The following is a 57671-nucleotide window of genomic DNA, read 5'->3' on the forward strand; positions in this document are numbered from 1 at the left end:
GAAGCACATCCCGGTGGACCGCGCGCAGGGCGAGGCGGCCTACGCGCACGCCCTGGACTCGCTGCGCTCGGGCGAGATCATCGGCGTGTTCCCCGAGGCCACGATCTCGCAGTCCTTCACCCTCAAGAGCTTCAAGTCGGGCGCGGCCCGGCTCGCCCAGGAGGCGGGCGTGCCGCTCGTCCCCATGGCGGTCTGGGGCACCCAGCGGCTGTGGACCAAGGGCCGGCCCCGCAACTTCCGGCGCAGCCACACCCCCGTCACGATCCGGGTCGGCGAGCCGGTCGAGGCCCCGCGTGACCAGTACGCGGGCGCCATCACCCGACGGCTGCGCGAGCGCGTCCAGGAGATGCTGGAGGCCGCCCAGCGCGCCTACCCCTCCCGCCCGAAGGGCGCGGAGGAGACCTGGTGGCTCCCGGCCCACCTCGGCGGCACCGCCCCCACGGTGGAGCAGCTCCGCGCGGCCGAGGCCCACTGAGGCAGCGGCCTGACGGAGGACGGCTTCAGGCCCGGCCGCCCCTCAGAGCGTGTCGGGGAGCGTCCTCCACAGGGACGGGCGGTCCGGGGCCGCCCGCAGGGCGGCGAGGACCGCGGGGTGCGCGGCTTCGTAGAGCACCGGGTGGTCCCTCTCGTCCGCCGCGGGGTCGGGGATCCAGGCCGGCCGCTCGCCGTCCAGTGAGAACTGCGCGTCCACGCCGGGCTTGTTGCCGCGTGGGTCCTGCCGGTGCCACGCCCCGTGGAAGCGCACGGCGACCAGGCCGTGCAGGACGTGGCCGCCGCCGTCGTGCGTCAGCCGCTGGTAGCACAGCGCCGTGGGGATGTCCTCGGCCCGCAACAGGGCCGCGAGGGCGTGCGCCTTGGCGTGACAGATGCCGGTGCGCCACTCCAGGACGTCCGAGGCGCGCCAGGTGACGCGCGGGTCGCCGGAGTCGGCGGAGTGCGGGATGGTGTCCCGCACGAATTCATACGCGGCTCGCGCATAGGCATACGAGTCCGCGACCCCCTCGGTCAGCCGGGCGGCCGTCTCCCGCACGGTGGGGTGATGATGGTCGATCACCTCGTCGGCGGCCAGATAGGCGGACAGGTCGGCTGTGTTCTGGATCAGCTGCATGTCCGCAGAGCATAGGAACGCGGCCGGCCGAGCGTCAATGACTTTTCAGGCGACCGCATACCTATGCACAACCGGGTCCTACCGGGCCATCTCCTCCTTGAGCGCGGCCACGAACGTGTCGACGTCCTCCTCCGTAGTGTCGAAGGAGCACATCCAGCGCACCACGCCGGCGGCCTCGTCCCAGAAGTAGAACCGGAAACGCTTCTGCAGACGCTCGCTCACGTCGTGCGGGAGCTTCGCGAAGACGCCGTTGGCCTGCACCGGGTAGAGGATCTCCACCCCGTGCACCGCGCGCACGCCCTCGGACAGCCGCTGGGCCATCTCGTTGGCGTGCCGGGCGTTGCGCAGCCACAGGTCCTTCGACAGCAGGGCCTCCAACTGCACCGACACGAAGCGCATCTTCGAGGCGAGCTGCATCGACATCTTGCGCACGTGCTTCATCCGGCGGACCGCGTCCTGGTTGACGACCACGACGGCCTCGCCGAACAGGGCGCCGTTCTTCGTCCCGCCGAGCGAGAGGATGTCGACGCCGACCGCGTTGGTGAACGTGCGCATGGGCACGTCCAGGGAGGCGGCCGCGTTGGCTATGCGGGAGCCGTCCAGGTGCACCTTCATGCCCTGTGCATGGGCGTGTTCGCAGATCGCCCGGATCTCCTCCGGCGTGTAGAGGGTGCCCAGCTCCGTGCTCTGGGTGATCGAGACGACCTGGGGCATGGCCCGGTGCTCGTCGTCCCAGCCCCAGGCCTGCCGGTCGATCAGCTCGGGCGTGAGCTTGCCGTCGGGCGTGGGCACGGTGAGCAGTTTCAGGCCGCCCATCCGTTCGGGTGCGCCGCCCTCGTCCACGTTGATGTGCGCGCTCTCGGCGCAGATCACCGCGCCCCAGCGGTCGGTGACCGCCTGGAGCGCGACCACGTTCGCCCCCGTGCCGTTGAAGACCGGGAAGGCCTCGGCGGTGGAGCCGAAGTGGCTGCGGATGATCTGCTGCAGGTTCTCGGTGTAGTCGTCCTCGCCGTACGCCACCTGGTGGCCGCCGTTCGCCAGGGCGATGGCGGCCAGGATCTCCGGGTGGACCCCGGCGTAGTTGTCACTGGCGAAACCGCGGATCTGCGGGTCGTGGTGACGACGCGCGTCGGTCCTGGCAGGGTTCACGGCTTCTCGGTCAGCCACAGACGGTTTCCGTTCACTTCCGCGGCGGGCTTGCTCCAGACGCCTTCGATGGCCTCGGCCAGGTCCTTGACGTCCGTGAAGCCCGCGAACTTCGCGTTGGGGCGTTCGGCGCGCATGGCGTCGTGCACCAGCGCCTTCACCACCAGGATCGTGGCCGCGGACGTCAGCTCCTCGGCGCCCCCCGCCTTGCGGAAGAAGTCGGCCATGGCCAGCGTCCACGCCTCGGCGGCCGCCTTGGCCGCGGAGTACGCGGCGTTCCCGGCGGTGGGCTTGGAGGCGCCGGACGCGCTGATCAGGACGTAGCGGCCCCGGTCGCTGCGCTGAAGCGCCTCGTGGAAGGCGAGCGAGGTGTGCTGCACGGTCTTCACCAGCAGCATCTCCAGGAAGTCCCAGTCGTCGAGACTGGTCTTCGTGAAGGTCTCGCTGCCGCGCCAGCCGCCGACCAGGTGCACCAGGCCGTCGACGCGGCCGAAGTCCTTCTCGATGTGCGTGGCCCAGTCGCGGGTGGACTGCAGGTCGAGCAGGTCCACCGTGTCACCGGTGACGGTGGCGCCGCCGGCGGCGTACCGCGCGGCGTCCACCGCCTCCGAGAGCCGCTGCGGGTCGTTGTCCGCCCCGACTACGGTCGCGCCGGCCTCGGCCAGGCGCAGCAGTGCCGCGCGGCCCGCGGGGCCACCCGCGCCGGCCACCGCGATCACCGCACCACTGAGAGCCCCGTTCGCCCCGTTCCCCATGGTCTTCCCCTCTGCAGCAGTGTTCTGTACGCGGTCGCTCACGCGGCGACCGGCTCGGCGCTGTCCGCCGTGATGCCCTTGGTGGAGGCGATCACGTTCTTCAGCTTCTTGGACAGTGCCTCAAAGAACATGCTCAGCGGAAACTCGTCCGGAAGCACGTCGTCCACGAGCTTGCGCGGCGGCAGGGTCAGGTCCAGCGCGTCGGGACCCTTGGCCCACTTCGAGCCCGGGTGCGGGGCGAGGTAGGTGGAGACCAGCTCGTAGCCGGCGAACCAGTGCACCAGCTTGGGACGGTCGATGCCGTCGCGGTAGAGCTTCTCGATCTCGGCGCAGAGCTGGTTGGTGACCTGCGGGGCGCGCTCCCAGTCGATGGTGAGCTTGTTGTCGGTCCAGCGGACGACGTCGTGCTTGTGCAGGTAGGCGAAGAGCAGCTGGCCGCCGACGCCGTCGTAGTTGCGGTTGCGGTCGCCGCTGACCGGGAAGCGGAACATGCGGTCGAAGAGCACCGCGTACTGCACGTCGCGGGCCTGCGGGACGCCGTCGGCGTCCAGCTTCACGGCCTCCTTGAAGGCGGTGAGGTCGCAGCGCAGCTCCTCCAGGCCGTACATCCAGAACGGCTGGCGCTGCTTGATCATGAACGGGTCGAACGGCAGGTCGCCGTGGCTGTGCGTGCGGTCGTGGACCATGTCCCACAGCACGAAGGCCTCTTCGCAGCGCTTCTGGTCGTGGATCATCGCGGCGATGTCCTCGGGCAGTTCGAGGCCCAGGATGTCCACGGCCGCGTCGGTGACCCGGCGGAAGCGGGCGGCCTCCCGGTCGCAGAAGATGCCGCCCCAGGTGAATCGTTCCGGCGCCTCGCGCACGGCGATGGTCTCCGGGAAGAGGACCGCGGAGTGGGTGTCGTACCCGGCCGTGAAGTCCTCGAACTTGATGCCGCAGAACAGCGGGTTGTCGTACCGGGTGCGCTCCAGCTCGGCCAGCCACTCGGGCCAGACCATGCGCAGCACGACCGCCTCCAGGTTGCGGTCCAGGTTGCCGTTCTGCGTGTACATCGGGAAGACGACCAGGTGCTGCAGGCCGTCGGCGCGGCCCGACGCGGGCTGGAAGGCCAGCAGGGAGTCGAGGAAGTCCGGCACCTCGAAGCCGCCCTCGGCCCACCGGCGCAGGTCCTTGACCAGGGCCTCGTGGTACACCGCGTCGTGCGGCAGGAGCGGGGAGAGCTGCTCGACCGCCTCGGCGACACGGGACACGGCGGCCTCGGCCACGGCGCGCTCGGGGGCGCCCTCGGCCTCGAAGTCGATCGATCCGTCCTTGGACTGCCATGGCCGGATCTGCTCCACGGCATCCTTGAGCACGGGCCAGGCCGGGTGCTCAACCACCCTGGTCAGCGAAGGAACCTGCTCCTCCGAACCCACCTGCACAAGAATTTCCGTCATGTCCCATCCTCCACGGGAGAACCTCGCGTATGGACACCGTATGCATACCTGCTTTCTCTCAGCAAGTGGCTGCTCGGGAAATTCTTCGGTCGATTCACATGGTCACCGCTGTTTTTCCTGTGCCAAACCGTGACGGCGGTCACTTTCGTCACGCTCCGGGGAGCGTCGCAGAGGTGGGCGGCAAAGGTCCGGATCCGGCCGGTCAACACCGGGGGAACTCGCCCACGTCCGGGTGACCGAAGGGCGGGTTCGGGCCAGGTTTCGCGCGCGCCGCGCCCCGCCGCCTCGCGCAGGTGCGGGTCCATCGTGGGACCAGGCCATTAGGCTGCGAGCCTGCCACGCGGACGACGACGTACCGTCGCGTCCGCCGGCGCCGAGCCGCCGTCGACGGAAGCGAGTTGAACCTTGAACTTCCTTACCATCGGTCATCGCGGGGTCATGGGTGTCGAGCCCGAGAACACCCTCCGTTCCTTCGCCGCCGCACAGCAGGCCGGCCTCGACCTGATCGAACTCGATCTCCATCTGAGCAAGGACGGCGCCCTGGTCGTCATGCACGACGCGGACGTGGACCGGACGACCGACGGCACCGGCCCGATCGCCGAGAAGACCCTCGCGGAACTGCGCGCCCTGGACGCGGGACGCGGCGAGCGGGTGCCGCTCTTCGAGGAGGTCCTGGACGCGGTCAAGTCGCCCCTGCAGGCGGAGATCAAGGACGTGGCGGCGGCCCGTGCGCTGGCCGACGTCATGCACCGGCGGGACCTGGTCTCCCGGGTGGAGGTGTCCTCGTTCCACGACGAGGCGGTCGCGGAGATCGCCCGGCTGGTGCCGGGCGTGCGCACCGCGCTGATCGCGAGCCGCTACGGCACCGACGTGGTGGAGCGCGCCAAGGCGGTGGGGGCCGCCACCGTCTGCCTCAACATCCGGCGGCTGACCCTGGAGGTCGTCGAGCACGCGCGCGCGGCCGATCTGAAGATCATCGGCTGGGTGGTCAACACCCAGGACCACCTGCGGCTGGTCCGCGCGCTCCAGCTCGACGGCGCGACCACCGACTACCCGGAGATCAAACGCACCGGCCGCTTCACGGCCTGAGCCCGAGTGCACCGGTGCGCGATCCCGCCGGTGCGCGGTCTCCCCCCATGAACGTCACACCAGCGACTTGACCAGCAGCTCGAACTGGAGGTCGGCGCGCCGCGGGATGCCGAACCGCTCGTCGCCGTACGGGAAGGGCGTCATCTTTCCCGTACGGCGGTAGCCGCGGCGCTCGTACCAGGCGATCAGGTCCTCGCGCACCGAGATCACCGTCATGTGCATCTCGGTGACGCCCCAGGTCTCGCGGGCCTGCCGCTCCGCCTCCGCCATGACGACCTTGCCCAGCCCTGCGCCCTGAAGGGCGGGGCTGACCGCGAACATGCCGAAGTAGGCGTACTCGCCCCGGTGCTCTATCTGACAGCAGGCGACGATCCGGCCGTCCTGCTCGACCGTCAGCAGCCGGCTGCCGGGCGACTTCACGACCTCCAGGACGCCCTCCGGGTCGGTCCGCTGCCCCTCCAGGATGTCCGCCTCGGTGGTCCACCCGGCCCGGCTCGCTTCGCCCCGGTACGCCGACTCGACCAGCGCCACCAGCGCGTCCACGTCCGCGTCGGTGGCGTCTCGGAAGGTCGGTCCGGTGGTGGTGTCCATGAGGTGGTTCTCCGATCTCGGGCGCGGCTGAGCCAGGGAGCAGGGTAACTGTGCCACTAGGCTCCGGATGCATGGTGCACGTACTGAGCAGCCGGACACTTCTGCGTCCCACCGACCCCGAGCGCTCCCGCGCCTTCTACGGGGAGCGGCTCGGCCTCCCTGTCTACCGGGAGTTCGGCACGGGCCCCGAGCGCGGGACCGTCTACTTCCTCGGCGGCGGCTTCCTGGAGGTCTCGGGCCGCTCGGACACCCCGCCGTCCTCCGCGGTGAGCCTGTGGCTCCAGGTACCGGACATGGCCGCCGCCCACGAGGAACTGCTGGCCCGGGAGGTCGACGTCGTCCGGCCACCGGTGCGGGAGCCGTGGGGCCTGATCGAGATGTGGATCGCCGACCCGGACGGCACCCGGATCGTCCTGGTCGAGGTCCCCTCGGACCATCCCCTGCGCTACCGGCCCGGGATCTAGGGACCCGGGCGGGGCGGCGGGCTCCGATGGCCGGTGGGAGCGGGCGGGGCTAGCGTGCCTGGAGGGGGCCGAGGGGCGCCGCCGTACGGAGGGGTGGTGCGCAGCGGGCGCCCCGGCCGTGCCGGAAGGGAGGCCTCATGAAGCTCGACAAGCCGGTGACCGGCGGACCCTGCTGGACCGAGCTGGGTACAGGCGATCTGGAGGGGGCGAAGCGCTTCTACGCGGACCTGTTCGGCTGGCGGCCGGAGACGGACCAGCGGCCGGAGGCGGGCGGTTACACGGTGGCGCACCTGGGGGACGCGGCGGTCGCCGCGCTCAGCCCGCTGTACCAGGAGTCCCAGCCCGTCGCCTGGAACGTGTCGTTCGCCGTACCGGACGCGGACGACGCCGCACGGCGCGTGACGGAGGCCGGGGGCACGGTCGTCGTCGGCCCGATGGACGTCTTCGACGCCGGCCGGTTCGTGGTCGCCTTCGACCCGACGGGCGCCGCGTTCCAGATGTGGCAGGCACGGGCGTTCCCGGGCGCCGGCCTGTTCAACGCGCCCGGCACGCTCGGCTGGGTGGAGCTGGCCACCCGCGCGCCCGAGCGGGCCCGCGACTTCTACACCACGGTCTTCGGCTGGAGCGTCAACGCCTCGCAGTGGTACACGCAATGGGGCATCGAGGGGTCCGACTTCGGCGGCATGGCCGACATGGGCGACCGGTTCCCGCTGGAGGTGCCGCCGCACTGGCTGCCGTACTTCGCGACGGACGACGTGGACGCGGCGGCGGAGGTCGCCCAGCGGGCGGGCGGGGCCGTCGCGGTGCCGCCCGCGTCCGTGCCGGACGGGCCGCGCATCGCCGTGCTGCGGGACCCGCAGGGAGCGTCGTTCGGCGTGTACCGGGCCGGCGAGGAGGGCTGAGCGGGGCGTGGGCTGTCGAGCGGGGCGTGGCGGCGGGAGTCGGCCGGACCCTCGCGAGCGGGGCCCGCTCCCCCCTTCGGCGCGGCCCGGTTTCCCGCGCCCGGCGCTCAGGCGCGCAGGGCGCCCATCCGGCCCTCCAGGCGGCTGAGCAGGTCGGCCAGGAGGACGGCCAGTTCGCCCTGGCCCTCGGGGGCGAGGACGGACAGCACGGCGGTCTCGTAGGCGAGCTGCTCGGGCAGGATGCCGTCCACCAGGTCGCGTCCGGTGTCGGTGAGGCGGAGGTGCGCCACCCGGCGGTCGCGGGTGTCGCCACGCCGCTCGACCAGTCCGCGCTCGGTCAGCTGCTTGATCCGCTTGGTGACCGCGGCGCCGGAGGAGAACGTCTCCCTGGCCAGCTCCCCCGGCGTCAGCTCGTGCCCGGTCCGGCGCAGCGCCCCGAGCAGGTCGAACTCCGCACGGCTGAGACCGGCCCGGCGCAGCGGGGCGTCCTCGGCCTGCTGGAGAAGGGCGGCGCAGCGGTTGATCCGGCCGATGACCTCCATGGGCCCGGTGTCCAGCTCGGGGTGCACGGCCCGCCACTGCCGGACCACGGACGCGACCGTGTCGTGCCGCGCCGCGTCGCTCCCGGCCTCGGGCCCGGGCTCGGGTCGCTCGTCGCGCGCGGCTCCGCCGGTCCCGGTGTCCCTGGCCGTCGGTCGTGCGTTCGTCGCCGTCATGGCCGTGCGTCCTCCGTCGTCCTGCCCGCGTCCTGATCCCGGGGCGCGAGCCCCTGGCGTCGTACCGTCGCCGCGAGCGTACGGTGCCCGGACTGTTCGGCGAGCACGACCCGCTCCTCGGGCAGCGCACGCTGCCACCACTCGCCGGACGCGGCGTCCGCCGTGGCGCGCAGGTCGACCAGGGCGGCCGCGAGGGAACGGCGGGAGGTTTCGAGGGCGCGGGGTTCCGGGTGCGGCTCGGCGAGGAGGCGGGCGGCGCTCTCGCGGGCGCTCTCCACCGCGGTCAGCGCGTGCTCGATCCGGTCGCCGGCCCGCCGGTTGGTGACGGCCACGGCCGCGACGAAGCCGACCAGCGCTCCGACGACGGTGTCGACGACCCGCTCGGTGATCAGCTGCCCGGGGTCCTGGGTGCGGGCGAACTCGGTGATGAGCAGGGCCATGGGCGTGACGCACACGGTGCCGAGCCAGTAGTTGCGGCCGATCAGCGCCTCGGCGCCGAAGTTGAAGGCGAGGCAGCTCAGGACCAGGGCCGCAGGGTGGAGGTGGGTGAGGGGCGCGATCGCGGCGAAGACCAGGACGCCCAGCAGGTTGCCGACGACGCGCTGGACGCCCCGGCGCCAGGTGAGGGTGACGTTGGCCTGGTACAGGGAGGCCGCGGTGACCAGGGCCCAGTAGGGGCGCCCGACGCCGAGGAGCAGGGAGGCGTAGCCGGCGAGCGCGCAGCCGAGCGCGGTGCGCGCGGCGAGGGGCGCGAGCGGGGCGAGCCGCTGCCGGAGGGGGCGGCGCGGGGCGGCCAGTTCGGTGTCCACGCCGAGCAGTTCGTCGGCCGACTCGCGCGGGGAGCCGGCGCTCGGGACGGTACCGGTGCCGCGCAGGTCGCGCGCCCAGGCGCGCAGCCGGTCGGGGTCGGTGTCGGCGGGGGCGGCGAGGGCGACCTCGGCGCGCACCAGGAGCCGTTCGAGAGCGCGCCGGGTGCCGTCGGGGCGGGCTCCGGCGGCCAGCAGGGACTGCCAGCCGGCGTGGATGGCGGCGGCACTCGCCGCCCGGGCCTGGGCGTGGCCGTCGGCGGTGCCGCGGGTGGCGGCGTAGGCGGCGGCCGCGTTCAGGGCCTGCGCGGTGGCGCGGCGCTCGGGGCCGTGGGGGCGGAGCAGTCCGGGTGCCATGCCGACGAGCCAGGCCCAGGCGCCCGCCGCGAGGGCGAGTCCGAGGTGGCCGGGGACCTGGCCGAGGGTCTGCGGCGCGAACAGCGCGGCGGAGCTGATGAAGGTGAGGACGACGTTGCCGGGCGGACCGATGCGGGTGGCGTCGACGGCCGCCTTCTGCGCGGCCGCCATCAGGGCGCCGACGGTGACCAGCACGACGGCGTCGCCGGTGAGCGAGGCGGCGACGAGGGAGACGGCGAGACCGGCGACCATGCCGAGCACCACCCAGGCGAGCGCCCGGGCCCGTGCGGCGTAGGGCCGGTTGTGGCCGTAGAGCGCGCACAGCGAGCCCGCCATCGTGTACATGGCGAGGTCGAGCCGGCCGAGGGCCAGCAGGGCGAGGTTGGGCGGAGCGACCGCGGCCACCACGCTGCAGGCGGGCTTGAACCATATGTCGGAGGGCCGGCCGAGGCGGAGCACACCGGAGAGGGGGAGTCGGAGACGGGTCGCACTGCTCATACCCATCAATTTAACATATGTTTTATTAGTAAAACACCTTGCGGGCTCTCCCTGGGATCTCCCGCTCACCTGCTGTGCTCCCTCGAATGCTCCCCGTGTACTCCCTTGCGCTCGCGTATGCCCCGCCCGTCCTGGGCATCGCATCCTCGTCCGTCCGTCGGGAGGGGGTGGCACGCGTGCACGGTCCGGCCTGGCCGGCCTGGCTGCTGGTCGCGCTGTGTGCGGCGACCGGGGCCTACTGCCTGCTGCGCATGCGCAGCGGGGTGGAGGAACAGCGCCGCGCCGCGGGCGGCGAGGCGCTCATGGGCTTCGGGATGGCCGCGATGGCCGTGCCCGCCACGGTGTTCAGCCCACCGGGGTGGGCGTGGCCGCTGTACGCCGCCGTGTTCGGCGCGGCCGCGCTGCGCGCCGTATGGGCCGCGCGCGCCGGCCCGCACCATCTGCACCACCTCGTGGGAACGGGGGCGATGGTCTATATGTCCCTGACCATGGCGCTCTCCCCCACCGCTCACCACCACGCCCACGCGGGCACGGGCGTGCCGCTCGTGACCGGCGCGCTCCTGCTCTACTTCACCGGCTACGTGCTGCTCTCCGGCGCCCGCCTGGTACCGGTGGCGACGGCGGGCGGGCCGGGAGCCGGTACCGGTGCGGCGGGGGGTGGCAGGGGTTCCGCACCCGGAGGCAGGGCGGCGGTGCGATGGGGCGACCGTCCGGAACTGGCGCGGGCGTGCCGGTTGTCGATGGGCATCGGCATGGTGGCCATGCTGCTGGCGATGTGAGCCGCCCACTTGGCCGGAAGGTGGCGGAGCGGCGGTCGGCGGACGGCAGTCGAGGGGGCGGTGTTCGGCAGTCGACGGGAGTCGGCAGCCGGCGGCGGCGTTGCCTGCGTCACTTCGGCGCCGGTGACCGTACCCGTGGGCGGCTCGTCGCTCATAGGGTGCTGACCATGATGGTCCCCGTGGCACTGCTGCTGCTCGGCACCCTGACCGCCGTCGTCGGCCCGCGGCTGCTCGCCCGGGCCGACTGGCCGGACCGGGAACCGGTGGTGGCCCTGTGGGTGTGGCAGTGCGTGGTGGCGGCCGTGCTGCTGTGCTGCGCGCTGTCGATGACACTCAGCGCGGCGGCGGCCTGGCAGGCGGTGCGCGGGCATCTGTTCGGCACGGCTCCGCGTCCGGTGGTGCAGGCCTACGCCCTCGGCGCGGCGGGCCCCTGGGCGGCGACGACCGCGGTGGCGCTAGCCTGCGGCGGCCTGTGGAGCCTGGCGATGCTGGTCCGCGAGGTCGTACGGGCCCGGGCGCGACGGCACCTGCGACGCACCGAACTCCTGGTCCGGGCCCCGCTGCTGCCGGGCGAGGAGCCGGCCGGCCGCCGGCTGACGGTGCTGGAGGGCGAGCGCTCCGACGCCTGGTGGCTGCCCGGTACGGCGCCCCGGCTCGTCATCACCACGGCGGCTCTGCGCCGCCTCGAAGGGCGCCGGTTGGACGCCTTGCTCGCCCACGAGCAGGGGCACGACCGTGCGCGCCACGACTGGCTGCTGCACTGCTCGGCCGCGCTGGCCGGCGGCTTCCCCCAGGTGCCGGTGTTCGCCGCGTTCCGCGGCGAGATGCACCGGCTGGTCGAGCTGGCCGCCGACGACACGGCCTCCCGGCGCTTCGGCCGGCTGACCACGGCCCTGGCCCTCGTCGAACTCAACGAGGACCGGGGCGTGTTCGGCCCCTGCCCCGCCCCCGAGGCGCACGTCCCACGGCGCGTGCACCGGTTGCTCACACCCCCTGACCGCCTCCCGGCCCTCCACCGCCTGCGCCTGACCGCGGTGGCCGCGCTGGTACCGGTGCTCCCGGTCCTGGTAACCCTCGTACCGGGCCTCCGCGCCATGGGCTGGCCGCACTGACGCCCTGGTCACCAGACGTCGTCCGGCTTACGCTCTCCGGCTTCGACAGCGCGATACCGTGAAGGGATCTCCCCCCGGTAGAGTCCCCGCATGGCTGCCGTGCTCTTCGACTTCTCGGGAACGCTGTTCCGTATCGAGTCCACCCAATCCTGGTTGCGTGCCGTGCTGGCGGCGGCCGGTCTGGCTCTGTCCGAGGCTGAAGTGGCCGAGAAGGCGAAGGCGTTGGAGGTGGCCGGGGCGCTGGCCGGTGGGGCGGACCCGGTCGAGCTGCCGGCGGACCTCGCCGAGGCGTGGGCGGTGCGGGACAAGAGCGCGGCACTGCACCGGGCCGCCTACACCGCCCTGTCGCGGCGCGTGCCGTTGCCCGACGCGGCCCTGCACGACGCGCTGTACGAGCGGCACATGACCCCCGCCGCCTGGGCACCGTACCCGGACACCGCCCACGTGCTGCGCACACTGCGCGAGCGCGGGATCCGCGTGGGCGTGGTCAGCAACATCGGCTGGGACCTGCGCCCGGTCTTCCGCGAGCACGGTCTCGACGCCTGTGTCGACGTCTACACACTGTCGTACGAACACGGCGTGCAGAAGCCGGATCCACGGCTTTTCTCGGCGGCCTGCGCCGAACTGGGTGCCGATCCGCGGGACGTGGTGATGGTCGGCGACAGCAGGGCCGCCGACGGCGGCGCCGCCGCGCTCGGCTGCCGCGTGCACTTCGTGGACCATCTCCCGGTGGCGCAACGGCCGGACGCGCTGCTGCCGGTGCTGGACATGGTGGCCTGACCGCCGCGGCGGCCCCCGGCCGGGCGGTGGAAGCCACGGCCGAGCGGCGGACGCCCCGGCTCAGCCCTGGTAGTCCTCGACCTGGCCCTCCGGCCGCGCCCGCGCCTCGTCCGGGTTCTCCCCGAACTCCGCCTTGGCGCGGCGCCGGCGCAGCAGATCCCAGCACTGGTCGAGTTCGCGTTCCACCTGCCCGAGCCGCTGCTGTTCGGTGTCGCTGTCGATCTCCCCTGCGGCGACCGCCGCCCGGAGACTGCGCTCGTCCTCGACCATCTCCGTGATCCGGTGCAGGATCCGCTGGTCCTGTTCCATGTCGCACGCCTCCTCGGCCGGGCATCCGTGCCCCACTCCAAGGAGGCGGGGACAGGTGTGCGCCAGCTGCGGCGCAACCGCTTGCCAAGCCGCCCGTCCGAGACGATCCCCCGCGTCGCCCCAGACGGACGGCAGCTCTGAGCGGGCCCCGCGCAGGGCGGTGCCACCGCGTTGAGTATAGTTGGCTGGCAGCCAGTCAACGCAGGAGTTACAGGATGTCCCCGCGCAGCGCCTCGGTCAATGAAGAGTTGCGCCGACGTTCCCGGGAGCGGCTGCTGCAGGCCGCGGTGGAGCTCGTCGACGAGCACGGCTTCGAGGCCACCACGCTGGCCGACATCGCCGACCGTGCGGGTTCCGCGCGCGGACTGGTGTCGTACTACTTCCCCGGCAAGCGCCAGTTGGTCCAGTCCGCCGTGCACCGGCTGATGCACCGCACGCTGGAGGAGGCGCTGGAGCGGGAGCCGCGCACCGAGGACGGCCGGGAGCGGCTGGCCCGGGCCATCGACGCGATCCTGGGCCTCGCCCGCGACCGTCCGGTCCTCATGCGGCAGCACATGGCGGGGCTGCTCCAGGCGGAGGGCTTCGTGCAGTGCCCGGAGCAACGGCGACTCTCGGAACTGCTGAGCGACACGGTCGCCCGGTACGGCTCCGCGGACGTGACGGCCGACTACCCCCTGCTGCGCGCCCTGCTGATGGGGGCGGTGTTCTCGGCGCTGGTGCCGGGGGTGCCGATGCCCGTCCCGGTGCTGCGCGCCGAACTCTTCAAGCGCTACGGCCTCGACTGGGAGCGGGGCGCCCCGCCGGGCAGCGACGCGGACGCCGAGGGCTGCCGTGAGCACGACCTCTCCCGGTTCTTCGCGACCGAGGAGCGCGGCGAGTAGCCGAGCCGGGCGAGTAGCCGGCGGGGCGAGCCGCCGCTCGGCCACGGCGGGTGGCCGGGCCGGTCCGTGGCCCTCGGAACACGCGAGGGCCACCTGCCCACGCACGGCGATACCGCACCCGGCTCGTCGCACGGGCCCCCGGCCGGCCCCGACGCCCGGATGCGCGCCCGCGTCACCCCGCCGGCCCCTGCCGCCCGCGCCTCCGCGGTGCCATGCTGGAACCGTCCGCACACCCTCCTCCTTCGGGCAAGGAGTACCGCCGTGCTGCGTGTCGCCGTCGTCGGATCCGGGCCGAGCGGGTGTTACATCGCCCAGACCCTGGTACAGCTCGACCCCGAGGTGCGGGTGGACGTGCTCGACCGGCTGCCGTGCCCGTACGGCCTGGTGCGCTACGGTGTCGCCCCGGACCACGAGAAGATCAAGTCCCTCCAGGGGAACCTGCGCACGGTGCTGGAGCACGAGCGCGTCCGCTTCCTCGGCGGGGTCAGGGTGGCCGGGCCCGGCGGGCTGTCGGTGGCCCGGCTGCGGAGCCTGTACCACGCGGTGGTCTACTGCGTGGGCGCCGCCGCTGACCGGCACCTCGGCATTCCCGGCGAGGAGCTGCCGGGCAGCTGGTCGGCGACCGAGTTCGTGTCCTGGTACAGCGCGCACCCGGACGCCGTCGACGCCGGCTTCGTGCGCGGTGTCCGGTCGGCGGTGGTGATCGGCGTGGGCAACGTGGCCGTGGACGTCACCCGGATGCTGGTGCGCGGCGCCGGGGAGCTGCGCCCGACGGACATGCCGCAGGCGGCGCTGGACACACTGGCGGCGAGCGGGGTCGCCGAGGTCCACATGGTCGGCCGGCGTGGTCCTTCGCAGGCGCGCTTCACCACCAAGGAGCTGCGCGAGCTGGGCGGCCTGCCCGGCACCGAAGTCGTCGTGGACGCGGCCGAGTTGACGCTGGACCCGGCTTGCGCCGACGCCGCCGCGCTGCCCGCCGTGCAGCGCCGGAACGTGGAGGCCATGCGCGGCTGGACCGCCGTCGAACCGCTGAGCCCCGGGCGCCGGATCCGGCTGCGGTTCTTCCTGCGGCCCGTGGAAGTGCTGGCGGACGGCGGCCGGGTGGGCGGTGTGCGCTTCGAGCGGACGGCGCCGGATGGGCACGGCGGCGTGACGGGCACCGGACGGTACGAGGACGTGCCGGCACAGCTGGTGCTGCGCTCGGTGGGCTATCGCGGAGTCCCCCTGGAGGGGCTGCCGTTCGACCCCGGGAACGGGACCGTGCCGCACCGGGAGGGCCGGGTGCTGCGCGACGGCGTCACCTCGCCGGGCGAGTACGTCGCCGGATGGATCAAGCGCGGCCCGACGGGTGTCATCGGCACCAACCGGCCGTGCGCCAAGGAGACGGCGACCGCCCTCCTCGCGGACGCGCCCGCGCTCGCGCGTACCGAGGTGCCGGAGGACGCGCTCCCCGCGCTGCGGGCGGCGGGCCTCGAACCGGTGCCGTGGGCGGGCTGGCAGGCGATCGAGCGCGCCGAGGCCGAACTGGGTGCCCGGCTGGGCCGCGGCGTGGTCAAACTGGCCGACTGGGACACCTTGATGGGCGCGGCGCGGACCGCCTAGCCGATCCCCGACCCGCCTCGGCCCGCCCCCGTCACTGACCGAAAACCGTGCTGCGCGGAGCGTTGACCAGAAAGCGCTTTCCCTTTACGGTCCCGTTCATCAGCGTGACCGTGGGCCACCGAAATCCCCGCTCACACCACCCTGATCCCGCAAGTGCGTTCCACATGGTGTACGTCGTTCACGTACACATTCCATAGCCCCCACTTGAAGGGACGCCCCCTCATGCGAACGCAACGACTCATCGGATCGGCGGCCGCCGCCGTGGCGCTGGGCACCGCCGCCGCGCTCGCGCTGCCGCAGACGGCCGGGGCCACCGACTCCTCACCCGTCGGCTTCGGCGCCGGGACGACCGGCGGCGGCGGCGCGAGCGCCGTGACCGTCTCCACCCCGGACGCCTTCAAGGCGGCCGTCACCGGCGGTACCGCGAAGGTGGTCAAGGTCAACGGCCTGATCACACTGAGCGGTCAGGTCGACGTCGGCTCCAACACCACCGTGCTGGGCGTCGGTTCGTCGTCCGGTTTCACCGGCGGCGGACTGCGCCTGAAGAAGGTCACCAACGTCGTCCTGCGCAACCTCGTGATCAGCAAGGCCGCCAAGACCGACGCGATCACCGTCCAGTCCTCGACGAAGGTGTGGATCGACCACAACTCCCTCTCGTCCGACCGCGACCACGGGAAGGACTACTACGACGGTCTGCTCGACATCACGCACGCGTCCGACTTCGTCACGGTCTCGTGGAACACCTTCAAGGACCACTACAAGGGTTCGCTCGTCGGCCACAGCGACAGCAACGCGAGCGAGGACACCGGGCACCTGCGGGTGACGTACCACCACAACTGGTTCTACAACGTCAACTCCCGGGTCCCCAGTCTGCGTTTCGGCACCGGGCACTTCTACGACAACTACGTCGTCGGCGCCGAGACCGCCGTGCACTCGCGGATGGGCGCGCAGATGCTGGTCGAGAACAACGTCTTCCGCGACACCCAGGTCGCGGTGACCACCAGCCGCGACAGCGACGTGGACGGCTATGCCAACCTGCGCGGCAACGACCTCGGCGGAGCCGCCACCGAGGTCTCGCGGACCGGCACCTTCACCAGCCCGCCCTACGGCTACACCGCCGAGCCGGCGTCCGGCGTCGCCGCCTCGGTGACCGCCGGCGCGGGCACCGGACGGATCTGACCATCCCCACACCGAGGAAGGCATTCGGGACATGACCTCACGAGCACCCGCGCGCACCGGTTCCGGGCGCGCCCTGCTGGGCGGACTCGCCGCGGCCGGGCTTGTACTTGGCATGATCATGACATCAAGCGGACCGGCGGGCGCGGCCACCTGGCCCACGGCCAACGGCAGCCAGGCGGTCTCCGCCACCATCTCGCTGTCCGGCACCAAGGACTACGGGATGAAGCGCCTGTACGGTACCGGCGACCTCGGCACCGACGGGCAGAGCGAGAGCCAGGACCCGATCCTGGAACTGGCCCCCGGGACGGTGCTGAAGAACGTGATCATCGGCGCCCCGGCCGCCGACGGCATCCACTGTCTGGGCGGCTGCACACTGCAGAACGTGTGGTGGGAGGACGTCGGCGAGGACGCGGCCACCTTCCTCGGCTCCTCCTCGTCCAACGTCTACACCGTGACCGGCGGCGGGGCGAAGGAGGCCGGCGACAAGGTGTTCCAGTTCAACGGCGCCGGGACGCTCGACGTGTCCGGCTTCGCGGTGAAGAACTTCGGCAAACTGGTCCGCTCGTGCGGCAACTGCAAGACGCAGTACAAGCGGACGATCAACCTCAGCGGCATCGAGGCGACGTACAAGGGCTCCGCGCTCGTCGGCATCAACACCAACTACGGCGACAGCGCGACCCTGCGGAACATCACCGTCGTCGGGGACAGCGGCAAGAAGATCGTTCCCTGCCAGAAGTACATCGGCAACAACACGGGCGCCGAGCCGTCCAAGAACGGCACCGGCCCGGACAGCACGTACTGCAAGTACGCGTCCTCGGACATCACCTACAAGTAGGCGGCAGCGGGCCGCCGTCCCTCGCGGGCGGCGGCCCACCGGTGTCCGCGGCCGCTCACGCCTCCTGCCCCCGGGCCCCCAGGGAGACCGCCAGTTCCCGCTGGTAGCCGGCGTAGGCCGTGCGCAGCTCCTCCCCCGGCCAGTCGGCGGGCAGCAGTCCGGCCGGCAGCACCGGATCGGTGAGCAGGTGACGTACGACCGCGGCGAAGGCGGCGAGGCGGGCGGCCGGCCGGCCGGCGCCCTCCGCCTCGGCGAGCAGGGCCCGGGCGGTGGCCGCCCACGCGTCCAGCGGCCACAGCCGGGCGACCTGCTCGTGCGCGGACCCTTCAGGGCGGGCGGTGTAGGACAGGGCGACGCGCGCGAGGCCGGCCGGCAGCGGCCTGAGCAGGTTGGCCGGACGCAGCCAGACACCCTCGCGGAGTTCGGCCAGCCGCAGGGCGGTCAACCGGGCCCGCAGCTCGGCTCGTTCCGCGGGGCCGCGGCCGGTCGCCGTGATCACCACCATGTCCCAGTCGCCGTCCCACGCGCGCGTGCGGGGCCGCAGCGCCTCGTCCTGGCGGAGCTGCCGGGCCAGCAACCGGTCGCTGAGCCCGTAGACCGCGTCCGTACGGCGCAGGTCCCCCGCGGCCGTCATGCGGCTCAGCGCGGCCCGCAGGGTGGAGCCGCCGACGCCGAACGGCTCCACCAGCCGGACCAGGTCCCGCACCGGCAGCTCGGGCGGGTGCACGCCCAGCAGGAGGCTGAGCACGACCGACCGCGCGGACAGCGGCCGCGGCCCCGTCCGGCCCGGCTCCACCGGCACGTTCATGCGCATGGGCACCCACTGTACGTGCGCCCCGGATCCGTCCGGCGTCGCATGTTCCGGCATGTATTGCATCGTTGCTACAGCCGCAGAATGAGTGCAACATGAGCCCATGGTCTCGACACCCGCGCAGTCGGCGCCCCAGCCGCAGTACGCCACCCACGACGTCACCAACCAGGCCCCGCCCCTGGCCCCGTACGACGCCTCCGACGACCGGGCCCTGCTGGAAGGGCTGCGCCGGGAGGGCGCCGGATGGGCCGAGGACGACCTCCGGCGGCTCGGGCTGCGGGCCGGCAGCGAGGAGGCCCAGGAGTGGGGCGAGCTGGCCAACCGGCACGAGCCGGAGCTGCGCACCCACGACCGGTACGGCCACCGGATCGACGAGGTCGAGTTCCACCCGAGCTGGCACCACCTGATGCGGACCGCGGTCGCCGAGGGACTGGCCGGTGCCCCGTGGGCGGACGACAGGACCGGCGCGCACGTGGCGCGCACGGCGGGCGGGCTCGTCTGGGGGCACACGGAGGCCGGACACGGCTGCCCGACGTCCATGACGTACGCCGCCGTCCCCGCGCTGCGCGCCCAGCCGGATCTCGCCAAGGTCTACGAACCGCTGCTGACCAGCCGCGCGTACGAACCCGGGTTGCGGGTGCCCACCGAGAAGCCGGGCCTCCTCGCCGGCATGGGCATGACCGAGAAGCAGGGCGGTTCCGACGTCCGGACGAACACCACCACCGCGACGCCGACCGGCGAGCCCGGTGTGTACACGCTGCGCGGGCACAAGTGGTTCACGTCGGCGCCGATGTGCGACGTCTTCCTGGTGCTCGCGCAGGCCCCCGGCGGGCTGTCGTGCTTCCTCGTGCCCCGGATCCTGCCCGACGGCAGCCGCAACACCTTCCGCGTCCAGCGGCTGAAGGACAAGCTCGGCAACCGCTCCAACGCCTCCTCCGAGCCCGAGTTCGACCGGACGGTGGCCTGGCTGGTCGGACCCGAGGGGCGGGGCGTGAAGACCATCATCGAGATGGTCAACTGCACCCGTCTCGACTGCGTGATGTCCTCGGCGACCCTGATGCGCAAGACGCTCGTCGAGGCGGGTCACCACGCGCGCCACCGCAGCGCGTTCGGCGCGCGGCTCTTCGACCAGCCGCTGATGCGTAACGTACTGGCCGATCTCGCGCTGGAGTCGGAGGCCGCGACGACGCTCACGCTGCGGCTGGCCGGGGCGGCGGACCGGGCCGTGCGCGGCGACGCCGGGGAGCGGGCCTTCCGGCGGATCGCCACCGCCGTGGGCAAGTACTGGGTCACCAAGCGGGGCCCTGCGTTCACCGCGGAGGCGCTGGAATGCCTGGGTGGCAACGGGTACGTGGAGGACTCCGGCATGCCCCGCCACTACCGGGAGGCGCCGCTGCTGTCCATCTGGGAGGGCTCGGGCAACGTCAACGCCCTGGACGTGCTGCGCGCCCTGGGCCGGGAACCGGACACCGCCGAGGCCCTGTTCGCCGAACTCGCCCTCGCGCGCGGGGCGGACGCCCGCCTGGACACGGCCGTGGCCGGCCTGAAGGACCAGCTGGCCGGAACCGACCAGAGCGGCGCCCGCCGGCTGGTCGAGCGGATGGCCCTCGCCCTCCAGGCCTCACTGCTGGTCCGGCACGCCCCGCACCCGGTCGCGGACGCCTTCTGCGCGAGCCGGCTCGCGGGCGACTGGGGGCACGCGTTCGGCACGCTGTCCTCGGGAACGGACCTCGACGCCATTCTGGAGCGGGCCCTCCCCGGCCGGAAGTGACCCCTCTGTCCGGCCACCGGGCCCGAGCGCGCCCGGTGGCCGGTGACAGCCGACGGATCGCACACAGTCAGCGCGCGGTTCCGTTTCGTTGTCAGTGCCGTGGTGCACACTCGCGATCAGGTGGCACTCGTCTGGGGAGGACAACGTGTTCACGGGGATCGACGAGGTCGACTGGGCCTCGCTGCGGCACGCGCACGGCAGCGCGGAGGACGTGCCCGCATGGTTGCGGCAGCTGGCCTCCTGCGACGCCGCCGAGCGGCACAGCGCGCTGGACGGCATGTACGGCGCGGTGCACCACCAGGGGAACGTGTACGACTCGACTTTGGCCTGCGTTCCCTTCCTGTGCTCGATCGCGGTCCGCGAGGCGGTGCCGGACCGCGGCTGCATCGTCGAACTACTGGTCAGACTGGGGTCGGAGAGCGGGGACGCACGCGCGCGTGAGGCCGTGGGCGCCCACGCCGAGGTCTTCGTCTCCCTGCTCGCGGACCCGGACCCGGGGGTGCGCCGCGCGGCGGCCGGGGCGGTCGTCCGGTTCGTCCACGGCCCGGCCCGGGTCCTGGAGCTGCTGCGCCGGCGGATCCCGGTCGAGCGGGACGAGCGGGTCCGGCTCGCGCTGACCGAGGCACTCGGCCTCTTCGCCCGCAGATACCCGGCGCACACGGCCGCGGTGGACCTGCTGACCGCGCAGAGCGCCCCGCCGCACGACCCGGGGCAACGGCTGGCGGCTCTCGGACAGCTCGCGCTCGTGGCCCCCGAGCGGCTCCCGGCCGACCTGGTGCCCACGGCCGTACGGCTGCTGCGGGACCGGTCGGCCCGCCAGGACCGGTCCCCGCACCGGACGCGCCCCGACAGCCTCGTGGGCCGGATACGGCGACTGCGACCCTCCGACGAGGAGGGCGCCCGGCTGCTGCGCACCCTGCACACCGCGCTCGGCGACCGGACCGCCGACCGGACCGCCCTGCTCGACGGGCAGTTGCGCAGCCCGGACCCGGTGGACCGGTGCAACGCCGTGTGCATGGCGGCCGGGCTGTTCCGCGGCTGGCGAGGCGACCACGCGGGTCCGGTGGCCCTGATCGGCGCCCAACTGGGCACCGACCAGGACCGATTACGCGACGTGGCGGTGTCGGCCCTGGCGGAGCTGTTCGCCCTGGCCGCGCCCGCCGCGGACGACCTCCACGCACTGGTGACCGCCCGGCCCGACCTGTGGACCCGCCGCTGGGAACGCGGCTCGGCCACCCTCGGCGCCCCGCTGAAGGCCCTCTGCAGGAGCGGCGACCCACGGGCCCTGCCGGTCCTGTCCCACCTGCTCGCCGGCCCGCTCCCGCCGGCCGGCCTGGGGTACGAGATCGCGCACCTGGGACCGGCCGCGGCACCGCTGGCCTCCGCACTGCGCCACCGGCTCGGCCGGATCCCCCTCGACTCCCCCGACGCCGGCACCCGCGCCGCCCCGCTGCTGGCGGCGCTCAGGGCCATCGGTGACCCCGACGCCGCGCCCGAGGTGCTGCGCCTGCTGTCCGGTACCCCGGCCGGCCAGGGGCCCCGGGGCACCGTCGCCGGACCGGCCATCGAGACCTTGGACGCCCTCGGGGCCACCGCGCAGGCGGCACCGGCGCTGCGCGCGCAGCTGGGCTCCCGGCACGCGGCCGCCGCCGCGGGCGCCCTGTGGTCGGCGGACGGCGACGCCTCCGTCGTTCTGCCCATTCTGCTGCGGGAGCTGACGGAAGGTGAGCCGGTCGGCCGCGCCCAGGCCGCCCGGCAGCTGGGCAGACTCGGTCCGGCCGCCCGCTCCGCCCTGCCGGAGCTGGGCCGGGCGGCCCGTTCGGGACCGGTGCGGCTGCGGCTGTCGGCCGCGTGCGCGCTGTGGCACATCGGCCGGGACCCGGAACCCGTGCTGCCGGTGCTCCGGACCGCCTGGTCACGGCACCCGCGCGGGCGGGCCGCCGTCGCCCGGTGCCTCGCCGCCATGGGCCCGGCGGCCGGGCCCCTGCGCGACCTCGTGGCCGCGGAACTGGCCGACCCCCGGCGCCTCATGGCGCGCGAGGGCGGCTACGGCGGCCATGCCATCCCGGAGGACGAGGCGCTGCTCAGAGCCTGCCGGGAGGTCCTGGAGGGGCTGTAGCCCCCTGGACCCGCCGGGCGGCTCAGCCGGCCGTCCGGCCCCACTGCGGGCCGAGCCGGGCCCACTCGGCGTCCCAGCGGTCCATGCGGCGGCGCTCCAGGCGGCCGCGCAGGACGAGCCCGCCGACGAAGGGCACGGCCGCGGCGCTCAGCCCGACCAGGCCGCCCGTCAGGGTGGCCCGGAGGGTGGCCTCGGAGGCGGTGGTGGGCCGGGTGACCAGGTGCCCCCGCTGGTCCGTCCAGACGGTGACCGGGGTCCCGGCCTTGCTGCCCGGCGCCACCCGGGCCTGGCCGGAGTGCGCCGCACCGTCCGCGCCGGCCCAGCGCACCTCGGCCCAGACCCGCTCGGCGTCGGCGCTCTCCGCGGTGGCCCTGCCCGGTGCCTTCGCGACGACGTGGGCGACGGTGGGGTGCCAGGCGGCACGCTCCCGGGCCAGTCCGTGCTCCACCGAGCGGGCCGCCACGAGGCCCGCCAGCACACCGGCCACCACGGTCAGCAGCCAGGCGGCGAGCACCACCCATGCCTCGACCACGTCGGCCCGGCGCCTGAGCGGATTGCGCCGCCAGCGCCACAGCCACACCTTGGGACCACGGAACGCCATCAAAGGCATCCTCCTCACGAGCGCACCGACAGGCCGGACCGACCTCCCATACGGGCGGGGCCGGTCCCTTGCTCACGACGAGCCGTCCCACCGACGGTCGCACGAGACACCCCTTTCGCGCAGGCACATGCCGCAACGGACCTCGCCGGTCTCCGCAAGGGGCCGTCCGCACCGCGCCGACCTGCGGCGACGCGTGTCCTCGGGCCGACTGTCAGTGGCGGGGTGCAGACTGGCCGATATCTGACGACGACCTGGACGAAGACGTCCCGGAGGTGATCGGCATGACCGAGGTCCTGCTCGCCGTGGGCACCCGAAAAGGCCTGTTCATCGGGCGGCGCCGGGGCGGCGCCTGGGAGTTCGACGACCGCCCCTGCTTCAACGCCCAGGCGATCTACTCGGTCGCCGTCGACACCCGCGGCGGCACGACCAGGCTGCTCGCGGGCGGTGACAGCGCGCACTGGGGCCCGTCGGTGTTCCACTCCGACGACCTGGGCCGCACCTGGACCGAGCCCGCCCGGCCCGCGGTCAAGTTCCCCAAGGACACCGGGGCTTCCCTGGAGCGGGTCTGGCAGCTGCACCCGGCCGCCGCCGAGCCGGACGTGGTGTACGCGGGCACGGAACCGGCCGCGCTGTACCGCTCGGAGGACCGCGGGGAGAGCTTCGAGCTGGTGCGCCCCCTGTGGGAGCACCCGACCCGCTCCCGCTGGGTGCCGGGCGGCGGCGGTGAGGGGCTGCACACCGTGCTCACCGACGCACGCGACCCACGCTCGGTGACGGTGGCCGTCTCCACCGCCGGGGTGTTCCGCACCGTGGACGGCGGGGCGAGCTGGTCGCCGTCCAACTCCGGGGTCTCCGCGGTGTTCCTGCCGGACCCGAGCCCGGAGTTCGGCCAGTGCGTGCACAAGGTCGTCCGGGACGCGGCCGACCCGGACCGGCTGTACCTGCAGAACCACTGGGGCGTGTACCGCAGCGACGACGCGGGCGCGCAGTGGACCGACATCGGCGCGGGCCTGCCGTCGACCTTCGGTTTCGCGGTGGCCGCCCATCCGCACCGCGGCGACACCGCGTACGTCTTCCCGATCAACGCCGACGCCGACCGGGTGCCCGCCGACCACCGCTGCCGGGTCTTCCGCACCCAGGACGCGGGCAAGAGCTGGGAGCCGCTGTCGTCGGGGCTGCCGCAGGAGGACCACTACGGCACGGTGCTGCGGGACGCCCTGTGCACCGACGACGCCGACCCGGCGGGCGTGTACTTCGGCAACCGCAACGGCGAGGTCTTCGCGTCGGCCGACGACGGCGACAGCTGGCGGCAGCTCGCCTCCCACCTGCCGGACGTGCTGTGCGTGCGGGCCGCGGTGATCGGATGAGTCCGGCGGGGGGACCTGACGGCCTTGGCCACCGGTTGATCCCCGCTGCCCGTACGGCAGTAGGGTGACGCCCGTGGCACCACGACCCTTGCATGAAATCGTCGAACCGGGCTGGGCGAAGGCCCTGGAACCCGTCGCCGGGCGGATCGCCGAGATGGGCGACTTCCTGCGCGCGGAGATCGCCGCCGGACGCACCTACCTGCCCGCCGGAGCGCATGTGCTGCGCGCCTTCCAGCAGCCCTTCGACGAGGTGCGGGTCCTGATCGTCGGTCAGGACCCGTATCCCACCCCGGGACACGCGGTGGGACTGTCCTTCTCGGTCGCGCCCGAGGTACGCCCGCTGCCGCCGAGCCTGATCAACATCTTCCGGGAGCTGCACGCCGACCTGGGGCTGCCGCAGCCGTCCACCGGCGACCTCACCCCGTGGACCCAGCAGGGCGTGCTGCTGCTCAACAGGGCGCTGACCACGGCACCGCGCAGTCCCGCCGCCCACCGCGGCAAGGGCTGGGAGGAGGTCACCGAGCAGGCGATCCGGGCGCTGGCCGCGCGCGGCAAGCCCCTGGTGTCCATCCTGTGGGGCCGCGACGCCCGCAATCTGCGCCCGCTGCTGGGCCGGCTGCCCGCCGTGGAGTCCGCGCACCCCTCGCCCATGTCGGCCGACCGCGGCTTCTTCGGGTCGCGGCCGTTCAGCCGGGCCAACGACCTGCTGATCGAGCAGGGCGGACAGCCGGTGGACTGGCGTCTGCCGTGACCGCCCCCGGCTATCTGGCCGTGGACTCCGGCGGCTCCGGTCTGCGGGTCGCGGTCGGGGTTCCCGGCCGCCCGCCGACGGCCTCCGGGGAGACGCGGGAGCCGGTCCGCACCGGCGCCCGGGGCATCGACCCCGACCACCTGATGGCGCAACTGCTGCCCCTGGCCAAGGCGTTGACCGAACGGGCCGGGGTCGACGAGCTGGGCACGGCCGTCGTCGGCGCCGCCGGGTTCGCCAGCCTGGGCGACGCCCTGCGCGCCGAACTGCCCGGCGCGCTCGAGCGAGAGCTGGGTACGCGTGCGGTGGCACTCGCGGCCGACGCGGTGACGGCCTACGTGGGCGCCCTGGGGCCCCGTCCGGGCGCCGTCGTCGCCGCGGGCACCGGTCTCATCGCCCTCGGCACCGATCTGACCGGCTGGCGTCGGGCGGACGGCTGGGGACATCTGCTGGGCGACTGCGGTGGCGGTGCCTGGATCGGGCGGGCCGGTCTGGAGGCGGCGCTGCGCGCCCACGACGGCCGGGACGGCGGCTCGACGGCTCTACTGGCGGCCGCCGAGGAGCAGTTCGGGCCGGTACGGGAACTGCCCGGCCGGCTCTACCCGCGCACCGACCGCCCCGCGATGCTGGCCTCCTTCGCACCCCGGGTCGCCGAGCAAGCCCCGCACGACCCGGTCGCCGCCGCGATCCTGCGCGCGGCCGCGCGGAACATGGCCGAGTCCGCCGCTGCGGTGTGCCCGGCGTCCGGTGCGCCCGAAGTGGCGTTCACCGGCGGTCTCCTCCGGCTGGGCGACCCGCTGCTCGTGCCGTTGCGCGAGGAGGTGGCCGACCGGCTGCCGCACGCCCGTGCGGTGCGGGCCGAGGGCGATCCGCTGCACGGATGTGTCCGGATCGCGACCGAGCTGGCGGCCGGACGGCTCGCTCTGCCGGGTGAGCCGGCCCTGCTCTACGTGGCCCCCGCAAAAGGGGATTGATCCCCTTCATCGCGCATGTGCCCGGCAAGTGCCCGGAACATGTGACAAGCGGGCGTAACTCATCAGACAAAACCGGACGGATACCGCTCACCTGCACCCTCCCCGAACAGGGGAGCCCAGGAAACAAGTAACATGCGGCGCCATGAGCTCCCCCACTGGGCCCGCGTCCGGCCTGCCAGTACGAATGCCGCGACCCCGCCAGCCCGGACGGCACCGCCGACCGGAACCGCTGGTGGCTCCCGAGGGCGCGCCCGCGCTCGTCCTCGCGGTGCCCGGCGCGCCCAGCGCCGCCACGCGCAGCCTCGCCGAGGAGGTCGTGAGCATCGCCCGCTCCGAGCTGCCCGGCCTGGATGCCCGGATCGGGTTCGTGGACGGGGACGACGCCGAGTTCCCCACCCTGCGGGCCGTGCTGACCCGCGCCGCCGAGGAGCGCTCCGCCCGCTTCGAGCAGGCCGTCGCCGCCGGTCTCGAGGTCAAGGAGCCGGACGGCCCCGTCGCGGTCGTCGTCCCGCTGCTGGCCGGCCCGGACAGCGCGCTGCTGCGCCAGATCCGCCAGTCGGTGATGGACAGCCGGGTCGCCGCCGACCTCACCGACGTCCTCGGCCCGCACCCGCTGCTCGCCGAGGCTCTGCACGTGCGCCTGTCCGAGGCGGGCCTGGCCCGTGCCGACCGCGCCCGGCTGTTCACGGTGGCCACCGCCGCCGACGGCATCATCCTGGCCTCCGTGGGCGGCGAGGAGGCCGTGCAGGCGGCCGGGATCACCGGCATGCTGCTCGCCGCGCGCCTGGCCGTGCCGGTGATGGCTGCGGCCCTTGACCAGGAGGGTTCGATCTCCTCGGTCGCCGAGCAGCTGCGTGCCTCGGGCTCGCAGCAGCTGGCCCTCGCCCCGTACCTGGTCGGCCCGGAGATCGACCCGGCGCTGTCGGCGGCGGCCGCCGAGGAGGCGGGCTGCGCCATGGCCGAGCCGCTGGGCGCCTACCCGGCGATCGGCAAGCTCGCGCTCGCCAAGTACACGACCGCCCTGGGCATCGCCCCGCAGCCGCAGGGGACCCCGGTCCGCTGACGCCGACGGCACCCGCACGACGCAGGGCCCGCTCCAGCCACCGGAGCGGGCCCTCGGCCGTTCGTGGGGCGGGCCCCGCTGGTGGTACGGGGCCGCCCCGTCGCTGGGTGCGGGGCTCAGCCGAGGGCGACGCGCTCGACGCGCTCAGCCGAAGACGACGCAGGAGGCCGCCGCGACCTCGACGGAGCCGTCGTAGCGCGGGATCCCGGTGCGCTCCTCGACGGCGAACCAGGTCACGTCGCCGGAGCGTTCGTTGGCCGCGTAGAGGAAGCCGCCGTGCTCGGCCAGCGCGCGCGGCCAGTGCCCGCCGCACGGCACCGTGCCGGTCAGCCGGAGTCCGTCACCCTCGACCGCGAGGACGGACAGGACGTCCTCGCCGCGGGTCGCGGTCCACACGAAGCGGCCGTCGGGCGAGACCACGATGCCCGAGGGGTAGGCGTCGCCGGCGGGGGCGCCGGGCAGGACCGGGACCTCGGTCAGCGGCTTCAGGGAGCCGACGGCGGCGTCCCAGCGGCAGACCGTGACGGTCGGGGTGAGTTCGTTGACGACGTAGGCGTGCTCGCCGTCCGGGTGGAAGGCCAGGTGGCGGGGGCCTGAGCCGGGGCGCAGGGCGATCTCGCGGTGCAGGACCGGAGTGCCGCCGTCGAGGGTGCACACGCGGACCGAGTCGGTGCCGAGGTCGACGCTGACCACCCACCGGCCGGTGGGGTCCGGCTGCACCTGGTGGGCGTGCGGGCCGCGCTGGCGGCGGTCGTGCGGGCCCGAGCCGGTGTGCTGGAGCTGCCCCGAGGGCGCCGGGGCGAGAGTGCCGTCGGGGCGCACCGGTACGGCGCTGACGCTGCCGGAGCCGTAGTTGGCGGTCAGGACGTGCCCGGCGTGCAGGCTGAGGTGGGTGGGCCCGCTGCCGTCGACCGGGACGGGCGGCCCGGCGGGCTCCGGCTTGTCGCCGCCGACGCGGAAGGCGGCGACAGCGCCGTCGGCGGTCTCGCTGACCGCGTAGAGCATGCTCCCGTCGGGAGAGAGGGCCAGGTAGGAGGGGTCGGGCACGGTGCCGAGGCCCCCGGTGAGGCTCAGCGCGCCGTCCGCCGGACGGACGTCCGCGATCACCAGCCCCGGCCCGCCGGCCGCCGTGAACGAGCCGATGAACGCCCTGTGCCGCCTACCGCCTTCTGCCACCGCTGTCCCCTCTCGGTCGGACCCAGTGCCGACGGTAGCAGTCGATCACGTTCGGTCTAGACCAACACCGGTGGTGTTCCCCCAGGCTGCTCCCGCGGCCCGTTCGCTCAGGCGCCGACCAGCGGTGACCCGGACGGTGCCCGCAGCGGCTCGGCCAGCTCGGCGAGCGCGCGCTCCAGGCCGTGCAGGTGGGCGAGGGCCGGCTCGGCCGGGGCCTCCGCGGGCCGGTGGACGTGGTCGGAACCGCCCTCGGTGAGCGCCTCGACCGCGGCCTCCACCCGCCAGCAGGCGGCGGCGAGCCGGGCGTCGTGGGACGCCTCGGGATCGGCGGCGACGGCCACCAGGCCCCGGACCTCGCGGGCGCAGTCGTCGAGAAGCGCGAGGACCCGGCGGGCGCGCCGCTTGCGGCCGAGCATCGGGTTCAGCGGGTGGACCAGCGGGGCGACCGAGAGCCGTACCCGGCCGAGCAGCTGCTCCAACTCGGCCACGCGGGGCGCCGGGTCGGCCGTAGCCGAGCCCGCGAGCCGGGCGGCGGCCTCCCCGGTGCAGGCGTGCACGCAGCGCAGGGCCCGCTGGATCCAGGCGTCGGTGGTGGCGTGGGTGGTGACCGGCAGGACGAACAGCACGGCGAGCATCGCGCCGAGGGCGCCGACCGCGGTCTCGGTCAGGCGCAGGGCGAGCAGGCCGGGGCCGAGGACGCCGAGCAGACCGTAGAGCAGCTCGGCGAGCAGGGTCACCCAGAGCATCATCCAGGTGTAGGAGACGGCGGCCGTGTAGAAGATCCCGAAGACGGCGACGGCGACGAGGACCGCGGTGGGGACGGGCGCGCCGTGCACGGGCAGGGCGACGAGCAGGCCGAGGCCGATACCGATGACGGTGCCGAGGACCCGCCGGAATCCGCGTACCAGGGTCTCGCCGCGCGAGGCGGTGTTGACGAAGACCCACCAGGTGGCGCCCACGGCCCAGTACCAGCGCTGGCCGGAGACGAGCTGCCCGACGACCAGTGCGAACCCGGCTCCCGCCACCGCCTGGACCGCCTGCCGGGTGGTCACGCGGGCCAGTCCGGACCCGGCGGGCGGCGCGGGCGCGACCGGGGCGGGCAGCCGTCGCTCGTAGCACCACAGGCCGAAACGCACCGCGGCCGCGCTGAGCACGGACAGCAGGACGGCGGCGTACAGCTCGGGCAGCTGGCCCGGCGTGGCGTGCAGGAACTGCGCGACGAAGAAGGTCATGAACGCGAACACGCCGAGGCTGTGGCCACGCGGGCCCCAGCGGCGGGCGTACACGCCGGCGCCGACCACGGCCAGGAAGGCCAGGTCCCGCGCCACCGGGAGGCCGTGCAGCTCGGCGGCGGCGGCGAGCACGGGCAGGCCGACGGCGGGCAGCAGCGCGGTGGTGACCGCCTGGCCGCGCACGGTGGGGTCGGCGACGGTGAACAGGGCGAGCAGCGCGGCGAGCCCGCCGGTGACCGCTCCCGGCAGCGAGTGCCCCGCGGCCCCGCACACCACGACCGCCAGGCCGATGCCGAGCACCGCCCGCGCGGCGAAACGCAGTCGCGTCCGCCCCGGGTCCGGTGCCACGAACACCCTCTTCAGCACTGCTGTCCGCCCCCTTGTGGCCATTCCGCACGAAAAAGGCGCCGCGGGATCCGCAGCGCCATCGACGGGTCCATGAGAGCATCCCGGAGGTCACTGGCTCAAGTCAGCCCCGAATCACTGGGCCAGTGGCACAGCACGGAGGGACTTCGGCGGGCCGCCGGAATGCCAACGGACCAGGTGGGGCGGTACACGGGATCCGCGCGGGTGTGGGCCATTGGTACAGTCGGGCTTCATGAGCGTGGACGAACTCGACACCCGCATCCTGCGGCTGCTGCTGGAACAGCCGCGTACCAGCGTGCGTGAGTACGCCCGCGTCCTCGGCGTCGCGCGGGGCACGCTCCAGGCCCGCCTCGACCGCATGGAGCGGGACGGCGTGATCACGGGCACCGGACCCACGCTCTCCCCGCCCGCGCTCGGCCACCCGGTGCTGGCGTTCGTGCACATCGAGGTCACCCAGGGCCATCTGGACGACGTGGGTGACGCGCTGGCCGCGGTCCCCGAGATCGTCGAGGCGTTCTCCATCACGGGCGGCGGGGATCTGCTGGCCCGCGTGGTGGGACGGGACAACGCCCATCTGGAGGACGTGATCCAGAAGCTGATCAGCATGCCCGGGGTGGTGCGCACCCGCACCGAGGTGGCGCTGCGCGAGCGCGTGCCGTACCGGCTGCTGCCGCTGGTGGAGTCGGTCGGGCGGGCGGCCCGGGCCTGACGGCCGCAAGCCGTGCTTCGACCCCGGCCTTCGCCGTGCGCGGACGCGCTCCTCGCGTGGCGGGGGGCAAAATAGCTGCTTAGCGTGATCACATGACCACAGTCCAGGCCCGGCCCGCCCCCGACGACCGGAGGTGGAAGGCGCTCGCGGTCTGTCTCACGGCGGGCTTCATCTCGCTGCTCGACACCTCGATCGTGAACGTGGCGCTCCCCTCGATGGAGCGCGGCCTCGGCGCCTCCGAAGCCGCCCAGTCCTGGGTCGTCTCCGGGTACGCCCTGACCTTCGGGCTCGCCCTCGTCCCGGCGGGCCGGCTGGGCGACATGCACGGAAGGCGCCAGGCCTTCCTCTTCGGGCTCGCCGTGTTCACGCTGGCCTCGGCGGCGTGCGGCCTCGCGCCCGGCCCGTCCTGGCTGGTGGTGTTCCGGCTGATCCAGGGCACGGCGGCGGGCATGGTCGCGCCGCAGACCTCGGGACTCATCCAGCAGATGTTCCAGGGGGACGAGCGGGCCAAGGCCTTCGGCCTGCTGGGCAGTGTCATCGGGATCTCCACGGCGGTGGGCCCGCTGGCGGGCGGTCTGCTGATCGACGCCGTCGGGACCGACGACGGCTGGCGCTGGGTGTTCTTCGTCAACCTGCCCATCGGCGTGGCCGCCTTCGCCGCGGGCCTGCGACTGCTGCCGCGCTTCCCGGTGCGGACGGCGAAGCGGGAGACGTTCGACCTCTTCGGGGTGCTGCTGCTCGGCTCAGGGGTGCTCGCGCTGATGCTTCCCCTGGTGCAGGAGCAGCAGTGGACCGGACGGGAGAAGTGGGCGCTGTTCCCGGTGGCCGGGCTGCTGCTGGCCGCGTTCTGGGGCTGGGAGCGGCGGCAGGGGCGGCTCGGCCGGGCCCCGCTGGTCGACCTGGGTCTGTTCTCCCTGCGGTCGTTCACGCTCGGCGCCCTGATCAGCCTGACCTACTTCGCGGGCTTCACCACGGTCTTCTTCGTCTACACGCTGTTCCTGCAGAACACCGTCGGCTACAGCGCGCTGGCGGCGGGCCTCACCGTCCTGCCCTTCGCCGCCGCCTCGGCGGTCGGCGCCGCCGTTGGGGGCCGCCTGGTGGTGCGCTACGGCCGCAAGCTCGTCGTCATCGGGCTGAGCGGCGTGGCGCTGGGGCTGCTCGGGGTGATCGTGGCGGTGGAACTGGTGCCCGGGCGGGGTGTCGGCTGGGCGACGGCGCTGCCCATGCTCGTCGGAGGCATCGGCTCCGGTCTGACGGTCTCCCCGAACACGACGCTCACCCTCACCCGGGTGCCCGTCCGCCGTGCCGGAGCGGCCGGCGGGGTCCTCCAGACGGGCCAGCGCGTCGGCTCGGCGGCCGGGATCGCGGTGGTGGGCGCGGTGTACTTCGCGCACCTCACCCACCAGGGCCGCTCCACCACGGCCATTCAGCTCGGACTGCTCACCGCCGTGGGGCTCATCATGATCGCGCTGGTGCTGGCGGTCGCGGATCTGCGCGAACGGCATGTGCACCCGGAGCCGGAGCGGACCGGGGAGTGGGGGCCGTCGGGCGCGGAGGAGGACGGCGCCGGGGAGACGGTACGGTCCGGCTCCTGACGGCACGGCCGGCGTCGGCGGCGGTGCCGCGGCACGCGGGGGCCGCTCAGCGCAGGCACGGTCTGCGTGGCCCGGGTCACCACGGGCCGGGTCACCGCAGGCCGGGTCACCGCAGGCCGGGTCGGCTCACGACTTCTTGCGCGGCTTCCCCCGTTTGGCCGGACGGCCGGAGTTCGAGGCGGTGCGGCCCCGGGCGGCGCGCCCCGCGGACTTGCCGCCCGTGGACCTGCCACTGGTGGACTTCGCGCCGGCCGCCGGCTTCTGCCGGGCCTTCCCCTGCTCCCCCTGCCCGCGCTTCTGCTCGGTGTCCGGCTTGACCGCCGCACGGCCCCGGGTGCTGTTGACCGTGCGGCCGCGCACGATGCCGATGAAGTCCTCGACCAGCTCGGTGGTGGCCTCCTCCGGCCAGGACAGGGCGACGCTCGACCGGGGCGCGTCGACGACCGGCCGGTAGGTGAGGTCCTTGCGGTGGTGCAGACGGGCCAGCGACTGCGGAACGATCAGGAGGCCGACGTTCGCCGCCACCAGCTCGACGGCGTCCGCCGTCGTCGCCGGGCGTTCGAAGGCGGGCTCCCCGGGCGGGCGGTCCCACTCGAAGACGTCGTCGAGGGGGTGGAAGACCACCTCCTCGGCCAGGTCCGCCAGGGTCACCTCCTCGGCGGCCGTGATCAGGTGGTCCTTGGGGACGACGACGACCGTGGCCTCGGTGTACAGCGGGATCGCGCTGAAGAAGGCGCGGTCGACGGGCAGCCGTACGAGCCCGGCGTCGGCGTCGCCCGCCCGCAGCACGTCCGACGCCTCGGTGGAGGGGACCTGGACGAGGGTGAGCGGGATGCCGGGCAAGCGCTCGTTCCAGATCCGCACCCATTTGGCGGGCGTCGCTCCGGGGACGTACGCGAGCCGGAACGACGGAGTTTCCTGCGAGCCTGTCACCAGGCCAGGCTACCGGCCGTGGTCGGCCGCGCGGCACGCGGCCGATACCCTTGACCTCATGAGTTCGCAGCAGAGCACCCAGACGATGAAGCCCGCGACCGCGGCCAAGAAGCTGGGTGTGTACCTCCCCGCCACCCCCGCCGAGTTCCAGGAGGGTGTGGTCACGCGCGCCGAGCTGAACGAGCTGCAGGCCAATCCGCCCGAGTGGTTGCGCGAGCTGCGGCGCACCGGCCCGCACCCGCGTCCGGTGGTCGCCGCGAAGCTGGGTGTCTCCATCTCCGGCCTCACCCGCGGCGGGGTCACCGAAGCGCTCACCACCGACCAGATCGAGGCGCTCAAGGAGGAGCGGCCGGAGTGGCTGGAGAAGGAGCGCGCCACCCAGGCCGAGGTCCGCAAGGAGTCCGTGCGGATCAAGAACATGAAGAAGGAGAAGGAGAAGGACGCCTGAGTCGCCGTCCGCCTCACCTCTGGTCGCGCAACTCATCGCGGCGCCCGCGCGGTTGACGCGCCGGGCGCGCACTCTCCCGAGATCGGTTCCCCCCTCTTCCCCATGGCCGGGCGGCGTTGTCAGTGGGCTGCCCTACAGTTCCCGTCACTTGATCATTGCGGTGCGGGGAGGCACGTATGGGGTGGGTGTCGGCCGGCGACTACGAGGTCGCCCTCGACAGCGGGAAGGTGGTGTGCCGCAACGCGGCCGGACGACGGCTGAAGTCCGTGCCCGCCAAGCTCACCGACGACCCGGCGGTCGTGGGCCTGCGGCAGCTCGCCGAGTGGCTGGAGCGGCACGAGCGGCGGTGCCTGGCCGACGTGGAGCGGTGGATGGTCCGCTCGCTGCCGGTGCCGCTCTCCGTCGTCGCCCGTGTCTGGCCCGACCCGGCCTGGCAGGCGGCCCTGCGCGACCTGGTCGTCACCGGCGAGGACGGCCGGGTGGCCGGCTTCCTGCGGGACGCCGACGCCGAGCGCGGCCTCGGCCTCGTCGACCTGGACGGCGACACCGTCCGCATCGCCCCCGGCCTGGTCCGCGTCCCCCACCCGGTCCTCCTCGACGACCTGGAGGAACTGCGGGAGTTCGCCGTCGAGCTGGGCGTCGAGCAGCGTGCCGGGCAGCTCTTCCGCGAGGTCTGGCGGCGCCCCGCCGGACTCGACCCCGAGGGCACCCAGGTGGAGGAGTACGCGGGCGGCTCGTACAAGGAGCTGCGCTTCCTGCACGGCAGGGCCGCTCAGCTCGGCTACCGCGTGCGCGGCGGCCACGCCGTGTGCTCCGTCCTGGAGGACGGCCGCGGCACCGAGGCCCGCGTCTGGGTCGGCGACTACGACGGCTACGAGGAGACCGAGACCGGCCCGCTGGTGTGGACCGATCCCGCCGGACGCGCGCTGAAGCTCCGTCAGGTCGGCCCGGTCGCCTGGTCGGAGGGCATGCGCATGGCAGCGGCGCTGTACGCCGGGCGGGACATCGAGGACGAGGAGCGTGCGGCATGACGGTCGTCACCGGGTACGACGAGACCACCGCGGCCGCGCTGCTGGACGCCGGTGCGATCCTGCCCCCGGGCAGCACCGCGCGTGAGGACGCCGACGGCCTCACCGTGCGCACCTACACCCACCCCGCCCTGGAGGGCCGCCGGGTGGTGCGCCTGATCCCGGGCACCCTCGGTGAGGCGGAGGACCTGGCGCTCGAGTTCCTGGGCCTCGCCCGCGAGCCGGAGGTGCCCGAGGTCGGGCAGGTCCGCAAGGAGACGCTGGGCTTCCCGGCGTGGGCGCTGGTGAACGACCCGGGGAACGGGCACCACGCGCTCGCCCTGGTCAAGGACGTCGAACGGCTCGCCCGGCAGGCCAAGTCGCGCCCCGGCCACGCCAAGGACGGCTTCGAGGCGCTCGGCGAGCGGCTCGGCCGGGCCGTGCCGCACTTTCTGCCCACCTTCTACGAGCAGGCCGCGCGGGTCTTCCTCCAGCACGAGAACACCACGTACGCGGCGGCCTTCTTCGGCAGGGCCCGCGAGGCCGAGCGGGTGCACGCGCTCACCGTGGACGAGGAGCGGCAGCGGGCGGTGTTCCTGGAGTTCGCCTTCGCCGGGGCACTGACCGTCAAGGCCCTCAAGGAGCATGTGAAGGACCTCGCCCGGCGACTCGACCCGGCCGCCGCGTGGGCGCAGTTCCGGCAGCTCACGGTGGAGCGCTGCGCGGCCGGCATGCCGCCGTACGCCTCGCTGCCGCAGGACGCGCGCGGTCTGCTCAAGGCGGCGGGCCTGGACCGGGACACCGAGGAGTGCGCCCTGGTCGCCGACCTGATCGCCTCCCCCGCCGCGGTCCGGGCGCCCGCGTCCTTCTGGAACTCCTACCGCTCGGTCCTGCCGGTCCTGGCCGAGCGGCGGCCTGCCGTCCGCGCCCGTCTGCTGGAGATCATGCCGGCCGGTCTCGGCCGTGAGGTCGAGGACGACGAGTTCTGGCTGACCGTGCTCGACGAGTGCGGCGCCGAGCGGCTGCTGACCGACGCGGAGGCGGCCGGGGAGCACGGCGTCGACCCGGCGGACTGGCTGAGCAGCTGGGCGTCGTTCCGCAAGCACGGCGGGTCCCACTCGCGCCGCTCGCCCGCCACCCTGGCGCTCGTCGGACGGATGGCCCCGCACCTCAGGGCGGCCGGCCGGCCCGTGGACCTGTTCACCGGCCGCTGGCACGCCGGGGCCGACCTCGACCTGCTCGACCTGTGCGCGGCCGAGGGCGTCCCGCTGACGCCGCCGGGCCCGGGCGTGAACGTGCACCTGCCGCTCGCCGACTGGCTGAAGGACACCCGTACCGGCGCCCGTGACCTGGCGGCCGTCGCGGCCGAACCGCGCCTGCGGCGGCTGCTGCACCGGGCCGTGGACACGGAGTCCCAGGGACGGCTGAGCGCCGACCTGCTGAAGGTCATGGCCGGCCACCCCGTCCTCTCCGGGGTGCTGCGCGACTGGCTCGACGGCGCCGCCGACGGCTACACCAGCGCGGCCGCGCTGCCCGGCGCCGGTGCCGCCCTGGGGCGGCTGCGCCCCTTCCTGAAGGTCGCCCTCGACGTCAACCCGGAGGCCGTCGCCCGCATCGCCGGGCACCAGGTCCCGCCGCTCCTCGGCCGCACCCTGCGCGCGGGCATCATGGACGAGCTGGGCTGGCCCGCCCTGGACGACGCGCTCGCACTCCTCGACGCCGAGACCAGGAAGGGCGAGGACAACACCCTGACGATCCACGAGGCCTGGCCCGCGCTGGTCCTGGTGCGCCGGCACAAGGCGGTCGTCGTGGGTCCGGAGAAGGTGCTGCTGGAGCACGACCTGCGACTGCCCCACGAGCCGGACCGCTGGCAGCGCCCCCGGTTCCGGTACGTCGACGGCGAGCTGCTGGTGATGTGGCGGCAGGGCAGCAAGCAGTTCGGCTACTGGTCGGCCCGCCCCGCCGAGGTGTTCGAGCTCGGCGGGGAGCAGCTTCCCGGCTGGTGGTCCAGCCACGAGGCCGACACCGCCTCGATCCCGCTGCCCGGTGGCGGCCGCGCCACCGGTGGCCGCGCCCTGCACCCCGGCGACACCGTCCTGCCGCCGAGCCGCGCCGTCCTCGGCGACGGCACCACCTGCTGGCGCCAGGGCAGGCAGGGCCTGGAGACGGTGTGGCTCGAGTACGACCCGGCCACCGGCACGCACGGCCGTGCCTCGCTGCCCGCGCTGCTGCGCTCCGGCATCCGCGAGGACGCCTCCCTGCTGACCGGCAGCTGCGAGGTGCTGCCGCTGCAACCCGGCCTGGAGAACAGCCCGTTCGGCACCGACGGCCGCGTACTGGGCCGCTGGGTGCGCAGCGAGGGCGAGGGCGCCGACGCCCGCAGGGTCGCCGGGACGCCCGACGGACGCACCGTCTCCGTGCCGGCCTCGCACGACGGCCGGGCGGGCGCCGTGCCGCTCGGCGCGCTGCGGCTGCCCGGTGCCGAGCCGGTCGCGGCGCAGATCATGCGCCAGGTCGGGCTGTTCGCCGCCGACGACACCTCCGCGGGCGGCGAGCTGGGCCGCGTCACGCCGGCCGAGCGCGGCAGCGAGTACGCCGCCGGCACCCGGCTGGTGCCCCCGCTGGCCTTCTGGCACGCGCTGCGCCCCCGTGACGAGCGGGGCTCCGCGACGCTGCGCGCGGTGACCGACGAGCAGGCCGCCGACCTGCTGCTGGTCACGGCGCGGGCCCTGGCCGAACGGCAGGAGGCGCTGAACCGCGCCGGAGACGACGAGGCCGCCAAGGCCGCCGTGCCGCCGGCCGACGAGGTCGCGCTCGCCGCCGTCACCCGGGCCCTGCCCGGCTGCGCCGACGGCCGGCTGCTGGCCGGCGTCGCCTCCCTGGTCCGCGTGGCCCTGCGCGTCGTCCAGTCGGCCACCGCCTTCGCGAAGCCGCCCGCCGAGGGCTCCCGCGGGCCGGGCGCCGAGGCGCGGGAGATGTTCGCCGACTACAGCCCGCGCCACGGCGACGACCGCACCCTGCACCAGGCGCTGTCCGGGATCGTCGGCCTGCACGGCTGGTGGTACGGCGAGCGGTGGAGCGTCCTGCGCCAGATCCGGGCGGCGAACCACGTGCTGTCCGGCAGGCCCGCCGAGGGCAAGCCGCTGCCCGACCGCCCGAAGCTCGCCGACCTGGGCGACGGCTGGGTCAGCGACGAACACACCATCCCCGCCAAGGGCGTGGTCTGGCCGCCCGTGCTGGGCGTCCTGCGGGCCGTCGCCGTGCGCGCCGCCTCGCCCGCCCTGCCCGACGACCGGCGCGAACCGCTGCTCCTGCTCTGCGAGGCGATCGCGGAAGGACCGCTCACCGCGGCGGACGGGACCCTGCGCGAGATCGTGCTGAGCGAGCCGCACGACGAACAGCCGCGCACCGGCCAGGTGCTGCGCCGGGGCGGCCGTACGGTGATCGTCCTCGGTTCCGAGAGCGTCGACGGGCAGCACAACCGGGTGAACTGGCTGGCCCTCGACCACGATCCGACCGGCGCGTTCGGCGCGGTCGCCCACTTCACGACGCGGAGCGAACGCCGGTACGTCCCGGGGATCTCCGCCGAGGACCTCGCCGGCCTCGCCCGGCTGGTCCGGGACAAGGGCGCCGCACCCTGGCGGGCCGAGGCGCCCGAGGCCCTGGTGGCCGCCACCGGCGGCGGTCTGGGCCCGCAGCAGGCCACCGTGCTGCTGGCCGGGCTGCCGCAGTCGCCCGACGCCGAGGCCCTGGCGCTGCTCGGACTCAAGGCCCGGCAGGCCGAGTCGGCCCGGGTGCGGGTGACCGCCCTGGAGACCGGCGACCTCACGGCCCTGATGGGCGCCCTGCTGCCGGCCGACCCCGCCGCCTTGTGGACCACCGGACCGGACACCGCGGCCGCGGGCCGGGAATGGGCGCGGCGGCTCGGCTCGCTGGTCCGCGTGCCCGAGGAGGTCGGCGCCGATCTCGCGGGCATGGGCGCCAGGTACTCCGAGGACGTGCTCAACCCGTCGCTCACCCCGTGGCTGGCCCGGAGCACCGTGCTGCGGCCCGGCCACGACGGCGGCCTCGTCTGGGCGGACCCGGAGGCGGTGCCCGGGCGGCACGACCTCACGACCGCCGTGACCTCCCTGGCCGCGCTCGCCTACGTGCTGCCCTACGGCCATCCGCTGCGCGCCCGGCTGCCCGAGGCGCTCACCGCGCTGCGCGGCCGGGCCGGCGACCCGGAGCTGCTGCTCGACCTGGACGTCGAGTGGACGGAGAAGGGCGGCTCGACGGCCGTCGAACTGCGCAAGGCCTACGGTCTCCCGGAGACCGGGGGCGCCGACGCGCACGGCTTCACCCGGCTCGGCGAGGCGGTCGTCCTGCGGCCCTGGTACCGCGACACCGAGACGGTCCTGATCCGCCCGGCCGCGCTCACCGGCCCCGACGACTCCGTCTTCGGGCTGCTCGAAGGGCTGCTCGGGCCGGGGCGCGGCCAGGGCCTGAGCATGCTGCGCGCGGTCCTGGGCGACGAACTCGCCCGCACCGTGCGGGCGGGCGCCGACGCCGATGCTCCGTCCGGCTACGCGCAGGACCCCGCCGTGAGCGTGCCCGGCCTCGTCACCGAGGTCGCGGCGGCGCACGGCCTGGGCGAGGACGCGGCCGCGCTGTACCTCCAGCTGCTGGCGCTGCCCGACCCGACGGACCGCAACCGGGCGCGCTGGACCGGCTGGAAGCCCGCACGGGCGAAGAAGGCGCGGACGGAGCTGGCCGCGTCCGGATTGGTCGTGGAGGCCAAGCGGCCGCGCGCGGGGCGGAGTCTGTTCCTGCCCTGCGGCTGGCTGGACCTGAAGTCCCCGGCGCTGCCGGTGGAGACGTGGAAGGAGGGGCTGTACCCGGTGGCCGACCACCGGACCACCCTGCCCCTGCTGCCCGTGCCGGAACTGTTCGCGCACGCCTGGGACCGCGTCCGCGCCGGCGACGCCCCGGCCTACGAGGAGCTGACCACGCGGGCGACGCGCCGGGGGCGGCGCCGATGACCCCCGCTCCCCCGACCACCGTTCGCACCCGCTCGAAGGGCATCCGCCGATGACCACCGTCCTCGTTCCCGACGCTACCCGCCAGATCGTCCCGCCCGAGGAGCGGTACGCGACCGAACTCGCCTTCCTCGCCGCGTACGACAGCGGCCCGCGGCCGCCCGCCTGGCGGCTCACGCCCCGCGCCGTCGTCACCTTCGTGATGGGCAGCGGCGGCCGGGCACTGCGGCTGCCCGACGACGCCGAGGTGCCGGACGGGGTGCCGCGGCGGCTCGAGGTGGCGGCCAAGTTCGTCGGCGACCGGGCCCTGGTGGAGCGGTGTGTCGTCACGCTCGCCGGTGAACGTGGCCTGCTGCTCGTCGGAGAGCCGGGCACCGCCAAGTCCATGCTCTCGGAGCTGCTGTCGGCCGCGGTGTGCGGGACCAGCGCACTGGTGGTGCAAGGCACGGCCGGTACGACGGAGGACCAGCTCAAGTACGGCTGGAACTACGCACTGCTGCTCGCGCAGGGGCCCAGCAAGCAGGCGCTGGTGCCCTCGCCGGTGCTCACCGCGATGTCCCGGGGCGCCGTCGCCCGCGTCGAGGAGGTCACCCGCTGCCTGCCCGAGGTGCAGGACGCCCTGGTGTCCCTGCTGTCGGAGCGGCGTATCGCCGTCCCCGAACTGGCGGGCACCGAGGACGGGCTGGCGCACGCGGCGCCCGGGTTCACCCTCATCGCCACCGCCAACCTGCGGGACCGTGGCGTCTCGGAGATGTCCGCCGCGCTCAAGCGCCGCTTCAACTTCGAGACCGTGGGCCCCATCGGGGACCTCGACGCCGAGACCGCGCTGGTGCGCGGGCAGGCCCGGACGTCGGTGGAACGGGCCGGGGCGCCCTTCCGGGTCGACGACACCGTGCTGGAGGCCCTGGTCACCGCGTTCCGGGACCTGCGCGAGGGCCGGTCGGCGGAGGGCTGGGAGGTGGAGCGGCCGTCCACGGTGATGAGCACCGCGGAGGCCGTGTCCGTCGCGGGCGCGCTGGGCCTGGCCGCCGCGTACTTCCCGGGCGACCGCGATGTCCTGGAACTGCTTCCGGGCCATCTCCTCGGTGTCGTGCGCAAGGACGACCCGGCCGACGCGGCCCGGCTGCGCGGCTACTGGGACGGTCCCGTCCGGCGCCGCGCCGAGCAGGGCTCCGCCACCTGGCGGACGCTGTGGGACCTGCGCACGGTCCTGGAGGGCTGACGGCCGTGGCCCCCGTTTCCCCCGAGGCCGCCGTCGCGGCCCTCACCGACCCGGCGGCGCCGTACCTCATCGGTGTACGGCACCACGCGCCGTCCCTGGCCGCGGCCGTCCCGGCCCTGCTGGACGCGGCGAAGCCCGACGTCCTGCTCGTCGAGCTGCCCGCTGAGCTGCAGGACTGGCTGCCGTGGCTCGCGCACGAGGAGACCCGTGCGCCGGTCGCCCTCGCCGCCGCGCCCGCCGACGGGGCCGGCGGCCCGGCGTTCTACCCGTTCGCGGACTTCTCACCGGAGCTGGTGGCGGTCCGCTGGGCGGCCCGCCACGACGTGCCGGTCGTCGCCTGCGACCTGCCGCTGGCGGACCGGGCGTGGGCCGGCGGGATGGCTGGACGTGGGGAGCCGGCCGACCAAGGGGAAGCGCCGGGCCACGGGGATGCGTGGGGCCGCGTGGGTGCGCCGCGCCACAGGGATGCGCACGGCCACGGGAATGCCACAGACCACGTGGACGCGCCCGGCCAGGGGGATGCGACGGACCACCCCGCGCCCGCCGAGCACGCGGCCCGCGCGCCGGAGGATCTCGCCGGCGGGCTGACCTCCGCGCTGCGTGCGCGGCTGAGCGGCCGTCCCGGCGACGACCTCTGGGACCGGCTGGTCGAGGCGACCGCGCCGGGTTCCCCGCCGGAGGCCCTGCGCCGGGCCGCGCTGCTCACCGGGTGGGCGCTGCGCCGGGACGCGGCGGACTCGGGCGGCGTCCCGGAGCTGGATCTGCGGCGGGAGCGGTGGATGCGGTCGTGCCTGGCCGCGGCCACCGCGAACGGGCAGCGGGCCGCCGTGGTGGTCGGTGCGTTCCACGCGCCGGCGCTGCTCGCCCCGGCGGACGGCGAGACACCGGCCCATGGCGAGACACCTGCGGGCGGCACGGGGTCCGGCCCCGGCCGGAACACGCAGGCCTGGACGACCTCGCTCATCCCCTACACCTACGCCCTGCTCGACGAGCGCTCCGGTTACCCGGCGGGCATCCGCGACCCCGAGTGGCAGCACCGGGTGCTCGAGGCCGCCGGTGACCCGGTCGCGCTGGAGGACGCGCTGACCGGTGCGGCCGTCCGGGTGTGTGCCGAACTGCGCGGCCTCGGGCACCCCTCCGGGCCCGCGGACGCGCGGGAGATCGCCCGGCTCGCCGGTGATCTGGCCCGGCTGCGCGGGCTGCCCGCGGCGGGCCGGGGCGAACTGGTCGAGGCCGTGCAGACCGTGCTCGCGCAGGGTGAGCCGTACGGGCGGGGACGGGCCGTCGCACGGGCGATGGAGAGGGTGCTCGTCGGCACCCGGGCCGGCCGTCCGGCGCCGTCGGCGCCCCGCAGCGGGCTCGCCCCCGCGGTCGAGGCGGAGCTGGCCGCGCTGGGCCTGCCCGGCCCGGCGGACTCCGGCACCGTGGCCGCGCGTGACCTGCGCCTCGACCCGCTCCGCTCCGACCTGGACCGCCGCCGCGAACTCCTGCTGCGCCGCCTCACGGTGTGCGCGGTGCCCTACGCGGAGCCCAAGGAGGTCGTCGGCGCCGGCGGCGCCGAGGCGCTGACGTCCCGCTGGGAGGTGCGCTGGACGCCCGCCACGGCGGCGATGCTCACCGCGGCGGGCGTACGGGGCGTCACCTCCGCACAGGCCGCCGAGGGCCGGTTGCGGGAGCGGCGGCGCGCCGAGCGGGACGAGGGCGGGCCCACGGCGGCGCAGGTGCTGCGCGGCCTGGAACAGGCGGCGGAGTGCGGCCTGCCGGTCCTGACGGACGAGCGGCTGGAGGAGGCGGCGGACGTGCTGCCGGGCTCCGGCACCCTGCCCGAACTGCTCGCCGGACTCGCCCTGTCGGACCGGTTGCGGGCCGGTCATGTGCCGGGTCTGCCGTCCGACGCGGGCCGTGACGCACGGGCGGCGGCCGTGGCCGACCTGCTGACCACCGTCGCGGTGCGCCAGGTCGAGGGCCTCACCGGCTCCGAGGCCCCCGCGGACGCCCACGCCCTGCTCGAACTCGCCCACCGGGCCGACGCGCTGGGCGGCATCCGGCTCACCGACGCGCTCGCCCGGCTGGCCGACGGCGGTTCCCCGCTGATGCGCGGCGCGGCCGGAGCCGTACGCGTGCTGCTCGGGCACGAGGACGCGCGCGGTTTCGGTGACCGGGTGGCTTCCTGGGTGGACGGCGCCGGCGATGCCGCCTCCCGGTCGGCGCTCACCGCGCGGCTCACGGGAGTGCTGACCGCCGCCGGGCAGTTGCTGGAGTCGGCGGCCCCCGCGCTCGAACCGTTGCTCGGCCGGGTGTCCGAGCTGTCCGACCAGGACTTCCTGGACCGGCTGCCCGCTCTGCGGGGCGGATTCGACACCCTGAGCCCCGCCGCCCGCGACCGGCTCCTGTCCACCGTCGAGGAACGCCTGGACGAGCGCCTGCCGGCCGACACCGGCGACGTCGACCCCGTCGCACTGGCCACCTGGACCCGAGCCGACCTCGCGGCCCGGGATGCCCTCGCCTCCTGGGGGCTGCTGCCGGCGCCCGGGCGGCCGGGTGCCGCGTCACCCGACGTGGCCGGCCCGGCCGGCGACCCCGGTCACCGGCTCGCCGCGGCCGACCGCTGGCGTCTCGTGCTCGGCCGCCGCACCGAGCAACTGTCCGCCTCGGCACGCCCGTTGGCGACCGCGCTGGACGAGCTGTACGGCGCCGGGCGCGGCGAGGGCAGCCGGGGCGACCTCACCGGTGGGGGCCGTGGCGGCCGGGAGGCGCCGTATCCCGGGGTGCGCGAGTGGTCGGAGGAACTGGCGGTCCTCTTCGGGCCGGGCGTCCGCGAGGAGGTGCTGGCGGCGGCCGCCGCCACCGGTCGGCCGGACGTCTTCACGGAGCTGGACCCGGACTCCGTACGGCCTTCCGTCGACCTGCTCCGTTCGGTGCTGCGGCACGCGGGCGGGCTGCCGGAGGCCCGGCTGGCCACGCTGCGCCCGCTGGTCCGGCGCCTGGTGGACGGGCTGACCCGCGAGCTGGCCACCCGGCTGCGCCCGGCGCTGCACGGCACCGCGCTGCCGCGCCCGAGCCGCCGGCCGGGCGGCGGGCTCGACCTGCCCCGCACCCTGCGGGCCAACCTGGCGACCGCCCGCCGCGCCCCGGACGGCACGGTCCGGGTCATTCCCGAGCGCCCCGTCTTCCGCGCCCGGGCCCGCAAGGCCGCCGACTGGCGGCTGATCCTGGTCACCGACGTCTCCGGGTCCATGGAGGCGTCCACGATCTGGTCGGCGATCACTGCCGCGGTGCTGGCCGGGGTGCCCACCCTGTCGACGCACTTCCTGGCGTTCTCCACCGAGGTCGTCGACCTGACCGACCACGTCGAGGACCCGCTGTCGCTGCTGCTCGAGGTCAGCGTCGGCGGCGGCACCCACATCGCCGCCGGTCTGCGGCACGCACGGGAACTGGTCACGGTGCCCTCGCGGACGCTCGTCGTGGTCGTCAGCGACTTCGAGGAGGGCTATCCCGTCGGCGGGCTGCTCGCCGAGGTCCGCGCCCTGGCCGGCGCAGGCTGCCGGCTCCTCGGATGCGCGAGCCTGGACGACTCCGGGCGTCCCAGGTACTCGACGGGGGTGGCGGCGCAACTGGTCGCCGCGGGCATGCCGGTGGCGGCCCTCAGCCCACTCGAACTCGCCCGCTGGGTAGGGGAGAAGATCGCATGAGCAGCCCGAGCCAGGACCTGCCGAGCGGGGTTCTGCCCCCGGTCGACCCGTCCGTGACCGCCGAACTGGTCGCGGCCCTCTCGCCCCGGCTGCGCAAGCGGCTCGACGCGGGCATCGCCAAGTTGGCGGACCGCCCGGCCGTCCGCGACGGTGACACGGTGCGCATCGCCGTCGACGACACCATCGACGTCGAACTGCACGCGCCCGGCGGCAAGGTGAGCAGCGCGGACGCCGTCCGCTGCGGCTGCCTGCTGGCCCCGGACTGCCTGCACCGCGCCGCGGCCGCTTCGGCGGCACCGGTCGCGGACCTGGACTCCGACGCGGATCCGGCTCCTGAAACGGACCGCGGCTTTGACGCCGACGCGGCTGTGGACGCGGACCGCGACTCCGGCGCCGACACGACTCCGGGCACCGATTCGGCCACGGGCGCGACCTCCGCCGCGCGTGCGACCGCCGAGCAGTGCGCCGCCGCCCGCGCCGTGCAGGCCGCCGCGGCCGCCGTCCTCGAAGCCGGTACGGACGGTTCCGGCGCCGTGCTCCAGGCGGAGCTGCTGCGCGCCGCGCACACCGCCCGGCTCGCGGGACTCCCCAGGTCCGCGGCGACGGCCGTCTCCGTGGTCACCGCCCTCCGCGCGGCCCGTTCCGCCGACCCCGCGTACCGCCTCGCCGATCTCGTCGCCGCGCTGCGCGACGTCCTCTCGGCGGCCCACCGCGTCCCGCGCGCCGTGGGCGCCGAGCTGGCCGAACTGCGCGGCACCGTACGGCAGCCGTACCGTCCGGACGGCTCCCTGCGGCTGTACGGCCTCTTCTCCGAGCCGGTGCTGACGGCGAGCGGCTACGCGGGCGCGGTCACCTGGACCGCCGACGCCAAGGGCCGTCTGTTCCAGGTGCCGGACGTGGCACCCGGCGGGGCGGGGCGCGCGACGGGCGCGGCCGACCGGGCCGTGCGCGTGGGCGACACCGCGCTGACGCACCGTGAACTGTCGCGTGCGGGCCTGGCGGTGTCGGGGGCGACGGTGTCCCCGACGGGCCGGCTCGGCGCGGGCGCGGGGGTACGGGCGGTCCGCGCGCCCGGTGCCGACTGGCGTGAGGAAACCCTGGACCGGCTGTGGGCGCCGCCGCCCGCCGAGCAGGTGGCACGTGCCCTGACAGGCGGTCATGACCTGCTCTTCCTCGAGGTGACCCTCGGGGGCACGGTCCGGGAGGCCGCGGGCGACTGCCTGCTCGCCGACTGCGAGGGCGTACCGCTGCGGCTGGTCGCCGCCCACGACCATCCGGCGCTCCCCCACCGCGACAACCTCCGCCTGCTGGCCGCCGCCCGGGGCAGCCGGCTCCGGATCGTGGCCCGGCTGGTCCCGGCTCCGTACCCCCGGGCGCTGCTGCTGGCGGCCGAGCACCCCAGCGTGCCCGGCACCCGTGTCGACATCGGCCTCGACCGGCTCCAGCACGCCGACCTGCCGGCCGTGCCCGTCACGTCGGCCGCCCCGGTCACCGTTCCCACGGCCGCGGAGGCACCGGTGCACCTGCTGCGCCGGCGGGTGCACCAGGCGGTGTCGGGCGGCCGGCTGGTGCTGTCCCCCGGGAACACCGGGGCCGACCAGCGGCGGCTGGGCCGGCACGGTCTGGCGACGGCGGGTGACCTCCTGGGCGAACTCCACGCGGCCGCGGCGGAGCGGGCCCGCGACGTGTTCGGCCGGCTGCTGCCGGCCGACCCCGGCCGGTTCGCGCGGGCCTGGCTCGCCGCGGCCCGCTACACCGACGAACTGGACCGCGCGCTGTGCGCCGCGGCTTGGCGGCCGGGGACGGCGAGCGGGTGAGGGCAGGCGTACAACTCCTCCGCAGGTGATGCGGGGAGCCGTCGGGGGGCGCGCCCGGTGGAGTGCTTCCACCGGGCCACCGGGCCGCTCCGCGGGAGTTGACCATGAGCCGTCTCAGGACGTCGGTCAGCGGTTACGCTGACCGTTCACAACGGTGGGGGCCGTTGCGGTCCGGGTACCGGGGGAGGCAGCGATGGAGCCCGACGCACTCGCTGGGCGGGGCTACCTCATGGGCCGTGGCGAGCGGATCCGGCGGCACTTACGGAAGTACCTGCAACGCGCCGTCGTGGGCGCGATCAGCGGCGTGGCCGTCCTGGCCGGTTTCCTCTCGGCGGCAGAGGTGACATGGCCGCTGCACGTCTATCTGCTCCTCGCCCTCGGCGCCGTCGCCCTGTGTCTGCCGGGCCTGGCCCTCCTCGAACCGGGGCCCCGGCACGTGCTCGTGGGGCGCGTGCTGCGGCGTGGCCGCCCTCCCGCCGCCCGGCTCGGCGCGTCACCGCCGCTGCCGCCCCTGCCCCCGCTGCCGGTGGTCGCGGCGGCCCCGGTCGACCCGGTGCTGGCCACCGCCTGCGACGACCCCGTGTACCTGGCGGGCCTGCGCTCCCTGCTTCCGCCCAGCCGGCCGATGATCATCGTGCCCAGCGGCCTGTCGGACGTCAGCCGCCCGGAGGAACTGCTGTGGCCGCTGTTCGAGCACCGGCTGAGCCGCTCACATCTGCGGGTGGACCTGCGCGACTTCGGGATACCGCTCGCCCCGTACGTGGTGGAGCGCGAGCTGAGCTGCCCCGCAGCCAGGACGACTCCGTCCTCCTCCTGCGTGTCAGCTACCGCGCCTACGACCCCTACCGCTTCGTCTCGGAGGAGGAGCCCTTCGCGGAGCTGTGAACCCGCGCACGGAGGTCGGTCCCCGGGGTTCCCTGACCCGGGCTCGGCCCGCCTCAGCCCAGGAAGCTCAGCCGCACCTTGCGGTCGGGGTTGTCCCGGTTGGTGTCGACGAGGCACACCGACTGCCAGGTGCCCAGTTCCAGGTGGCCGCCGATGACCGGGAGGGTCGCGTGCGGCGGGACGATGGCGGGGAGGACGTGATCGCGGCCGTGGCCCTGGCTGCCGTGCCGGTGCTGCCAGCGGTCGTCCGCCGGGAGCAGGGTGTGCAGGGCGGCCAGGAGGTCGTCGTCGCTGCCGGCGCCCGTCTCGATCACGGCGATACCGGCGGTCGCGTGGGGCACGAAGATGTTCAGCAGGCCGTCGCGGCCCGCCGCCGCCTCGCGCAGGAAGTCCTCGCACTCCGAGGTCAGGTCGACGACCCGCTCCCGGGAACCGGTGGCGACGTGCAGCATCCGAGTGGTGAAGGCATCTGACATGACCCCATCCTGACCCATGCGCCGGTCTTCACACCTCACGGCGCGACCCTGAACGGCCCCCGGGGGAAGATCCCGCTGCACCCCACTGTTCGTAGAAACGTGAACGAATTGCGCGAGGTCGAAGTGGTCGTCATCGGTGCCGGCCAGGCCGGTCTCTCCAGCGCCTACCACCTGCGGCGCACCGGTCTCGAACCGGACCGCGACTTCGTGGTCCTGGACCACTCCCCCGGCCCCGGCGGCGCCTGGCAGTTCCGCTGGCCCTCGCTGACGTACGGCAAGGTGCACGGGATGCACGCGCTGCCCGGCATGGAGTTGACGGACGCGGATCCGGACCGGCCCTCGGCGGAGGTCATCGGCGCGTACTTCGACCGCTACGAGCGCGCCTTCGACCTGCGCGTGCGGCGGCCCGTCGACGTACACGCCGTGCAAGAGGGGAACGACGGGCGGCTGACGGTGCGTACCTCGGAGGGCGACTGGTCCACGCGCGCGCTCATCAACGCGACCGGAACCTGGGACCGCCCGTTCTGGCCGCGGTATCCCGGTCAGCGCACCTTCCGGGGACGGCAGTTGCACACCGCGCAGTACGCCGGGCCCGGGGAGTTCGCCGGACAGCGGGTCGTGGTCGTCGGCGGCGGGGCCTCCGGTACCCAGCACCTGCTGGAGATCGCCCCGTACGCGGCCGCCACCACCTGGGTCACCCGGCGGCCCCCCGTCTTCCGCGAGGGCCCGTTCGACCAGGAGGCCGGCCGGGAGGCGGTGGCGCTGGTGGAGGAACGGGTACGCCTCGGCCTGCCGCCGAGGAGTGTGGTCGCGGTCACCGGGCTGCCGCTCAACGACGCGATCAGGCAGGGGCTGGCCGACGGAGTCCTGGACCGGCAGCCGATGTTCGACCGGATCACCCCGGACGGCGTGGAGTGGGGCGAGGGGCCGGACGCCCGGCGCGTCGGCGCCGACGTCATCCTGTGGGCCACCGGCTTCCGGGCCGCCCTGGATCACCTCAGGCCGCTGCGCCTGCGCGAACCGGGCGGCGGGATCCGCGTGGAGGGGACCCGCGCGGTCGCCGACCCGCGTGTCCACCTCGTCGGGTACGGGCCGTCGGCGAGCACGATCGGCGCCAACCGGGCCGGGCGCGCGGCGGTACGGGACATCAGACGGCTGCTGGCGGAGGAGCCCGCCGAGCCGGCCGTCGCATGACGTCCGGCCGGTTCAGCGGGGCGGCTGGGTGGCCGGGGGCTGGGTGACCGCGGGCTGGGTCGCGGGGGGCTGGGTCGCGGGGGGCTGGGTCGCCGGAGGCTGGGTCGCGGGGGGCTGTGCGCTGCCGCCGGTCTGCTGCGGCTGCGGCTGAGCGGTCTGCGCCTGGTGACGGGCGTTGAAGTCCGCCACGTTGCGCAGGTGCTCGGAGTAGTCGGCGGTGAAGCGGGTGTCGCCGGGTCCGACGGTGACGAAGTACAGCCAGTCACCGGCCGGCGGGTTGAGCGCGGCCCGCATCGCCTGCTCGCCGGGGTTGTCGATGGGGGTCGGCGGCAGCCCCATGCGCTGGTAGGAGTTGTACGGGCTCTCCATGCGGGTGTCGGCCTCGGTGGTGTGCACGGTGTTGCGGTTGAGCGCGTAGTTGATCGTCGAGTCCATCTGGAGCGGCATGCCCCGCTGCAGCCGGTTGAGGACGACCCGGGCGACCTTCCCCATGTCGGTGCTGGTGGCGGCCTCCGCCTGGACGATGCTGGCGACGGTGACGGCCTGGTACACGTCGGTCGTCCCGCGCTGCGCTCCGGCGGCGACCGGCGCGCGGTTGTAGCGCTGGTTGGCCGTGTCGACCATGGTCCGCAGCAGCGACTCGGGGGTCGAGCCCTTCGGGACGGTGTAGGTCGCCGGGAAGAGGTACCCCTCGGGGTTGCCGCCGGCCTCGTTCGGCAGTTTCAGGGCGGCCTTGCCGAGGGACTTGCGGGTGCTGCCGGGGGCCAGCCCGAGGGCCTTGTCGACGGCGTCGTACACCTGGCTCGCGCGCCAGCCCTCGGGGATGAGCAGCGTGGGCGGCTTCGCCTCCACGTGGTGCCCGCCGCGCAGGGTCAGCAGTGGCACCGCCACGGCGGTGCCGGCCAGGGCGGCGCCGGTCACGAGGAGAAGGAGCCTGCCCCGGCGCGTCAGTCGCATGGTGCTCCGTCGCGGAGTGTTCATCTGCATGCGGGCACGGTAATACGCGTATGGTCACAATCCCGACATATCGTCAGCTTGTCGGCCGAGGTCGCTCGTCAGCCGGCCGGCTCCAGCTGGGCGTCCCTGCGCACCAGGGCGGCGTAACGTCCGTCGGCATCGAGCAGTTCCTCGTGCGTGCCCCGCTCGGCGATCCGGCCGGAGTCCAGAACCACGATCTGGTCGGCGCCGCGGACGGTGGACAGGCGATGGGCGATGGTGAGGGTCGTCCGGTCGGCCGACAGGTTGTCGATGGCCTGTTGGACCGCGGCCTCGGTGCGGTTGTCCAGGGCACTGGTCGCCTCGTCCAGGATGAGGACCGGCGGGTCCCTCAGGATGGTGCGGGCTATGGCCAGGCGCTGCTTCTCGCCGCCGGAGAAGCGGTGGCCACGTTCGCCGACCACGGTGTCGTAGCCGTCGGGCAGCGCGGCTATGTGGTCGTGGATCTGGGCGGCGCGGGCCGCCGCGTGCAGTTCCTCGTCGGTGGCGTCCGGCTTGGCGAAGCGGAGGTTGTCGGCGACCGAGGCGTGGAAGAGGTACGTCTCCTGGGAGACGACGCCGACCGCGCGGGCGAGCGTGTCGAAGTCGAGGTCGCGCACGTCGACGCCGTCGATGGTGACGCGGCCGCCGGTGACGTCGTAGAGCCGGGGCACCAGGTAGCCGAGCGTGGACTTGCCCGCGCCGGTCGGGCCGACCACGGCCAGGCTGCCGCCGGCCGGGACGGTGACGTCGATGCCGTCGAGGACGGGCGCGCCCTTGCCGTCGTAGCGGAACTGGACGTCCTCGAAGCGGACCTCGCCCTTGATCTCGTCGAGGTGGACGGGCCGAGCGCGCTCGGTGATGTCGATGGGCAGGTCCAGGTACTCGAAGATGCGCTGGAAGAGCGCGAGGGAGGTCTGGATCTGGACGCCGGTGGCCAGCAGGCTCACGGCGGGGCGGAACAGGCCCTGCTGGAGCGAGACGAAGGCGACGATGGTGCCGAGCGACGCTTCCGGGCCGCCGACCTGGAGGGCGAGACCCGCGGTCCAGTAGATGACGGCGGGCATGGCGGCCATGACGATCGTGATCACCGCCATGCGCCAGCGGCCCGCCATGTTCGACCGCACCTCCAGGTCGACCAGGCGCTCGGACTCCTCGGCGAAGGACGCCGTCAGCGAGTCGGAGCGGCCCATGGTGCGGCCGAGCAGGATGCCGCTGACCGACAGCGACTCGGTGACCGTGGCGGCCATCGCGGCCATCTGCTTCTGCCGCTTCGTGGTGATCTTCTTGCGTTCGTTGCCGACGCGGCGGCTGATCCACACGAAGGCCGGGAGCAGGAGCAGCGAGACGATCGTCAGGCGCCAGTCGAGGGCGATCATCGCGACGATCGTGGCGACCACGCTGGTGGCGTTGGAGACCAGGGAGGTGGCGGTGGAGGTGACGGTGGCCTGCATGCCGCCGATGTCGTTGGCTATGCGGGACTGCACCTCGCCGGTGCGGGTGCGGGTGAAGAAGGCGAGCGACATGCGCTGCAGCCGGCCGTAGACGGCGGTGCGCAGGTCGTGCATGACGCGCTGGCCGACGGTGGTGGAGATCAGCGTCTGCAGCACGCCGAAGACGCTGGACAGGACGGCGCTGAGGATCATGCCGAGCGCGAGGAGGCTCAGCAGGCCCGTACGGCCGTCCGGGATCGCGACGTCGAGGGTCTCCTTCAGGAGGAACGGTGTGGCCACCGACACCAGCGAGGAGGCGCCGACCAGGACGCCGACGATGGCGAGCCGCCCGCGGTAGGGGCGGAAGAGTTTCAGGATGCGGCGCACCTGCCGGGGCTGTTCGCCCGCGTCGGCGGGTGGGGTCCAGGAGGTTTCACGGTCGGGATGCATGGGCTCCTACGGTGGTGAGCGGGCGCCGGCCCGGACGGACCGGCGGCGACTGGCGGATCGTAGCTCATTGTTACCTATACTCACAATGAACCGCATCCTGATATTGTTCCCGCATGACCAGCCCCGATCCCGACGGCCTGCTCGCCGAGCAGTTGCTGCGGCTCACCCGCCGGGTGCACCGCATCCAGAAGCGTCACCTGGAGCGGCGCGACGTGGGCGTCACCCCGGCCCAGTCCCGGCTGCTGCGCACCCTGGCGCACTACGGCTCGCCCCCGCGCATGGCCGACCTCGCCGAGCGCCTCGAGGTGGTGCCGCGGGCGGTGACGACGCTGGTCGACGGGCTGGAGGCGAGCGGCAAGGTGCGGCGGGTCGCGGACCCGGCCAACCGGCGGGTGACCCGTATCGAGCTGACGGACGACGGCCGGGCGACGCTGCGCGAGCTGCGCGGGGCACGCCGGTCCGCGGCCGAGGAGATCCTCGCGCCGCTGACGGAGAAAGAGCGCGAGGTGCTCGGCGTCCTGCTCGACACCCTGATCGACGGCGAGACCGCCCACCGCTGCTGACACCGCTGCTGACACGTCGAACGGCCCCCGCTCCGGGAAGGGAGCGGGGGCCGTGGCCGTCTCAGCAGCGGCTGCGGTCCTCGGTCAGCGCTCCTTGCGCCGTGGTGAGCTCCCGGTCGTAGCAGCCGGCGGCACCCTGCACGTGGTAGCGCTCGTGGGAGGTGCCGACCGCGTGCCGCTGGTCGCGCGGGACGTTGACCGTGTACGCGGCGTCGCCGGTGTAGGTGTCGTCGAGTCGCGACCAGGCGGTGCGCAGCCCGTCCCGCCGTTCCACGACGGCCGCCCGGTCGCCGAGGGTCAGCAGGGTGCGCAGCCGGTCGTCCGTGCCGAGGGTCGTGGCGCCGTTCATCGTGTACGTCCGGCGGGTGTGCGTCGACCGTTCGGGGCCCTGTCCCCGCACCGCGACGGTCTCGTCGTCCGTCCAGGTCGCGTCCAGGCCGTCCGTGTTCTCGCCCTCGGTCCAGCGGTGCGCCGAGGTGTTCGCGAGGGTGCGGGTGACGGTGGTGGTCACCCGGCCGTGCGAGGTGTCCAGGTAGCCCGAGACGGTGAGCCGGTGCCCGGCCCGTGTGTCCACACGGTTCTCCGGACCGGGCGTGTAGGTGGAGGTGTTGGCGATGTCGGTCGCCGTGTCCCCGGTGAGTCCGCCGGTGACCCGGGCGCGGTGCGCGTCCTGCCAGACCAGGACGTTGACGGGGACGCTCCAGCCGGACTGCCCCGCGGGCACGCCCACGACGGAGACCTCGACGCGGTGCGGGCGGCCGTCGTTCAGCAGCCCGGCGAAGGGCGTGAGGTCGTACTGGACGGGCCGGACGTCGAAGGCGCCCGGCGCGGGCACGACGTACCAGAGGAAGGGGTTGGACCATCCCCCGGTCCACACGTTCGGGAACGGGGCGGCGATCCCGGCGAGGCGGCCGTCGACCTTGATCTGCACCTCGCGGTACGGCCCGTGGTCGGCCTTGCAGGAGTACGACGCCGGATCGGCCACGGTCAGGTACCAGAACTCCTCGCAGCCGCCGCCCGATCCGGTGGCGTACACCTCGGCGACGACGCGTTCGCTGTTGCGCGGGGTGGTGAGGGTCGTGCCGTCCGGCGTGTCGGTGAGGGTGAGGACACGGTCGGGGGCAGGACTCTCGGGACGGCCCTTGTAGAAGGTGAGGGTCGCCTTCACGTCGATGACACCCGTGTAGGTGTCGTCCACGACGTTCCCGATGAGCATCTCGACGTCCCGCGGGGAGCGGAAGGTGTCGCTGTACCGGGTGACGTCCTTCTCCACGTGCCACTCGATGCCGTCCGGCGACGGCTCGGGCGTCGAGGTGCGCAGGATCTCGACGCCGCCGACGTGCAGGTAGCCGAGGCGGTCGTACTGGCGGCCCTTCACCTTGCCGTCGAGACGCAGCACGACCTTGCTCCAGCGGTCGCCGCAGCCGCGGGGCGGTGTGTACGCGCCCCGGTAGGGCGTGAAGTCCCGGAACTGGGTCTCGGCCAGGGTGACCTGGCAGGACTTGGTGTGCGGCCGGTCGACCGGCGGGGCGGCCGTCACCGGGTCGTGCCAGTCGGTGCCGAACTCGGCGGGAGCGTCCGCGGGTCGTGCGGCGGCCCGGGCGCCGGTGTGCGCCGCGGCGGTCCCAGTGCCGAGGATCGTGCTCGCCAGAAGGGTCGCCCCGGCGAGCATGGACATGACCATCCGTCTTCTCATGGCCGGTGTTCTACGGGGAGTCGGGGCCGCCCCGCAATGAGGCGTCCCGCGCCACAGCGCTACCCCGCCAGGTCCGCCTTGTCCCCCATCACCACCACCGGATGCCGCTCCGGGTCGAGTGTGCGCAGCAGGTACTCCATGGCCTGCTTCGACATGCTGACGCAGGCCGACGTGCCGCTGCCGTGGTCCATGTGCAGCCAGATGCTGCCGCCCTTCGCCTGGCCCTGGGGGCGGGTCGGGTTGTTCGGCGGGGTTCCCTTGACGCGGTTGTAGTCGATGGCGATCACGTAGTCGAAGTCGTGCCAGTGCGACTTGGCCCACCAGTGGGGCGCCGCGATGGACGGGTCCTGTGTGTACGGCAGAGCGGCACCGGGGTCCTTGAGCACGCCGCCCGCGTCGGTGAGGGAGAACACACCGACGGGGCTGCGCCGGTCACCCTCGTGGTGGTCGAGGGTCCACCCCTTCTTGCCGTTGTGCGCCGGCCAGCTGCGGACCCGCTGCCAGGTCGCGCCCTGCTTGGCGTAGAGCACGACCGTGGAGTCCGCAGAGTCCTTGCCTTCGCCGTAGACGGCCACGACCTGCCGGGAGTTCGCCGGAATGCGCTTGAGCAGCCGGGCACCGACCCCCGGGACGACGCGCGAGTCGCGGCTGCCCGCGCCGGACCGGGTCGCCTCGCCGCCCGGTTGTGGGTCGCTGTGGCCAGGTCCCCCCGCACCGCACGCGGTCAGGGCCGCCACGAAGGTTCCGAAAGCCGCCACCGCTACTGTCACTCGCCGCACCCTGTCGATCTGCACGCGCCCATGGTGACATCCCCTCGGCCGATCATGCGATCTTCCGGACATTCACCCCACCGGGCGACCGCTCCCACGGACGGACCCTCCGGCCCCTCCACGGCACCTGGCCGGAACTCTGCGCATTACACGGACCGTCCGGGAAAATCGATTGAAATCCACCGCTCTGCGACGCGACCCTGTCACGGCTTGCCGCCGCCGCCCTCCCGACACGAGCCACTGGGACGTCATGCAGATTCAAGACCTTCCGTACCCCAACCCTGGCGTACCGGACGCGCGTTCGGGACCACGCCTGCTGTGGTGGCTCTGGCGCAACCAGGCGGGCGGCCAGCTCAAGGCGCTGGCCTGGGGACTGCTGCACTTCGTGTCGGTCTCCGCCATGCCCTTCTGCGTCGGACTCGCCGTGCAGGCCGTCATCGACCGTTCCGGCACCCGGCTCGCCCTGGCGGGCGGCCTGTTGGCGCTGTGCGGCACGGGGACCGCCGTCGGCGACACCTTCCTGCACCGGACCGCCGTCACCAACTGGATCACCGCCGCCGCCCGGGTCCAGCAACTGCTCGCGCGCAAGGCGGCCCGGCTGGGGTCCGCGCTGACCCGGCGGGTCGCGGCCGGCGAGGTGGTGGCCGTCTCCACCGGCGACGTGGAACGCATCGGCTGGTTCGTCGAGGCTGTCTCCCGGTTCACCGCGGCCGCCCTGACGGTCGTCGTGGTCTGCGTCGGCCTGGCCGTCTACCAGCCCGCCCTCGGACTCGTCGTCGCCGTCGGCCTGCCGGTCGTGGCGCTCGCCGTGCTCCCCCTGCTGCCCCGGGCGACGCGCCGGGCCGACGTCCAGCGCACGAAGGCGGGCCGGGCGACCGAACTCGCCTCGGACACCGTCGCGGGCCTGCGCGTGCTGCGCGGGATCGGCGGCGAGGAACTGTTCCTCGACCGCTACCGCCGCGCCTCGCAGGAAGTGCGCCACGCGGCCGTGCGCAGCGCCCGCATGTGGTCCCTGATCTCCGCGATCCAGGTGCTGCTGCCCGGACTGCTGCTGGTCGCCGTGGTCTGGCACGGCGTCGGCCTGGCCCGGCAGGGACGGATCACGGTCGGCGAACTCGTCACCGTCTACAGCGCGGTCGTGATCCTCAACTACCCGCTGCGGCACTTCGAAGAAACCATGATGTAAGGGGGTAGTGGTGGGAACGGCCGTCTCAGCAGGTCAGACGCCCCGCCCGGCTGCCGGTAGGCCGGTCCCGCTACGCTCCCCCGCATGGAACCTGAGTCCCCGATCATGCCGCCCAAGATCAAGCCGTACGCCAGCGTCGCCGAGCTGCTGGCCAAGCTGGAGGGGCGGGCGGCCATGTGGGAGCGCGTAGCGCGTGAGAACAAGGAACGGGCCGAGGAATTCGAACGGGCCGCACAGCAGATCAGGGAGGGCGCCAATACCGTGATCGTCGGCCGGACAACGTATGTGCTCCGTGTTGACGGAAGTACAGACACGAACACATAGCCTGCGTACGCTGGTCTGAGTGCCCGTCACAGGGCGGGCCACAGGCCAAAGGACAACAGAAGATGATCTCCCGAGCGGACAGCGCGCGAGCGCTGAGAATGTCGCTTACCTCAGAGCCGTGCGGCGGCAATGGGCAAGCGACCCAGGAATGCCGGACGGCTCTTTGCATGCTCTGCACCGGGTCGACTCAAAGGCTTATGCCGGTCGGCACCCTCGGAATTCGATGCTGCCTTTACTGCGCCGAATTGCTGGGGGTGTCGGCATGAGCGCTCAACTCCCCGCTGTCGGCACGCTGGTTCGTGACGAGCAGTCAGGTAAGACCGGCGTAGTCATGGCGGAATGGGCGGGCGAGGTACTGCTACGGCCCGAGGGTGGCGGAGTCGAATGGGCCGCCGACCCTGACAAGCTCACCCCGGCCGGGGGCGAGTCATGAACCTTGGCCAGGACGCCGTCACCCTCGCCTACCGCGACTACATGCGGCACGTCGGCCACAACAAGGCCAGCGAGCAGTGCGACCAGTGCGTAGCCAACAGGTCGGAGCCGACCCAGGGTTGCGCTGAGGGTCAGCGCCTATGGGGTCTCTACCGGCTCAGCCGCATCGCGGGGCCCTGAGCGCCCGTCTAAGCCCCTGTCAGCCGCCCCGGACGCCCTTATCCCCCGAAGGGTGTTCGGGGCCTTCCTGTGCCCCCTCAGGGGCTTGTGTGACCTCATACAGCGCCCAACCCCGCCCGTACTTCCGGCGAGCGATGGACCACGGCTGCCGGGTGGCCTTCCGGTAGGCGACTAGGTCTTTCCATAGCCGGTCAGCGTCGGCACGGCTGAGGCAGCCAGTAAGGCGCTCGAATCGCTTCACTCGGCTTGCCCCCAGCAGGCACGGTCTATGTGGTCGGCGCACGCATCGGCGGTCGGCGTGATGGTCGGCTGGCCGCAGGCGTAGCCGTGAACGTCCCGGGTGATCGTCGTTCCGTCCTCGCGGATGAACGTCACGGGTCGGGACTCAGTGAACGGGCAAAGCATCGGGGCGATCCTTGGGTGTGGTGTAGGTACGTGCATAATGAACCAAGTGGCCTCTGCACCTATTCCGTGAACCGGTCGCCGCTGGTGTGGCGCAGTCCGTAGAGATCCGGCAACGCCCCCTCGTGCGGCACGTCGTGGCGGTACCCCACATGCGGCCCGGTATCCGGCACAGGATCGTCCGCCGGTACCGGCCTCATGCGCAGCGTCCTCACGTCTGTAGCGCCCGTGTCGACAAGCTTGTGATCGTCGTGCTCCGCGTAGGGCGGAATGACTAGCTGCGCGGCGAACGGGATCGTCGGCCACGCCGGAACGTGAATCCACGGATCAGACATGGGGTGATGGCCGACCCACTGCCACTCCCCCAGCCAGCGATTCTGACTGAAGCGTCCTCGCGCTGTGATCCGTATGTGGCCGCCGTTGGCCATGACACTGCCCCATCTTCCGTACGTCCTCATGACGTCGATCAGTTCAGCCCGGTTGTAGACCATCTCGGCTGCCGGTCCGGCGGGATGGACAACCCAGTGCCAGCCGGTGGGCGACGCTGTGGCGAACTCAATGAACACGTCCACTGTGGGGACGTTCCTCCATGGCATGGCTGAAACCCCGCTGCCCCGTTGCAACTTACGGCCCCGTAAGCGGAACCTAAGCTTCAACTTTAAATGATCGTTCCCGTGTAGACAGCAGCTAT

The 57671-nt window shown here is 73.9% G+C and carries 48 protein-coding genes and 1 pseudogene (1 of these 49 running past the window's edge); 30 read left to right on the forward strand and 19 right to left on the reverse strand.

Going from position 1 to position 57671, the window contains the following annotated elements:
* A protein-coding gene (locus tag PV343_RS01060; protein ID WP_319144812.1) for a lysophospholipid acyltransferase family protein crosses the window boundary here: on the forward strand, positions 1–475 show its 3' portion. The gene continues 254 nt to the left of window position 1, outside the view; only the last 475 of its 729 coding nucleotides appear in the window; its start codon lies beyond the left edge, outside the window; its stop codon occupies positions 473–475.
* Between the two features lie 42 nt (positions 476–517).
* Here PV343_RS01060 and PV343_RS01065 read toward each other — a convergent pair whose 3' ends face one another.
* The 4 genes from PV343_RS01065 to PV343_RS01080 all read right to left on the reverse strand — a co-directional run bounded on the left by PV343_RS01065 (position 518) and on the right by PV343_RS01080 (position 4445).
* Positions 518–1108: a transglutaminase domain-containing protein gene (locus PV343_RS01065; RefSeq protein WP_319144813.1), complete on the reverse strand. Its 591-nt coding sequence runs from the start codon at positions 1106–1108 to the stop codon at positions 518–520.
* Between the two features lie 78 nt (positions 1109–1186).
* On the reverse strand, positions 1187–2257 hold the full coding sequence (locus PV343_RS01070; protein WP_319144814.1) for a threonine aldolase family protein: 1071 nt from the start codon (positions 2255–2257) through the stop codon (positions 1187–1189).
* Positions 2254–3009, reverse strand: coding sequence for an SDR family NAD(P)-dependent oxidoreductase (locus PV343_RS01075; RefSeq protein ID WP_319144815.1), 756 nt, complete (start codon positions 3007–3009; stop codon positions 2254–2256). Before PV343_RS01075 ends, PV343_RS01070 begins: the two co-directional genes overlap by 4 nt.
* A 38-nt stretch (positions 3010–3047) precedes the next feature.
* Positions 3048–4445, reverse strand: a complete 1398-nt coding sequence (locus PV343_RS01080; protein ID WP_319144816.1) for a DUF6421 family protein — start codon at positions 4443–4445, stop codon at positions 3048–3050.
* Between the two features lie 405 nt (positions 4446–4850).
* Here PV343_RS01080 and PV343_RS01085 point away from each other — a divergent pair, with 405 nt between their 5' ends.
* Positions 4851–5534: a glycerophosphodiester phosphodiesterase gene (locus tag PV343_RS01085; protein ID WP_020938430.1), complete on the forward strand. Its 684-nt coding sequence runs from the start codon at positions 4851–4853 to the stop codon at positions 5532–5534.
* A 54-nt stretch (positions 5535–5588) separates the two neighbouring features.
* Here the strand turns inward: PV343_RS01085 and PV343_RS01090 are convergent, their stop codons facing one another.
* On the reverse strand, positions 5589–6125 hold the full coding sequence (locus tag PV343_RS01090; RefSeq protein WP_319144817.1) for a GNAT family N-acetyltransferase: 537 nt from the start codon (positions 6123–6125) through the stop codon (positions 5589–5591).
* Positions 6126–6196: 71 nt separating this feature from the next.
* Here PV343_RS01090 and PV343_RS01095 point away from each other — a divergent pair, with 71 nt between their 5' ends.
* Both PV343_RS01095 and PV343_RS01100 read left to right on the forward strand, forming a co-directional pair.
* Positions 6197–6589, forward strand: a complete 393-nt coding sequence (locus tag PV343_RS01095) for a VOC family protein (protein WP_319144818.1) — start codon at positions 6197–6199, stop codon at positions 6587–6589.
* A 137-nt stretch (positions 6590–6726) separates the two neighbouring features.
* A complete protein-coding gene (locus PV343_RS01100) occupies positions 6727–7491 on the forward strand; it encodes a VOC family protein (protein ID WP_319144819.1) in 765 nt (254 codons plus the stop codon).
* A 107-nt stretch (positions 7492–7598) separates the two neighbouring features.
* Here PV343_RS01100 and PV343_RS01105 read toward each other — a convergent pair whose 3' ends face one another.
* On the reverse strand, positions 7599–8207 hold the full coding sequence (locus PV343_RS01105) for a MarR family winged helix-turn-helix transcriptional regulator (RefSeq protein ID WP_319144820.1): 609 nt from the start codon (positions 8205–8207) through the stop codon (positions 7599–7601).
* Positions 8204–9868, reverse strand: coding sequence for an FUSC family protein (locus tag PV343_RS01110; RefSeq protein WP_319144821.1), 1665 nt, complete (start codon positions 9866–9868; stop codon positions 8204–8206). Before PV343_RS01110 ends, PV343_RS01105 begins: the two co-directional genes overlap by 4 nt.
* Before the next feature lie 176 nt (positions 9869–10044).
* On the opposite strand from PV343_RS01110, the gene PV343_RS01115 reads away from it, so the two are divergent.
* The 3 genes from PV343_RS01115 to PV343_RS01125 all read left to right on the forward strand — a co-directional run bounded on the left by PV343_RS01115 (position 10045) and on the right by PV343_RS01125 (position 12539).
* A complete protein-coding gene (locus PV343_RS01115; RefSeq protein ID WP_319144822.1) occupies positions 10045–10647 on the forward strand; it encodes a DUF5134 domain-containing protein in 603 nt (200 codons plus the stop codon).
* Positions 10648–10814: 167 nt separating this feature from the next.
* Positions 10815–11759 carry a M56 family metallopeptidase gene (locus PV343_RS01120; RefSeq protein WP_319144823.1) on the forward strand — a complete coding sequence of 315 codons (945 nt, stop codon included), beginning with the start codon at positions 10815–10817 and terminating at the stop codon, positions 11757–11759.
* A 90-nt stretch (positions 11760–11849) separates the two neighbouring features.
* Entirely contained in the window at positions 11850–12539 is a 690-nt protein-coding gene (locus PV343_RS01125; RefSeq protein ID WP_319144824.1) for an HAD family hydrolase, read from the forward strand.
* Between the two features lie 60 nt (positions 12540–12599).
* Here the strand turns inward: PV343_RS01125 and PV343_RS01130 are convergent, their stop codons facing one another.
* Positions 12600–12848: a DUF2630 family protein gene (locus tag PV343_RS01130; protein WP_319144825.1), complete on the reverse strand. Its 249-nt coding sequence runs from the start codon at positions 12846–12848 to the stop codon at positions 12600–12602.
* 215 nt (positions 12849–13063) lie between these two features.
* Between PV343_RS01130 and PV343_RS01135 the strand changes: the two genes are divergently transcribed.
* The 4 genes from PV343_RS01135 (at position 13064) to PV343_RS01150 (ending at position 17345) form a co-directional block, all read left to right on the forward strand.
* Positions 13064–13729, forward strand: a complete 666-nt coding sequence (locus tag PV343_RS01135) for a TetR/AcrR family transcriptional regulator (RefSeq protein WP_319144826.1) — start codon at positions 13064–13066, stop codon at positions 13727–13729.
* Between the two features lie 261 nt (positions 13730–13990).
* Positions 13991–15331, forward strand: coding sequence for an FAD-dependent oxidoreductase (locus tag PV343_RS01140; protein ID WP_319144827.1), 1341 nt, complete (start codon positions 13991–13993; stop codon positions 15329–15331).
* 222 nt (positions 15332–15553) lie between these two features.
* Positions 15554–16510: a polysaccharide lyase family 1 protein gene (locus PV343_RS01145; RefSeq protein ID WP_319144828.1), complete on the forward strand. Its 957-nt coding sequence runs from the start codon at positions 15554–15556 to the stop codon at positions 16508–16510.
* 31 nt (positions 16511–16541) lie between these two features.
* A complete protein-coding gene (locus PV343_RS01150; protein ID WP_319144829.1) occupies positions 16542–17345 on the forward strand; it encodes a pectate lyase in 804 nt (267 codons plus the stop codon).
* A gap of 55 nt (positions 17346–17400) precedes the next feature.
* Here the strand turns inward: PV343_RS01150 and PV343_RS01155 are convergent, their stop codons facing one another.
* Positions 17401–18159, reverse strand: a complete 759-nt coding sequence (locus PV343_RS01155; RefSeq protein WP_319144830.1) for a PaaX family transcriptional regulator C-terminal domain-containing protein — start codon at positions 18157–18159, stop codon at positions 17401–17403.
* Between the two features lie 100 nt (positions 18160–18259).
* Here PV343_RS01155 and PV343_RS01160 point away from each other — a divergent pair, with 100 nt between their 5' ends.
* Together PV343_RS01160 and PV343_RS01165 are read left to right on the forward strand one after the other, a co-directional pair.
* A complete protein-coding gene (locus PV343_RS01160) occupies positions 18260–19927 on the forward strand; it encodes an acyl-CoA dehydrogenase family protein (RefSeq protein ID WP_319144831.1) in 1668 nt (555 codons plus the stop codon).
* A 145-nt stretch (positions 19928–20072) separates the two neighbouring features.
* Positions 20073–22046 carry a HEAT repeat domain-containing protein gene (locus tag PV343_RS01165; RefSeq protein ID WP_319144832.1) on the forward strand — a complete coding sequence of 658 codons (1974 nt, stop codon included), beginning with the start codon at positions 20073–20075 and terminating at the stop codon, positions 22044–22046.
* 22 nt (positions 22047–22068) lie between these two features.
* On the opposite strand, the gene PV343_RS01170 is transcribed toward PV343_RS01165, so the two are convergent.
* The gene (locus PV343_RS01170) at positions 22069–22647 is read right to left on the reverse strand and encodes a hypothetical protein (protein WP_133920758.1); all 579 of its coding nucleotides are present in this window, start codon (positions 22645–22647) and stop codon (positions 22069–22071) included.
* A gap of 281 nt (positions 22648–22928) precedes the next feature.
* On the opposite strand from PV343_RS01170, the gene PV343_RS01175 reads away from it, so the two are divergent.
* The 4 genes from PV343_RS01175 (at position 22929) to PV343_RS01190 (ending at position 26799) form a co-directional block, all read left to right on the forward strand.
* Positions 22929–24014 (forward strand): exo-alpha-sialidase, encoded by a 1086-nt coding sequence (locus PV343_RS01175; RefSeq protein ID WP_319144833.1) that lies wholly within the window; start codon positions 22929–22931, stop codon positions 24012–24014.
* 73 nt (positions 24015–24087) lie between these two features.
* Entirely contained in the window at positions 24088–24765 is a 678-nt protein-coding gene (locus PV343_RS01180; protein ID WP_319144834.1) for a uracil-DNA glycosylase, read from the forward strand.
* A complete protein-coding gene (locus PV343_RS01185; RefSeq protein WP_319144835.1) occupies positions 24762–25736 on the forward strand; it encodes an N-acetylglucosamine kinase in 975 nt (324 codons plus the stop codon). Before PV343_RS01180 ends, PV343_RS01185 begins: the two co-directional genes overlap by 4 nt.
* A 142-nt stretch (positions 25737–25878) precedes the next feature.
* Positions 25879–26799 (forward strand): sirohydrochlorin chelatase, encoded by a 921-nt coding sequence (locus PV343_RS01190; protein WP_319144836.1) that lies wholly within the window; start codon positions 25879–25881, stop codon positions 26797–26799.
* Positions 26800–26943: 144 nt separating this feature from the next.
* Here PV343_RS01190 and PV343_RS01195 read toward each other — a convergent pair whose 3' ends face one another.
* A complete protein-coding gene (locus tag PV343_RS01195; RefSeq protein WP_319144837.1) occupies positions 26944–27975 on the reverse strand; it encodes a lactonase family protein in 1032 nt (343 codons plus the stop codon).
* Positions 27976–28082: 107 nt separating this feature from the next.
* Positions 28083–29573 (reverse strand): FUSC family protein, encoded by a 1491-nt coding sequence (locus PV343_RS01200; protein WP_319144838.1) that lies wholly within the window; start codon positions 29571–29573, stop codon positions 28083–28085.
* 232 nt (positions 29574–29805) lie between these two features.
* Here PV343_RS01200 and PV343_RS01205 point away from each other — a divergent pair, with 232 nt between their 5' ends.
* A complete protein-coding gene (locus PV343_RS01205) occupies positions 29806–30282 on the forward strand; it encodes an Lrp/AsnC family transcriptional regulator (RefSeq protein ID WP_319144839.1) in 477 nt (158 codons plus the stop codon).
* Positions 30283–30374: 92 nt separating this feature from the next.
* Entirely contained in the window at positions 30375–31877 is a 1503-nt protein-coding gene (locus PV343_RS01210) for an MFS transporter (protein ID WP_319144840.1), read from the forward strand.
* Positions 31878–32003: 126 nt separating this feature from the next.
* Here PV343_RS01210 and PV343_RS01215 read toward each other — a convergent pair whose 3' ends face one another.
* Positions 32004–32810 (reverse strand): LysR family substrate-binding domain-containing protein, encoded by an 807-nt coding sequence (locus PV343_RS01215; protein WP_319144841.1) that lies wholly within the window; start codon positions 32808–32810, stop codon positions 32004–32006.
* 58 nt (positions 32811–32868) lie between these two features.
* Between PV343_RS01215 and PV343_RS01220 the strand changes: the two genes are divergently transcribed.
* The 6 genes from PV343_RS01220 (at position 32869) to PV343_RS01245 (ending at position 46014) form a co-directional block, all read left to right on the forward strand.
* Entirely contained in the window at positions 32869–33258 is a 390-nt protein-coding gene (locus PV343_RS01220) for a DUF5997 family protein (RefSeq protein WP_319144842.1), read from the forward strand.
* Between the two features lie 176 nt (positions 33259–33434).
* On the forward strand, positions 33435–34289 hold the full coding sequence (locus tag PV343_RS01225) for a DUF4132 domain-containing protein (protein WP_319144843.1): 855 nt from the start codon (positions 33435–33437) through the stop codon (positions 34287–34289).
* Entirely contained in the window at positions 34286–39286 is a 5001-nt protein-coding gene (locus tag PV343_RS01230) for a hypothetical protein (protein WP_319144844.1), read from the forward strand. The genes PV343_RS01225 and PV343_RS01230 overlap by 4 nt, the downstream gene beginning before the upstream one ends.
* A 49-nt stretch (positions 39287–39335) precedes the next feature.
* On the forward strand, positions 39336–40505 hold the full coding sequence (locus PV343_RS01235) for an ATP-binding protein (protein WP_319144845.1): 1170 nt from the start codon (positions 39336–39338) through the stop codon (positions 40503–40505).
* A 5-nt stretch (positions 40506–40510) separates the two neighbouring features.
* Positions 40511–44197 carry a DUF5682 family protein gene (locus PV343_RS01240; protein WP_319144846.1) on the forward strand — a complete coding sequence of 1229 codons (3687 nt, stop codon included), beginning with the start codon at positions 40511–40513 and terminating at the stop codon, positions 44195–44197.
* On the forward strand, positions 44194–46014 hold the full coding sequence (locus PV343_RS01245; protein ID WP_319144847.1) for a hypothetical protein: 1821 nt from the start codon (positions 44194–44196) through the stop codon (positions 46012–46014). Before PV343_RS01240 ends, PV343_RS01245 begins: the two co-directional genes overlap by 4 nt.
* Before the next feature lie 938 nt (positions 46015–46952).
* On the opposite strand, the gene PV343_RS01250 is transcribed toward PV343_RS01245, so the two are convergent.
* The gene (locus PV343_RS01250; RefSeq protein ID WP_319144848.1) at positions 46953–47375 is read right to left on the reverse strand and encodes a secondary thiamine-phosphate synthase enzyme YjbQ; all 423 of its coding nucleotides are present in this window, start codon (positions 47373–47375) and stop codon (positions 46953–46955) included.
* Between the two features lie 99 nt (positions 47376–47474).
* Between PV343_RS01250 and PV343_RS01255 the strand changes: the two genes are divergently transcribed.
* A complete protein-coding gene (locus PV343_RS01255) occupies positions 47475–48569 on the forward strand; it encodes an NAD(P)-binding domain-containing protein (RefSeq protein ID WP_319144849.1) in 1095 nt (364 codons plus the stop codon).
* A 12-nt stretch (positions 48570–48581) separates the two neighbouring features.
* Here PV343_RS01255 and mltG read toward each other — a convergent pair whose 3' ends face one another.
* Positions 48582–49556, reverse strand: a complete 975-nt coding sequence (gene mltG / locus PV343_RS01260) for an endolytic transglycosylase MltG (protein ID WP_319144850.1) — start codon at positions 49554–49556, stop codon at positions 48582–48584.
* Positions 49557–49624: 68 nt separating this feature from the next.
* On the reverse strand, positions 49625–51427 hold the full coding sequence (locus PV343_RS01265; protein WP_319144851.1) for an ABC transporter ATP-binding protein: 1803 nt from the start codon (positions 51425–51427) through the stop codon (positions 49625–49627).
* Between the two features lie 113 nt (positions 51428–51540).
* Between PV343_RS01265 and PV343_RS01270 the strand changes: the two genes are divergently transcribed.
* Entirely contained in the window at positions 51541–51990 is a 450-nt protein-coding gene (locus PV343_RS01270; RefSeq protein WP_020938474.1) for a MarR family winged helix-turn-helix transcriptional regulator, read from the forward strand.
* A 61-nt stretch (positions 51991–52051) separates the two neighbouring features.
* Here the strand turns inward: PV343_RS01270 and PV343_RS01275 are convergent, their stop codons facing one another.
* Both PV343_RS01275 and PV343_RS01280 read right to left on the reverse strand, forming a co-directional pair.
* Positions 52052–53686, reverse strand: a complete 1635-nt coding sequence (locus tag PV343_RS01275; protein ID WP_319144852.1) for a peptide-N4-asparagine amidase — start codon at positions 53684–53686, stop codon at positions 52052–52054.
* A gap of 59 nt (positions 53687–53745) precedes the next feature.
* On the reverse strand, positions 53746–54444 hold the full coding sequence (locus PV343_RS01280; protein WP_319144853.1) for a L,D-transpeptidase family protein: 699 nt from the start codon (positions 54442–54444) through the stop codon (positions 53746–53748).
* A 262-nt stretch (positions 54445–54706) separates the two neighbouring features.
* Here PV343_RS01280 and PV343_RS01285 point away from each other — a divergent pair.
* From PV343_RS01285 to PV343_RS01295, 3 genes and pseudogenes are all read left to right on the forward strand, one after another.
* A pseudogene (locus tag PV343_RS01285) lies at positions 54707–55639 on the forward strand (ABC transporter transmembrane domain-containing protein); the annotation flags it as partial.
* A gap of 87 nt (positions 55640–55726) precedes the next feature.
* Positions 55727–55966: a hypothetical protein gene (locus tag PV343_RS01290; protein ID WP_319144854.1), complete on the forward strand. Its 240-nt coding sequence runs from the start codon at positions 55727–55729 to the stop codon at positions 55964–55966.
* 429 nt (positions 55967–56395) lie between these two features.
* Entirely contained in the window at positions 56396–56578 is a 183-nt protein-coding gene (locus PV343_RS01295; protein WP_319144855.1) for a hypothetical protein, read from the forward strand.
* A 464-nt stretch (positions 56579–57042) separates the two neighbouring features.
* Here the strand turns inward: PV343_RS01295 and PV343_RS01300 are convergent, their stop codons facing one another.
* Positions 57043–57552 carry a hypothetical protein gene (locus tag PV343_RS01300; RefSeq protein WP_319144856.1) on the reverse strand — a complete coding sequence of 170 codons (510 nt, stop codon included), beginning with the start codon at positions 57550–57552 and terminating at the stop codon, positions 57043–57045.
* Between the last annotated feature and the right edge of the window lie 119 nt (positions 57553–57671).

This window comes from Streptomyces sp. WI03-4A (assembly GCF_033792105.1).
Classification (GTDB): domain Bacteria; phylum Actinomycetota; class Actinomycetes; order Streptomycetales; family Streptomycetaceae; genus Streptomyces; species Streptomyces collinus_A.

Bases quoted from the DNA above. Each gene is read 5' to 3' on its own strand.
- PV343_RS01065 (WP_319144813.1), bottom strand. From the start codon at position 1,108: ATGCAGCTGATCCAGAACACAGCCGACCTGTCCGCCTATCTGGCCGCC.
- PV343_RS01075 (WP_319144815.1), bottom strand. From the start codon at position 3,009: ATGGGGAACGGGGCGAACGGGGCTCTCAGTGGTGCGGTGATCGCGGTG.
- PV343_RS01080 (WP_319144816.1), bottom strand. From the start codon at position 4,445: ATGACGGAAATTCTTGTGCAGGTGGGTTCGGAGGAGCAGGTTCCTTCG.
- PV343_RS01090 (WP_319144817.1), bottom strand. From the start codon at position 6,125: ATGGACACCACCACCGGACCGACCTTCCGAGACGCCACCGACGCGGAC.
- PV343_RS01095 (WP_319144818.1), top strand. From the start codon at position 6,197: ATGGTGCACGTACTGAGCAGCCGGACACTTCTGCGTCCCACCGACCCC.
- PV343_RS01100 (WP_319144819.1), top strand. From the start codon at position 6,727: ATGAAGCTCGACAAGCCGGTGACCGGCGGACCCTGCTGGACCGAGCTG.
- PV343_RS01105 (WP_319144820.1), bottom strand. From the start codon at position 8,207: ATGACGGCGACGAACGCACGACCGACGGCCAGGGACACCGGGACCGGC.
- PV343_RS01110 (WP_319144821.1), bottom strand. From the start codon at position 9,868: ATGAGCAGTGCGACCCGTCTCCGACTCCCCCTCTCCGGTGTGCTCCGC.
- PV343_RS01120 (WP_319144823.1), top strand. From the start codon at position 10,815: ATGATGGTCCCCGTGGCACTGCTGCTGCTCGGCACCCTGACCGCCGTC.
- PV343_RS01125 (WP_319144824.1), top strand. From the start codon at position 11,850: ATGGCTGCCGTGCTCTTCGACTTCTCGGGAACGCTGTTCCGTATCGAG.
- PV343_RS01130 (WP_319144825.1), bottom strand. From the start codon at position 12,848: ATGGAACAGGACCAGCGGATCCTGCACCGGATCACGGAGATGGTCGAG.
- PV343_RS01135 (WP_319144826.1), top strand. From the start codon at position 13,064: ATGTCCCCGCGCAGCGCCTCGGTCAATGAAGAGTTGCGCCGACGTTCC.
- PV343_RS01145 (WP_319144828.1), top strand. From the start codon at position 15,554: ATGCGAACGCAACGACTCATCGGATCGGCGGCCGCCGCCGTGGCGCTG.
- PV343_RS01150 (WP_319144829.1), top strand. From the start codon at position 16,542: ATGACCTCACGAGCACCCGCGCGCACCGGTTCCGGGCGCGCCCTGCTG.
- PV343_RS01155 (WP_319144830.1), bottom strand. From the start codon at position 18,159: ATGCGCATGAACGTGCCGGTGGAGCCGGGCCGGACGGGGCCGCGGCCG.
- PV343_RS01160 (WP_319144831.1), top strand. From the start codon at position 18,260: ATGGTCTCGACACCCGCGCAGTCGGCGCCCCAGCCGCAGTACGCCACC.
- PV343_RS01170 (WP_133920758.1), bottom strand. From the start codon at position 22,647: ATGGCGTTCCGTGGTCCCAAGGTGTGGCTGTGGCGCTGGCGGCGCAAT.
- PV343_RS01175 (WP_319144833.1), top strand. From the start codon at position 22,929: ATGACCGAGGTCCTGCTCGCCGTGGGCACCCGAAAAGGCCTGTTCATC.
- PV343_RS01190 (WP_319144836.1), top strand. From the start codon at position 25,879: ATGAGCTCCCCCACTGGGCCCGCGTCCGGCCTGCCAGTACGAATGCCG.
- PV343_RS01205 (WP_319144839.1), top strand. From the start codon at position 29,806: ATGAGCGTGGACGAACTCGACACCCGCATCCTGCGGCTGCTGCTGGAA.
- PV343_RS01210 (WP_319144840.1), top strand. From the start codon at position 30,375: ATGACCACAGTCCAGGCCCGGCCCGCCCCCGACGACCGGAGGTGGAAG.
- PV343_RS01220 (WP_319144842.1), top strand. From the start codon at position 32,869: ATGAGTTCGCAGCAGAGCACCCAGACGATGAAGCCCGCGACCGCGGCC.
- PV343_RS01225 (WP_319144843.1), top strand. From the start codon at position 33,435: ATGGGGTGGGTGTCGGCCGGCGACTACGAGGTCGCCCTCGACAGCGGG.
- PV343_RS01230 (WP_319144844.1), top strand. From the start codon at position 34,286: ATGACGGTCGTCACCGGGTACGACGAGACCACCGCGGCCGCGCTGCTG.
- PV343_RS01235 (WP_319144845.1), top strand. From the start codon at position 39,336: ATGACCACCGTCCTCGTTCCCGACGCTACCCGCCAGATCGTCCCGCCC.
- PV343_RS01245 (WP_319144847.1), top strand. From the start codon at position 44,194: ATGAGCAGCCCGAGCCAGGACCTGCCGAGCGGGGTTCTGCCCCCGGTC.
- PV343_RS01250 (WP_319144848.1), bottom strand. From the start codon at position 47,375: ATGTCAGATGCCTTCACCACTCGGATGCTGCACGTCGCCACCGGTTCC.
- mltG (WP_319144850.1), bottom strand. From the start codon at position 49,556: ATGCAGATGAACACTCCGCGACGGAGCACCATGCGACTGACGCGCCGG.
- PV343_RS01265 (WP_319144851.1), bottom strand. From the start codon at position 51,427: ATGCATCCCGACCGTGAAACCTCCTGGACCCCACCCGCCGACGCGGGC.
- PV343_RS01270 (WP_020938474.1), top strand. From the start codon at position 51,541: ATGACCAGCCCCGATCCCGACGGCCTGCTCGCCGAGCAGTTGCTGCGG.
- PV343_RS01275 (WP_319144852.1), bottom strand. From the start codon at position 53,686: ATGAGAAGACGGATGGTCATGTCCATGCTCGCCGGGGCGACCCTTCTG.
- PV343_RS01290 (WP_319144854.1), top strand. From the start codon at position 55,727: ATGGAACCTGAGTCCCCGATCATGCCGCCCAAGATCAAGCCGTACGCC.
- PV343_RS01295 (WP_319144855.1), top strand. From the start codon at position 56,396: ATGAACCTTGGCCAGGACGCCGTCACCCTCGCCTACCGCGACTACATG.